A 55889-nucleotide genomic window follows, 5' to 3' on the forward strand; every position below is an offset into this window, starting at 1 on the left:
CGATGACGGTCAGGCTGAGCACGGGTTCTGGTCCTCGATCGGTCGGGGCGCCGCACCGAGAGAACCGGCGGAACGGGGGCCCGTTCCCGAGATCGCTTCGGCACGGCAGCGTCGGAACACTGCGGCCGAAGGTCTCGCTGGCGGTCCGCACACGTGACGCGCGCTTCCCGCCTCCGGGCGCCGGCTCACGACAGCGAACAGCGGCTGACCTGGGCAGTATGTCGACGGTCCGGCGAAGAGCTACTCCCCTTCTGCTGCGAGCAGTCTACGCGACGATCACCGCGGCCCGCCGTGCGCCCGGTCACGTACGGCCTTCGGGCCCGGCCGCCCCGGCTTCCGGCCGGGCTCGCGGGCCGACTCCGTGCGGGTGATGCGGCCGCGGGCGACCAGTTCCAGCACGACGGAGACGGCGACGGCCTGCACCGCCATCAGCGCGATGAGCACGAAGAACTGGACGGCGCCGGCCGTCACCGGGCTCGCGCCGCCGAGCAGCATGCCGACGAAGGCGCCGGGCAGTGTGACGAGACCCACGGTCCTGGTCTGGTCGAGGCCCGGCACCAGCGCGCCCGAGGCGGCCGGGCGGGCGATCTCCAGGCGCGCGTCGCGGTCGGTGAAGCCCAGCGCCATCGCGGCCTCCACCTCGCCCGCGCGCAGCCGCAGCTCCTCCAGGGCGCGCCGCCCGCCCAGCACGGTCGCGGTGAGCGCGCCGCCGATGAGGATGCCCGCCACCGGGATCAGCGCGATCCCGTCCACCGGCACCAGGCCGGTCAGCACCAGCAGGACGACCACCGGCAGCGCGCCCGCGGCGATCGGCACCGCGGCCCACCACCAGGTGCCGTTGCGGGTGACACGGCGCCCGGCGGTACGGGCGGCGACGGCGAACATCAGCGCCACGAAGCCCAGCAGCGCCGCCTCGTGCTTGACCACCCAGCCGATGAGGGCGGCGACCACCGCGAGCTGGACGGCGGCCCGTACGCCCGCCGTGGCGATGCCGCGGGCATACGTGTCGTGCTCGTCGGCCAGGTGCGCCCACGCGGCGACCGCGACGGCGGCCAGCAGCAGCACCGCCAGGACCACGCCCAGCGTGCGGTCCACCGGCAGCAGCGAAGCCGAGGCCAAAGGTTCCTGCGGCCCTGGGTGGGACACTGGTGGGGCGGGCGCGGAAGCCGCGAGTTGGCAAGCCACGTGGGTCACTGTAGGCCGCCCCGGCCGCACGCCCGTGACCTGCGCGGTACCGGCGGCGCCCGGAGTATTCACGACGTGATGTCTACTACGTCACGCGCCCTCGCCGGTCCCGTCGGCCGCCCTTGGCGTACGCTGTACGGCTGACGGTGGATGAAGATCTTCGATCACCGCGCGGCACCTCTTCGGAACCCTGCTTGACGAGGCAAAACGTCGGTAAAGGACCGGGGGCGGAGCCAACGGGCAGGACACGCACGGCATCACCAAGGCACGACACGGGTACGTACTGGCGGACGACGAGGGAGGCGCGGTGCTGCAAGGCCTGGGCTCTCTTTTCGACTGGCCCTGGATCTACGTGCTCGTCGCGCTGTCGGTCGTCCTGGACGTCTTCCTGCCGGTGCTGCCGAGCGGCGTGCTGGTGATCAGCGCGGCCACCGCCGGGTCCACCGGAGCGCGCGACGACATCCTGGACGTCCTCACGCTGCTGGTGTGCGCCGCCGCCGCGTCCTGCCTGGGCGACCTGCTGGCGTACCGGCTGGCCTTCCGCGGCGGTGACTGGTTCGACCGCAGGATGGCCTCCTCGCGCCGCCTGGCGGGCGCCCACGAGCGGCTCGGGCAGGTGCTGCACCAGGGCGGCGGCGCGCTGGTGGTCCTCGCCCGCTTCGCGCCCGCGGGCCGCAGCGTGGTGAGCCTGGGCGCCGGAGCGGCCCGCCGCAAGCCCCGCGAATTCCTGCCCTGGTCGGCGCTGGCCGGGGTCGCCTGGGCGACCTACAGCGTCGGACTCGGCTGGATCGGCGGGCAGTGGCTCGGTGCGAGCTGGCTCGGCACCCTGATGTCCTTCGTCGCGCTGCTGGGCGCGGGGGCCTTCGCCGCATACGTCTTCCGCCGCGAGCGCCGCAGCGCGATCGCGGCCGCGCTCGCCGCCGTACCGCTGACGATCCCGCCGCAGGGCACCCCGCCGGACCGCGGTTCGGTCGTCGAGGCGCTCTAAAGCCTGTCGCACGCGCCGCGCCCGGCCGGTCGCGGGCCCCCGCACCGGTCAGCGGCGGCGCCGGCGTCTGGCGGGCACCGCCCAGCCCGATCCGACGCCCGCCAGGTGCAGGGCGACGAAGACGAGTCCGGCGAGCAGCAGGCTGATCGGCGTGAAGCCGGCGTCCGTGCTCGTGCTCGTGGCGTTGATGATGTAGGCGATGGCGAAGATGACGGCTCCGACTCCGGCGAGCATGTGAACCTCCTGGGGCGGGGCCGCCGACGGCGTCGGCGGCGGTCTCGGTGCGGTGACGCCCGCTGGCGTCTCCATCCACCGGTTGCCCCCGAACTCCCCGGTGACGCACCCGGGTTCGAGCCGGGCCGCGCGCCGCCGGGCACACCCCGCATGAGGCGGCGGCACATGCCCGCCGACTGCCCCGGATCCGGATATTCGTAAAGTATTCTCACTCGTTTCGGCAATAGTCAGCACTCTGCGTCACCGAAAGAATGGGGCCGTATCACCCGCTTACGGGAAGGACAGCACATGTCGGTTGATGCGGGCCAGGACACCGCACTCGGCACTCCCTCCGAAGGCCGGGCGCGGACCAGTCTGGACACGGCCGCCGCCCGGAATCTGGCGACGACCACCAAGTCCGCGCCCCAGATGCAGGGCATTTCCTCCCGGTGGCTGCTGCGCGTACTGCCCTGGGTGCAGGTCAACGCGGGCACCTACCGGGTGAACCGCCGGCTGAGCTACTCGGTCGGGGACGGGCGGGTCACCTTCGTCAAGACGGGGTCCGAGGTCCGGGTGATCCCGCAGGAGCTGGGCGAACTGGCCGCGCTGCGGTCGTTCGACGACGTCGGCGCGCTGACCGCGCTGGCGGATCGTTTCGTCCAGCGCGAGTACCAGCCGGGCGAGGTCATCGCGGAGGCCGGCTCCCCCGCCGACACCGTCTACCTGCTGGCGCACGGCAAGGTCGAGAAGCTCGGCGAGGGCTCGTACGGCGAGCCGACCCGGCTCGGCGTCCTCGCCGACGGCGACCACTTCGGCGAGCAGGCACTGCTCACCGGCGACGGGACCTGGGACTGGACGGCCCGCGCGGCCACCGTCACCACGGTGCTCGCGCTCCCCCGGCAGGCACTCGAACCGCTGCTGGGCCAGGCGGAGTCGCTGCGTACGCACCTGGCGGCGTACCGCGCGATCCCGCAGCAGCGGGTCAACAAGCGCGGTGAGGCCGCGATCGAGCTGGCGTCGGGCCACAAGGGCGAGGAGGCGCTGCCCGGCACGTACGTCGACTACGAGGTCAAGCCGCGCGAGTACGAGCTGAGCGTCGCCCAGACGGTGCTGCGCGTCCACAGCCGGGTCGCGGATCTCTACAACGAGCCGATGAACCAGACCGAGCAACAGCTCAAGCTCACCGTGGAGGCGCTGCGCGAGCGGCAGGAGCACGAGCTGATCAACAGCCCGGAGTTCGGGCTGCTGCACAACGCGGACTACGACCAGCGCATCCAGCCGCACGCGGGCCCGCCGCTCCCCGACGACCTCGACGAGCTGCTCAGCCGGCGCCGCGGCACCAAATTCCTGCTCGCCCACCCGCGCGCGATCGCCGCCTTCGGCCGCGAGTGCAGCCGTGCGGGCCTGTACCCGGACCCGGTGGAGGTGCACGGCTCCACGGTCCCGGCGTGGCGCGGTGTGCCGATCCTCAGCTGCAACAAGATCCCGATCAGCGCGGCCCGTACCAGCGCGATCATCGCCGTCCGTACCGGCGAGGACAATCAAGGCGTCATCGGCCTCAACCAGACCGGGCTGCCCGACGAGTACGAGCCCGGTCTCAATGTGCGTTTCATGGGTATCGACGACAAGGCCATCATCAGCTACCTCGTCAGCACGTACTTCTCGGCGGCCGTCCTGGTGCCGGACGCGCTCGGCGTCCTGGAGAACGTGAACGTGTCCAACTGGCGGTGACGTCAAGGTCCTTGTGACCGGCGGCCGCGCACATGAGAGTGGCTCCCCTGCCAGGCCCGGCAGGGGAGCCACTTCGTCGTGTCCGGGAGCGCCGGTCGTGTCAGCGGCGCAGCACCAGATCCTTGATCGCGTCGGCGGAGACCGAAAGACCGCCGCCGAAGGGCGCGTCCATGTCCCAGATCAGGAACAGCAGGAAGGCGATCAGCGCGCTGAACAGCCCGGCGAGCAGCAACTCCTTGGGCGAGCGCCGGATCTGCAGCGTGAAGATCAGCCCGACCGTCACCAACGCGCCGGTGATCAGGCCGAACCACACCATCCCCGGCATCGTCGCGCCCGCGCTCTGACCGCGCGAGGCGCGCGCCTGGTCGACGGCCGCGACCTCGTCGACCAGCGGCTGGTACGCCTGCGCGCCGAGATCGGACTTGGGGTCGTACTGCGCGACGTCCTTGCGGATCGTGTCCAGCAACGCCGTTCCCTTCGGCGAGAGTTCGCCGTGCTTCTTCATGTACGGCCATTCCTTGTCGGACACGAACTCCGCGTACGCGGTGACGTCGGCGCGGATCCTGTCACGCACGTCGGCGGGGTACACCTGCACGCGCGCGCTCACTTCGTGCAGCGCCTGCGCCTCGGCGAGCACGTCCGCCTGCGCGCCGCTGCGCCCCTCCCAGACACCGGCGATGGCCAGTCCGAGCACGATCGCGTAGACCACGCCGATCATCATCACCATGTACTCGATGACGTCGGGCGTCTCCGACGGGTCGTCGTCCTCGGTGATCCTGCGGGTGCGCAGCACGACCACGCTCAGCACCACCGCGCAGACCGCGATCATCGCGATCACCAGCGCCAACCACTGCGACATGCCGAAATCCCCCTCGTTCCACGGTCAGTTGTTCCTGCGGTAGGTGCCGGAGCCGGGCCGCAGCACGGCGACGGCCAGCACGCCGGGCACGGTGGTGAGCATCATCGTGATCATCAGCGAGCGACGGTGCGGCTTCGGGGCCGCGACGGGCTCGGGCGCCTTCTCCGGCCAGTGCACGACGGCCGGCGCGGCGGGCGGCGCGGGCCTCGGCACGGGCTTCGGTGTGGGTACGGGCGCGAGTACGGGTGGCGGAGTCGGTACGGGCACGGGCGCCGGTACGGGCGCCGGTACGGGCGCCGGCTTCGGCGCGGGCTTGGGTACGGGGGGCTTGGGACGTGGTTTCACCACCGCTTCATGGGTCGGGGTGGGTGTGGGCTTCGGTGTCGGGGTGGGTGTCGGCGTCGGGGTCGGTGTGGGGGTGGGAGTCGGTGTGGGGGTCGGGCACGGCTTGGGACGGTGGTGGCGGTGGCACAGCCAGGTCCAGGGCCAGTGCGCCGGCCGGACGGCGCACCAGGGCAGGTGGCCGCCGGGATGATGCCAACCGGGCGGCCGGTGGCCGGGGTTGTGGCGTCCGGGGTCGTGCCGACCGGGGTCGTGGTGGACGGGCTTACGGTGGTCCGGCTCGTGATGACCCGGCCCGGGGTCGGCGGGCTCGTGCCCGTGGTCCGGCCGGTGCGTGGGTTCGGGACGGGATACGGGGACGGGTGCGGGCGTGCGCGACGGCGCGGACGTCTTCCTCGGCGTCGGCGTCGACGCGGGCTTGGGTTTCGGTTTCGGCTGCGGTTTCGACGTGGGCGTGTTCGTGGGTGTGGGTCGGCTGGTGGGTGTGGGATCGGGCGCGGGCCCGGGGTCCGGTCGCGACGACCGGTGCGGGGCCGGTGCGGATGACGGATGACGCGTCGCGTGCTGCGGCGGCTGCTGCGTCCGGCGGGGCTCACGGCCCTCGTGCGGCTGGTGCCGGGACGGCTCGACGGCGTGGCAGGACGCGGCCCGGCCATGGCCCGTTCCGGCCGGGCACCGCGCGCGCGGCTCGGCCGCCGCCACCCCGCCGATCCCCCATGCCCCCGCTGCCAACGACACGACTACCAGCGCCGTCCAGCCCCGGACGCGCCTCCCCCTAGAAGTGGTCACCCCTCATGGTCGGCAGTGCGCCCGGCACGTGCCGATGATGTGTGCCGCCGTTCCCCCGAAGGGGTCACGGCGGCGTCAAACCCTCGATCACCAGCGCGAATCCGCGTCGGGCGGACCGGCCGTGCCGAAGGTGACCAGGCCCGACTCGTAGCCGGTGATGACCAGTTGGGCGCGGTCGCGGGCGCCGAGCTTGCGCATGATGCGGCTGATGTGGGTCTTGACGGTGAGGGGGCTGAGGTCGAGCGCGGTGGCGATCTCGGCGTTGTTCAGGCCGCGGGCGACGAGCGTGACGACACCGCGCTCACGGCCGGACAGCGTCCCGGTGCCGGGGGTCACGGCGGGTTCCTCGGGGGCGCTCAGCGCCCGCGCGACGGCCGCCCGGTCGAACTCCTCCGGCGCCGCCGTGTACCCGCACCTCTGCGGAGGAGGGTGCCCCTCCAGGGGCGCGGGGAACTGCGCGCTCAGCGCACGCGCGCCTTCAGACAAAAAACCGCCCCCAGCGGGGCAGACGCTGTTGTTTTGCGACCACCGGGCCGGTGGTGGGTTGCTCGCGCAGTTCCCCGCGCCCCTAAAAGACCTCAGGCACCGCCTGCCGAAAGGGCACCGCACTCCGCAGGAGGGGGATCACGCGCCGCCGCGCGCAGAGGCGCCGAGAGGGCCCGGCCACCAGATGTGGCGACGGAGGAGCAGCGAAGCCGAGGTGACGAGGAAGGTCCGGACGAGGAAGGTGTCGAGGAGGACACCGACGGCGATGACGAAGCCGAGCTCGGCGAGCTGGACGAGGGGCATGTTGAGCAGGACGGAGAAGGTCGCGGCGAGGACGACCCCGGCGGAGGTGATGACGCCGCCGGTGGAGCGCAGGGCGCCGAGCGTGGCGGACGAGGGCGGGGAACCGCCCAGGGACTCCTCCCGCATGCGGTGCATGAGGAAGATCCCGTAGTCCACGCCGAGGGCGACGAGGAAGACGAAGGAGAGCAGCGGCAGCCCCGGATCGGTGCCGCCGAAGCCGAAGAGCGGGCCGAAGACCAGCCCGCCGATGCCGAGCGCGGCACCCCAGACGGCGATCACGGCGGCGACGAGCACGAGCGGTGCGACCAGGGCGCGCAGCAGCAGGACCAGGACGAGCAGTACGGCCGCGAGGGTCAGCGGGACGACGACGGCACGGTCGCGCCGGTCCGCCGACCGCAGGTCGATCTGCTGGGCGCTGGTGCCGCCGACGTAGGAGCCGTGCAGCGTGCCGCGCAGGTCCTTGATGACGGCGGTCTCGGCGGCGCTCTGCGGCGGCGCGGCGGTCGTGACGAAGAATTCGCTCCAGCCGTCGGCGGTGCGCCCGGGGCGTACTCCGGTGACGCCGTGCGTGGCGCGGGCGGCGTCCTGTGCGGCGGCGGCCCGCGCGGCGGGTGCGACGACGGCGATGGGCTGCGCGCCGCGGTCGGGGTATGCCGTCCCGACGATCTCCATGGCGGCGATCGAGTCGGGCCTGCTGCTGAACATGTCCTGCTGCTTGAGGCCGCCCGGCAGGTGCAGGGTGCCGACGGCGAGCGCGCCGAGCAGGACGAGGCCGCCGGCCAGGACCGCGACGGGCCTGCGGGACACGGCCCGGCCGATCGCGGTGAAGGCGCCGCGCCGTTCCTTGGGTGTGCTGCCGTGGGCGGGGATGAGCGGCCAGAACACCCGGCGGCCGAGGACGACGAGGAGCGCGGGCAGCAGGGTGGTCATGGCCAGCAGCGCGCCGAGTACGCCCACGGCGGCGGTCGGGCCCATGCCGCGGCTGCTGTTGAGATCGGCGGCGAGCAGGCACAGCATGCCGGCGGCGACGGTGCCGGCCGAGGCGAGGACCGCGGGCGCGGCCTTGCGCAGGGCGGCGCGCATGGCGTCGTACGGCCGCGCGGTGCGCCGCAGTTCCTCGCGGTAGCGGGCCACGAGCAGCAGCGCGTAGTCGGTGCCGACGCCGAAGACGAGGATGGTCATCACCCCGCTGCTCTGGCCGCTGACGGTGACGCCGAAGGCCCGGTTGAGGCCGTAGGTGACGGCCATCGACAGCACGTCGGCGGCGCCCGCGGAGATCAGCGGGACCAGCCACAGCATCGGGCTGCGGTAGATGAGGATCAGCAGGACGGCGACGACGAGGACGGTGGTGTAGAGCAGCGGGCCGCCGAGCGCGTCGTAGACCTCGCCGCTGTCGGTGTCGAGGGCGCCGGGTCCGCCGACCTTCACTGTCAGCCCGTGTCCGCCGGTGGCGATGGAGCGTATGCCGTCCACGTAGTCGGACCTGGCCGTGGTGTCCTGGCCGGGCTCGGTGCTGGAGACCGGGTACATCAGCGTGCTGCCGTCGGCGGACGGCACGGCGGTGGGGGCGGCGCCGGTGAGCCGGTGGGTGCGGGCGATCTCGGCGGTCTGAGCCGTGGCGGTGGCGCGGTCGGCGGCGGTGAGGCCGCCGTCGCGGTGGTAGACGAGGACGAGGTCGGTGGACTGGCCGCCGGGCAGTTCGGCCTGGACCCGGGCGACCTGGGTGGAGTCCGCGCTGTTCGGCAGGTAGTCCACGACACCGTCGCGCTGGACGTCGCCGAGCCTGCCGGACAGCGGTACGGCGACGGCGAGCACGCCCACCCACAGCGCGAGCACCAGCCACGGCACCCCCGTGGTGGGCGGGCCGCCTGGCCTTACCTCCACGGGAGTAACGGGAGCGGCGGCGGGCCGGGCGCCCGCGGACCGCGTACGGGCCCGGACACGCGGAAGGCCCCTCGCGCCGGGCGGTGCGAGGGGCCTTGACCTGGGGTGGGCGTGGACGGTTTCGAACCGCCGACATCCGCCTTGTAAGGGCGGCGCTCTACCACTGAGCTACACGCCCCGGTGAGTGCGACGTCACAGATTACCCTGCCCGGGGGCGTGATCAGCAACCGTGCGGGGGTTCGGACCGGGCGGTGTGTTCGGGGCGGCCGGGTGGGAGGATGGTTCCGACGGTGGTCGGCGGCGATCTGCGGGGAGAGAGTGTCACGGTGACGACGGCACGTTCGTGGTGGCGACGCGGCGACAATCACCGTGCGGAGGCGCAGGCGGCGAAGGACGCGGCGTCGCAGGCGTTCTACGAGCTGGACACGGCCCAGCGCGACCTGGAGATCTCGATAGAGACGATCACCGCGGTGGACGACTCCCCCGAGGCGCGCCGGGCACTGGCCGGTTTCCGGTCGCTGGGCGAGCAGATCGACCAGGTGAGCGCCGCCTACATCGCCACCGTCGACGCGCACGACCTGGACCGGGACGAGCTGGAGTCGTCGGCGGCGGCCCGGGCCAGGACCGAGCTGACCAAGGCCAAGGACGAGCTGGACAAGGCGCGCGCGGAGCTGGAGCGCTTCTCGGCGGGTCTGGCGCCGCTGCTGGGCAAGGCCGAGACGCAGCTCGCCCGGCTGGCGCCCGCGGTGGAGCGGGCCCGGCAGTCGCTGCTCGCGGCGACCACCGCGCTGGACGGGGTACGCGCGGCCGGACTGAAGGCGGACGCCCTCGCCGCCCGGCTGGCGGCGCTGGCCCCCGAGCTGACCAAGCTGAACGAGGGCGCGGGCCGGCACGGCGTGCAGGAGACCGTGCGGCGGGCCGACGAGGTACGGCGCAAGTCCGAGGCGGTGCGCACCGAGGCGGAGCGGCTGCCGGAGCAGGCCAGGGAGCTGGACAAGCGGCTGGTGTCGCTGCGCACCCGGGTGCAGGCGCTGGGCAATCGCGCCGAGGGGGTGGAGCCGGTGCTGAGCGAGCTGCGGCGGCGCTATTCCGTGGAGTGCTGGCAGGACCTCCAGCAGGTGCCGGAGCGGGCCGCGCAGGCCGTACGGCAGGCGGACACCGTGCTCGCGGAGGCGCGCAGGGCGCGGGACGAGCAGCGCTGGCCGGACGCGACGGCCAAGCTGGCGACGGTCCGGGCGCTGATGGACGACGTGGACGGCGCGGTGTCGGCGGCCGGTGACCGGTTGCGGCGGCTCAACGAGGTCAGCAAGGATCCGAAGGCTGAGGTCGAGAAGACCCGTTTCGCGATCCGGGACGCGCAGCGGCTGGCCATGCAGGGCCGCTCGACGCCCGAGCCGCGGCACGCCAGACCGCTGGACGACGCGGTGGCCCGGCTGGACCGGGCGCTGGCCGCGCTGGAGGGCCGGCACCCGGACTACTGGGCGTTCCTCACCGAGACGGCCGCGGTCCGCGAGACGGCGAACCGCGTCGTGGCCAACATCCGTGAGGACCGCGCGGCCGGGCGCTGAGCCGCGCCCCGGCCCCGTACAGCCGGGTCCCGTACGGCCGCGTTCAGCTGCAGCAGCCGCCTCCGCAGCAGCCACCGCCACCACCGGCCGGGGCGGGGCCGGAGGACGCGGACGGGGCCGAGGACGAGGACGAGGACGTGGCGACCGCCACCGTCGACAACAGCTTCACGGTGTCGTCGTGGCCCTTGGGGCAGACGGTCGGGGCGTTCGCCTGGGACATCGGGCGGCGCAGCTCGAAGGTGGAGCCACAGGACTTGCAGCGGTATTCGTAGCGAGGCATGGCCTCAGCGTAGCGGTGCCGCGACCGCGCCAGGGGCGTTCATCCACAGGCCATCCGCCGGTCGCCGTACGGCGCTGGGACGACCTGGCGAAGGATCCGGCGGCTGTGGTCGCGGGCTTCGCGCACTATCGGACGCTGCTGGCGGACCTGATGGCGGAGCACGCGGCGCGGGCGGCGGCCGCCGGCAGGTGAGGTACGGGGTGAGGCCAGGAGTTTGGCGGCGGAGGGCCGGATTCCGGGGACCGGCCTATCCTGGAGACACAGCTACGGCCTCGATTCCCCTTCAGCGAAGGAGGCCGGTCTCATGCGCCTCGACGATCATCTGCCCGTGGACCACAAGCTGAGCCGGATGTACCGCTTCGGCGCCGGTCTGATGGGCCTGATCCTGGTCGTCTTCGGGATCCTCGGGCTGCTCGACGGTGTGTCGTTCCTGTCCCACGCGGGCGAGCGGATCGCCGGTCTGAACACCAACGGCGCGCTCAGCACGATCTCCATCGTGATCGGCGCGCTGCTCTTCTTCGGGATGGTGCGGGGAGGCAACTTCGCCTCGACGCTCAACATCGTGATCGGCGCGGCCTTCCTGCTCAGCGGCTTCGTCAATCTCGCCCTGCTGGACACCAGCCACAACGCGCTGGCGTTCAAGATGTCGAACGTGCTGTTCAGCTTCGCGGTCGGCGTGATGCTGCTGTTCTTCGGGATGTACGGCCGGGTCAGCGGCGGTCTGCCGCACGACAACCCGTACTGGCGCAGCCGCCATCCGCAGCAGGCGGCCCGCGAGGAGGCGGCGCGGGCGGCGGTGGCCGCCCGGCGCCCGCCGGCCCGCGGGCTGCCGCAGCACTGAGCCTGCGGCTGCTTCCTGCGTGCTTCTGCTTACGGGCTACTTCTTACGGGCGAGGGTCAGGCCGTCCGCGACGGTGAGCAGGACGTCGTCCACCCGGTCGTCGGCGCGGACGTGGTCGTTGAACTCCTGGATGGCGCGGGCGGAACCGGTCGCGTCCTTGTCGACGACCTCGCCGTGGAAGAGGGTGTTGTCCACGACGAGCAGGCCGCCGGGGCTCATCCGGGGCACCAGCTCCTCCCAGTACGCGGTGTAGGAGTCCTTGTCGGCGTCCAGGAAGACCAGGTCGATCCACTGGCCGCCGGGCAGCGCCTTGAGGGTGTCGATAGCCGGGGCGATCCGCAGGTCGATCCGGTCGGCGACGCCCGCCTTCGCCCAGTGCTCGCGGCCGACGGCCGTCCACTCCTCGGAGACGTCGCAGGCGATGACACGGCCGTCGGCGGGCAGCGCCTGGGCCATCGACAGCGTCGAGAAGCCGGTGAAGGTGCCGACCTCGACGATCTGCCGGGCGCCGGTCAGCCGGACCAGGAAGGCCAGCAGCGGGCCCTGCTCCTCGGCGGTCTGGAGTCCGGCGACGTCGGCGAGGCGGGCGTGGGTGGTGTCGACCAGTTCCCGCTGGACGGCGTTCAGCGGCGGGTTGTGCGCGAGGACGTAGTCGTACAGCTCGGGTGTGAGCTGCGGGTTCTTCGTTTCTGACAAGGGTCTTCTCCCTGGTGCGGCGCTCGGGGCCCGTGGGCCCTAGGGTGACGGGATGCTCGTGGATGACGCGGTCGCCTTGGTGCCCAGCATTCCAGGCCGGAGGGCCCTGCTGGGGCTCGCGGGCCCGCCCGCCGCCGGTAAGTCGACGCTGGCGCGGCGGCTGGTGTCCGGCGTGAACCACCGGCTCGGCGCCGGGACCGCCGCGTATGTGCCGATGGACGGTTTCCATCTGGCCAACGCCCAACTCGACCGCCTCGGGCTGCGGGGGCGCAAGGGGGCGCCCGAGACCTTCGACGTCGACGGGTACGTCGCTCTCCTGCGGCGCCTTCGCGGCGAACGGGGGCGGGCCGTCTACGCCCCCGATTTCGACCGGCGGCTCGACGAACCGGTCGCCGCCGGGCTCGTCGTCCTGCCCGAGGCCCGCCTCGTCGTCACCGAGGGCAACTATCTGGCCGACGACGGGCCCGGCTGGACCTCCGTCCGGGATCTCCTCGACGATCTCTGGTACGTCGAGGTCCCCCGTGAGCTTCGCGAGCGGCGGCTCTTGCGGCGCCATGTCCGTGGCGGGCGCTCCGAGCGGGACGCCCGCGCCTTCATCGCCACCAGCGAGCGGCCCAATGCCCGCCGCATAGAGCGTTCCCGAGCCTTTTGCTCACGCGTCGTCTCCCCGGGCGAGTGAGGCCCCTCCTGCGGAGTGCGTTCAGTTGGGGGCGCGGGGAACTGCGCGACCAGCCCACGCGGGCCCGCAGCTTACAAACCGCCCCCAGCGGGGCAGACGCTGTTGTTTTGCGACCACCGGGCCGGTGGGGGCGGGCCGCGCAGTTCCCCGCGCCCCTGTAGGGCACCCCTTTCCGCACGGTGCGGGCATCAGGGCGGCGCCCTGAAAGGCATGAGTCGCCGCCCGACTAGAGGGCGCCCAGCATGCGGCGGAGGATTTCCTCGCCGGCGGCCACGCCGGAGGCGGCGAGGCCGGTGATGTGGGGGGAGGCCCAGCCGGTGTCGGCGAGTTCGCCGTGACCGGGACGCCAGCCCTGGTGGGACGCGAGAAGAAGATCGGCGTCGAGCAGCGAATCACCGGCCGCGAGGACCCGCGAGGCGCCGGTGCGCCGTACGACCTCGGCGAGGGCCGCCGATTTGCTCAGCGGCCGCGGCACCGCGTAGATCTTGCGGCCCTGGAGCGAGACGGTCCAGCCGCGCGGCTCGGCCCAGTCGGCGAGTTCCTTGACCCAGCCCTCGGGCAGCAGCCCGCGGTCGACGACGAGGTACGCGAAGAGGTCCTCGGCGATCCGCTCCTTGCGCAGCCACGCCGGGTCCGCGGTGGCGGCGAGGTGCGCGCGGACCTCCGCGAGCGGCGCGGAGCCGTCGGCGAGCCGGCGCCGCATCTCGGCGTTCCAGTCGTGGTCGGTGCGGCCGTCGACGAGCAGGTGCCCGCCGTTGGCGCAGATCGCGTACCGCGGCTGCGGTCCCGGCAGGCTGATCCGCCGGTACTGCTTGCGGGTGCGGGTGGTGGAGGGCACGAAGTGCCCTGCCTCGGCGGCCAGTCGGACGAGCAGCCCGGCGGCGGTCTCGGTCATGTACGACAGCGGCTTCGCCTCGTGCACCTCGACGCACAGCAGCCGCGGCGCGTGCTCGTCGGGCATGGTGAGGGCGAGGGCGGCCGAGGAGTAGATCAGCGTACGGTCGAGGTCGCTGGCGACCAGCGTCCCTTCCTGACGGGACGTCACTTCGCGTCCACCGCCTTGCCGTCGGTGCCGGTGGCACCCCGGGTGAAGCGGGGGTGGATCAGCCCGACGCAGGAGTAGGGCAGCCCGTCCACCTCCTCGACCGGCACCCCGCGCTGCTGCGCGAGCAGGCGGACGTGGTCCAGGTCGGCGCCGACCCCGCGCTGCGCGAGGATCTTCCACGGCACCCGGCGCAGCAGCACCCGGGTGGTCTCGCCGACGCCGGGCTTGACGAGATTGACGTCGCCGATGCCGTACTCCTCGCTGATCCGCTCGACCGCCGCCCAGCCCGCCCAGGTCGGCGAACGGTCCTGCGAGCGCAGCGACTTGACGTCCTCGGCGACGCCGTCGCCGACCCGGTCGAAGGCGGCGCCGACCGTGTCGAGGAAGAGTCCGGAGACGTCGGAGCCGGCCAGTTCGCGGTAGAACTTCGCGCCGTGGTACTCGTCGGGCCCGGTGAGGTCGGCGCGCAGCACGGTGCGCGAGACGAGCCCGGAGACGGTGGAGTTGAGGCAGGCGGACGGGATCAGGAAGTCGTCGCGGGTGCCGTAGGTGGACACGCAGCCGCCGGGGTCGGCGAGCACCGCGATGTCCGGGTCGAAGACGCCTTCGCCGTCGAAGTCCTTGACGGCGTCGGCCAGTTCGCGGGTGATGGCGCCCTTGCCCGTCCAGCCGTCCACGAACACCGCGTTGGCGGCGCCGTGTTCGGCGGCCAGCCAGCCGAGCGCGTTGCGGTCGATGCCCCGGCCGCGGACGATGGAGACCGCGTAGTGCGGCAGGTCCAGGCCGTGGGTGTGCTTGGCCCAGCGGCGCATCAGCACGCCGACCGGGGTGCCGGCCCGGGCCAGCGAGACGAGTACGGCGTCGGGGCCGCGCTCGGCGAGCACGAGTTCGGTGACCGCGCCGACCGCCCGCGCGATCCGCTCGGCGGAGCCGTCGAGCGCCGACCGGAACAGTTCCTGGTACTCCGGGCTCGGCTGGTACTCCACCGGCAGCGACTCGGCGTAGTGCGCGCCGCCGCTCTGGATGGCCTCCTCGCGCTCCTCGGTCGGCGCCTCCAGCTCCACCTCCGACAGATCCTTGAGCAGCCAGCCGACCTCGTCCGCCGCGTACGACGAGAAGGCGGGGCCGCGCAGGGGCGCGGGCAGCGGGCGGGAGGTGGCGCTCATCGGGGCGGTGTGTCCGTTCTGTCGGGGACGGGACCCGGTGCCGGTGGTGAGCCGGGACCGCAGCCGGTCGCGCAGCCTGGGCCGCGGCCGGTAGGAGGGGACGACGGCGAGCAGCAGGGTGCCGGTGTGCGCGGCGAGCTGGGCGAGCAGGCCGCCGGGTTCGTAGAGCGGCCCGGTCTCGCCGACGGAGTCGATCACGCAGATCACGGCGTCGAAGCCGGCGCCGGCCACGTTGTACGCGTACCGGTCGCCGGGGCCGTCGGAGGGTTCGTCGTGGGCCGGGAAGACGATCCGGCTGCGGATGGCGTAGCCGGGGTCGTCGACGGCCAGCACGGGTGAGCGGGTGGTGGTGGAGAAGCGGACGTCGACGCCGTCGGTGTGCCGCTGGAGCGCGCCGGCCAGCCGCAGCGGCGCGTACATCAGCTCCTCGTTGCCGAGGACCAGGACGCGGCGGGCGCCGGGCGGGAGGGCCGCGGCCAGCCGGGCGCCCATCGCGGGCAGCGCGGCCTCCAGGGCGGCGGCGTGCTCGGGCAGGAAGCCGTGCCTGCCGCCGTCCGGGACTCCGGCGGGCCACTCCAGGTCGACGTGGGTGACGTCGTAGTGCGCGGCGGGCGCGGGCGGCGGTGTCTCGTGCTCGGCGACCAGGGCCTGCCCGCGCTCCAGCACCCCGTCGGGGAGGGTGACCGCGCCCGCGACGAGCGCGACGACGTCGACCCGGGCGCCGAGGGCGGCGGCGAAGTCGGCGAGCCTGGCCCGGTCGGCGGCCGAGCGCATGTCGGTCAGCGCGACCACCACGTATCGCTCGCGCGGGTGGCGTCCGTGCAGGTCACGGATGGTGTTGAGGATGGTCTGCCCGGTGGAGAACTCGTCGTCGACCAGGACGAGCGGTCCGCTGCCGGACAGCAGCGCCGGGTCCTCGGGCAGCAGCAGGTGGCCGGTGGCGTGGCTGTGCTCCTCCTGGAAGCCGCCGCCGGCCGTGACGCCCGCGACCTCGCGCCGGGTGGAGTGCAGGTACGGCACCCCGCCGATGCCGTCGGCGACGCTGTGGCCGAGGCCGGTTGCGGTCTCGGCGTAGCCGAGGACCACCGCGTCTCGCGTCCCGTCGGGTCCGAGGAGTTCGCGGACCCGCTCGCCGAGCGCGTAGGCCGCGCCGTGGACGGCGCGCGGGTCCTGCGGCACGTGCTTGCCGAGCAGGTTGGAGACCAGCAGGTGGGCGCGTTTGGGGTTGCGGCGCAGCGCGAGGCCGAGCACTCCGTGCAGGCCGTCGCCGGTCAGGGCGATGCCCAGCCGGTCCGCGACCCAGTGGCCCGGCCAGGGCGTGTGCGTTGCCATGCGGTGCTTCTCTTCCGTTCGGTGCGGGGCGGGTGGTCCGGCGCCCGTGGTCCGGGGGTTCCGGTCCGCTGGTCCGGGTGGTCCCGGTCCGCCGGTCCGGGCTCGGGCTCAGGACTGCGGCAGGCTGGCCCCGAGCAGTTCCACGAAGCCGACGTCCTCCTGGGCGACGCCGAAGACCTCGGCGCGGCGTATGGTGCGCTCGGCCCAGGCGCGGTGCGGTTTCACCTCGTTCATCTTGTTGGTGTACGCGGACCGCATGACGCCGCCGCCGGACCGGTCCTCGTCGAGGATGTCGGCCGCGTCGCAGTACTCCTCGTGCGTGACGACGCTCAGCGCGTGCACGACGGGGACGTGCGTGGGGTGGATGCAGGTCTTGCCCTGGAGCCCGTTGGCGCGGTCGAGTTCGATCTCGCGCAGCAGTCCGTCCATGTCGCGCTCGATGAGGGTGTCGCGCAGGTCCTCGGCCTCGGGCGTGAAAGGGCTGCGGCGCAGCTGCGGCTTGAACATCCGCTCGTGGTGCCGGAAGTACTCCCAGACCGGGCCGGTGACGGTGAAGCCGCTGCCGTCGGCGCGGCCGAGGACGTTGACCACGTCGGCGATGACGGAGGCGACGATCTGGACGTCGTAGGCGGTCATCGCGGGGGCGCGGCGCAGGCCGTAGGAGGAGCAGAAGTCGGTGACGCCCAGGCGCAGCGCGAGGACCCGGTCGCGGTACTTGTCGACGGTCCTGGATATGCCGTAGAGCGTCTCGACCCGGCTCTCCAGGTGCAGCAGTTGCGGGGATTCCAGGACGGGCATGGCGAAGAGCCGCCGCCCCGAGGCGGCTTCCGCGTGGGCCAGCGCCTCCAGGAAGGGGACGCCGGTCTCCTCGGTGAACTTGGGCAGTACGAATCCGGACAGCAGCCGTACGGTGTCGCCGAGGCGGGCCACGAGATCGGTGATCTGGGCGGGGGTGCGGACCCGGATGAACAGCAGCGGGAGCGCCGCTTCCGGCCGGGCCGCGAGGTCGGCGAACTGACGGACGAGATTGGCCTCGCCTGCGACGACATCGCGGTCGTCGATGGAGTCCTCCAGGCACAGGACCATCGACACCACACCCCGTGCGGCCTGCTTGACCACGTCGTCCGCGAGGTGCGGGCGGGTGGCGGGGCTGTAGAGGGTGGCGCCGAGGGCGACCGCGAGCGTGCGTGCGGGCGAGTCCGCGGTGAACTCCTGCGGCTCGCGGTGAAACAGTTCACTCCTGGCGTCAGGAGCGAGGTGCCCGAAGTGTCGCATACGCCCCATTTCGAGGTAGTAGTTCTGATGATATCTGGCCGATTATCGTACGTGCGAGCCTGGGGTAGAGGTTCCCTTCGCGTGTGAAAAACAGGTAACCGCAACAGGTCCACCGCGTGACCGTCACGCACGACGTTGTGGCGCCTACCCCCGGGAGGGCAGGATGACCGCATGACGCAGGTGATGGTGAAGGGCTCGAACACCCCGCTGGACGCCCACGGCATCCGGGCGGTGCTGCGCTGGACCCCCGCACCCGGCTCCCCCGATGTGGACGCCTCGGTACTGCTGCTCGGTTCCGACGGCAAGGTCAGGTCCGACGCCGACTTCGTCTTCTACAACGAGCCCCGCCATCCCTCGGGCCTGGCCCGGCATCTGCCCAAGAGCCGGGTGGCCGAGGGCCTCACCGACACCGTCGAGGTGGACCTGGCCGCGCTGGAGTCGGGCCCGGGCGGCGTGGACCGGGTGGTGATCGCCGCCTCGTGCGACGGCGGCCCCTTCCGGCAGGTCCAGGACCTGTGCGTGCTGCTGTACGACACCGGCGGCTCCGCGCAGGTCCCGGTCATCACCTTCGAGGTGCGCCCCGACACCGGCTACGAGACCGCGCTGAACTGCGGCGAGCTGTACCGCAAGGACGGCGGCTGGAAATTCCGCGCGCTGGGCCAGGGGTACGAGACCGGCCTGGTCGGGCTCGCCACCGAGTTCGGCATCGCCGTGGACGACGTGGAGGGCGGCGACTCCGACCGCACCGCCGTACCGGCCGCGACCGCGCCGCCCACCGTCTCCCCCGCCGCCCTGTCGCCGGCCCCGCGGACCTCCCAGGACTCCCAGGCCACCGCGCCGCACGTACCCGAGCCCGAGCCCACCAGCGCGTACGGCTACCCGCTCCAGGCGCCCTCGCCCGGCCACGTACCGGCGCAGCCCGCCTACGGCTACCCGCAGCCGGTGGCCGCCGCCGCGCCGCCCCCGCCGGTCCACCAGCAGCCGCAGCAGAGCTACCCGGCCTACGGCTATCCGCAGCCGGTCGCGGCCTCGGCGGCGGCGGGCGACGGCAGCGGCTTCACGCTGCCGCCGCAGGGCCCGCAGTTCCAGCCCGGCCGCTGACGGCAGAAGGAACTAGACCTTGGTCTTGTAGCCGCGGCCCCATTGCAGGCCCCAGCCGTAGAGCCGGTCGATCTCGGCCTGGAAGCCGTAGACGTAGCGCACCTCGCGGCGCACCACCAGCTCGCCCTTGCGGTTCTCGATCAGCACCACGGCGCACGAACGGGCCTGCGGCTCCCGCTCGTTGAGCGGGATCTCGATCCGCGGGCCCGACGTCGGGAAGATCTCCACCTTGGCGTGCGTGCGGTCGAAGGCCGGCGTGCCGTCGTAGATGTAGACGAAGACCAGCAGCCGCTTGAACTCGTCGCGCTTGTCGAAGTTGATGTAGAGCGTCTCGCCCGAGGTGCCGCCGAAACGGTCGTCGCCGCTCATCTGGATGTACGGCGGCGCGTCCAGGTCGCCCAGCAGATTGCCCAGCGGCTGCACCACGCCCTTGCTGCCGTCGGCCAGTTCGTACATGCAGGCCAGGTCGAGGTCGACATTGACCATGGCCGGTCCCGCCGCCTGCACCACGCGCGGCTTGAAGACGTCGATCTGCCGGCGGAAGAAGTTGCCGTTGGACGTCGCCCAGCCGCCGGTGTCCGATGTGCGCATCGACCAGGAGAGATTGACCCGCAGATTGCCGACGGCCGCTCCCTGCTTGCTCAGCGACACCATCGGGTGCCGCTTGGTGAGTTCCACGGTGTGCGCGTTCGCGACGTCGAACTGCTGAGCGCCGCTCGGCCGCAGAAAACTCCACCAGGCCATCTGCCCTCGTCCCTCCCGGATACGGAACTGCCCCCGCCGGTCGACGGCAGGGGCAGCTGTGGCCTTGCGCGAGCCCGAACCCTCAGACCCCGCTGGCGACTTCCGCCTTGTCCTCGTCCGACTGCGGGGATTCTTCCCCGAGTCGGCGGTTGCGTACCACCGAGGACCAGTACGAAGCGCCGATCAGCACCACACCGACCAGGCCGGTGATCACCTCGCTGACGTCGTACTTGATGGTGACCAGCAGGATGACCGCCAGCGCGCCGATCGCGTAGTGCGCGCCGTGCTCCAGGTAGACGTAGTCGTCCAGGGTGCCCTTGCGGACCAGGAAGACCGTCAGCGACCGGATGTACATCGCGCCGATGCCGAGACCGAGCGCGATCTCGAAGATGTCGTTGCTGACCGCGAAGGCGCCGACGACACCGTCGAAGGAGAAGGACGCGTCGATGACTTCCAGGTAGAGGAACATGAAGAACGCGGCCTTGCCCGCCAGGCCCACGACCTGCCCGGTGCTGACCCCGTTGCCGTTCTTCGGCTCCACGGCGCCCTCGGCGGCGATCCCCTCGGAGGCCGACACGTCAGCGTCCTCGGCATCCTCCTCCTCGTCCTCCAGCCGGTCCTCGAAGAAGCCGGAGACCCCGCCGACCACCAGATACGTCAGCAGACCGCCGACGCCCGCCAGCAGCACCGTCTCGCCCTTGTCGATGGTGCCGTGGCCGCCGTGCACCGGGACGCCGGTGGCGACGGTGGTGGCGGCGATCAGCAGCGCGACCAGCGCGATGACCACGGAGAGCATGTCCAGCTTGCCGAGCTTGGCCAGCGGCTTCTCCAGCCAGCCCAGCCAGGTGATCTCCCGCTCCTCGAAGATGAAGTCGAGGAAGATCATCAGCAGGAACATGCCACCGAAGGCGGCGATCGCCGGGTGCGCGTTGGTGACCAGCGCCTCGTAGCGGTCGTGGTCGTCGATCGCGACCCTGACCGCCTCCCACGGGCTGAGCTTGGCGGTGATCGCGACGATGATGATCGGGAAGACGAGCCTCATGCCGAAGACGGCGATGAGCACGCCGACGGTGAGGAACATCTTCTGCCAGAAGGCGTTCATCTTGCGGAGGATGCCGGCGTTGATGACCGCGTTGTCGAACGAGAGCGAGATCTCGAGGACGGACAGGATCGCGACGATGGCCAGGCCCTTCCAGCCCCAGAGGACGCCGGCCAGGGCGAGGCCGGCGGCAGTGATGCCGAACGACCAGCCGAATGTTCTGAGGAGCACGAGCTACCTACCCATTTCCCTTGTGATCACGGGGACCCCCGCGCGGTACGCGGCTTTACGAAACGTTGACCCCGAAGTCTAGGGCGATCCCGCGCAGTCCTGACGCGTACCCCTGACCAACGGCACGGAACTTCCACTCGCCGCCGTAGCGGTACAGCTCGCCGAAGATCATCGCGGTCTCGGTGGAGGCGTCCTCGGTGAGGTCGTAGCGGGCCAGTTCGGCGCCGTCCGCCTGGTTGAGCACCCGGATGTAGGCGTTGCTGACCTGCCCGAACGTCTGCGAGCGGGCGTCGGCGTCGTAGATCGAGACCGGGAAGACGATCTTGTCGACCCGTTCGGGGACGAGGCTCAGGTCCACCAGGATCGTCTCGTCGTCACCGCCGGTGCCGCCGACCAGTTCGTCACCGGTGTGCTCGACGGAGCCCTCCGGGCTCTTGAGGTTGTTGTAGAAGACGAAGAACTCGTCCCCCAGGACCCGGCCGTTGCCGCACAGCAGCGCGCTGGCGTCCAGGTCGAAGTCGGCTCCGGTGGTCGAGCGGGAGCTCCAGCCGAGGCCGATCTGCACCTTGGTGAGATTCGGCGCGGCCTTGGAGAGGGAGACATTGCCTCCCTTGGCGAGCGTGACGCCCATTGTGGTTCGTTCCTCCCCGTTGTCACGGTCTGCTGCTCGGTCCTGCGGCGGGCGCGGCACCCGGGAGCGGGCGCCGCGCCCGGCGGGTCATACGTTGACGCCGAAGTCCTGTGCGATGCCGCGCAGTCCGGAGGCGTAGCCCTGGCCGATCGCGCGGAACTTCCACTCCGCGCCGTGCCGGTACAGCTCGCCGAAGACCATCGCGGTCTCCGTCGAGGCGTCCTCGGTCAGGTCGTAGCGGGCCAGCTCGCGCTGGTCCGCCGCGTTGAGCACCCGGATGTAGGCGTTGCGCACCTGGCCGAAGCTCTGCTGGCGGCTCTCGGCCTCGTAGATCGAGACCGGGAAGACGATCTTCGCGACATCGGCCGGGACACCGGCCAGATTCACGTTGATGACCTCGTCGTCGCCCTCGCCCTCACCGGTGAGGTTGTCACCGGTGTGCACCACGGAGCCGTCCGGGCTGGTGAGGTTGTTGAAGAAGACGAAGTGCTGGTCGGAAAGGACCTTGCCCTGGTCGCTGGTGAGCAGCGCGCTCGCGTCGAGGTCGAAGTCGTTGCCGGTGGTGGTACGGGCGTCCCAGCCCAGACCGACGACGACCGCCGTGAGATTCGGCGCCTCCTTGGTCAGCGAGACGTTGCCACCCTTGCTGAGGCTGACTCCCACGAGTCCTCCCATCGGTTCGTGCGTGCCCTGTGCGTGCACAGTCCATGCTGCGGTGCTGGATGTGGTGCCGTGCTGTCGTGACGTGCTGTCGTACCTGATGCCGTGCGTGATGCCGTACGTGATGTTGTGCCGGATCAACGTGCCGAGCTTAGTGACCGGTTCCCCCTGACTACAGCGATTCGAGCGCCTTTGCGTAGTCGTGAAGATCCCGGGCGTCCGGCAGACCGTTGACGACAGTCCAGCGCACCGTGCCCTCCTTGTCGATGACGAAAGTGCCGCGCAGCGCGCAGCCCTTGTCCTCGGCGAAGACGCCGTAGGCACGGGAAGCCGTTCCGTGCGGCCAGAAATCCGACAGCAACGGGTAGTCCAGGCCCTCCTGGTCGGCGAAGACCCGCAGCGAGTGCATGGAGTCGCAGGAGACCGCGAGCAGCTGCACATCGGCGTTCTGGAAGGTCGGCAGCTCGTCGCGGAGCGCGCACAGCTCGCCGGTGCACACACCGGTGAAGGCGAACGGGTAGAAGAGCAGCACGACGTGCTTGCGGCCGCGGAAGTCCGACAGGCGGACCTGCTGGCCGTGCTGATTGCTGAGACTGAAGTCGGGCGCGACATCGCCGACGGCGGGAGTGGTCATGCCCCCAGTTCTCTCACAAGCGCGCCCCTTGCCGCACCGGACGGAAGGTCCGGCGCGGCAAGGGGCGGGCGGGAAAGCTATCGCTTCGCGGCGCGGGCTGCCTTCGGGGTGACCAGGCGGCTGCCGGTCCAGTCCTTGGCGGCGTTGACGCTGCTGGTCTGCGCGAGGCCGGCCGTCTGCGCGGCCTCACCGATCTCGCTGGGCTCGACGTGGCCGTCACGCCCGGTCTTCGGGGTCATGAGCCAGATCGGGGCGCCGGGGTCGACCGTCGACGTGGCGTCGACGAGTGCGTCCGTGAGGTCGCCGTCTTCCTCGCGGAACCACAGCAGGACGGCGTCGGGCACGTCGTCGTACTCCTCATCGGCGAGCTCCTCGCCCGTGAGCTCCTCGATACCTTCGCGAAGCTCCTGGTCGCAATCCTCGTCGTACCCGAGCTCCTGGACCACCTGTCCGGGCTCGAAACCAAGCCGGCTCGCCGGGTTGGTCCGCTCCTCCGCGTGGTCCGCGGTCGCGCTCACGCTTTGCCTCCTGTCATGGGGAAAATCTACCCGCGCCTGTGCGGGTTATGGGCGGTAGTCCACACGGGCGCGGCGGATCGCGCAAGTACCCGGCGTACGAGACCGTCGAAACGGTGACGATTCGACCGTGTCACCGCAACCCGCACTCTCAATGGTGACGCACATCACGGCGGTTTGCCGGTGTTGTGCATGAATGGAGCCGCGCGTCGGGCGTACGGGCGGCTGGGCGTAGAGTTCAGGTTTGGCCTCCATGGCGCCGGTATTACCGCTCGGTAGAGATGACGTTTCGAACGCCGCGGTACACGATGGAGGCGGCGCGACCAAAGGCGGCAACCGAGGCAGCGACCGAGCGCGACCAAGGCAGAGCTCCACCTAGCAGCGAAGGAACAGCGTGGCTTCCGGATCCGATCGCAACCCGATCATCATTGGCGGCCTTCCCAGCCAGGTCCCGGATTTCGATCCCGAGGAGACGGCGGAATGGCTCGACTCGCTCGATGCGGCCATCGACGAGCGCGGCCGTGAGCGGGCCCGCTACCTGATGCTCCGCCTCATCGAGCGCGCGCGGGAGAAGCGCGTCGCGGTGCCCGAGATGCGCAGCACCGACTACGTGAACACCATCGCGACCAAGGACGAACCGTTCTTCCCCGGCAATGAGGAGATCGAGCGCAAGATCCTCAACGCCACCCGGTGGAACGCGGCGGTCATGGTCTCCCGCGCCCAGCGGCCCGGGATCGGCGTCGGCGGCCACATCGCGACCTTCGCCTCCTCCGCCTCGCTGTACGACGTGGGCTTCAACCACTTCTTCCGCGGCAAGGACGACGGCCGCGGCGGCGACCAGATCTTCTTCCAGGGCCACGCCTCCCCCGGCATCTACGCCCGCGCCTTCCTGCTCGACCGGCTGAGCGAGGCGCAGCTCGACGCCTTCCGCCAGGAGAAGTCGAAGGCGCCCGACGGGCTGTCCAGCTACCCGCACCCGCGGCTGATGCCGGACTTCTGGGAATTCCCGACCGTGTCCATGGGCCTGGGCCCGCTGGGCGCGATCTACCAGGCCCGGATGAACCGCTACATGCAGGCGCGCGGCATCGCCGACACCTCGGACTCGCACGTGTGGGCCTTCCTCGGCGACGGCGAGATGGACGAGCCGGAGTCGCTGGGCCAGCTGTCCATCGCCGCCCGTGAGGGCCTGGACAATCTGACCTTCGTGGTCAACTGCAACCTGCAGCGGCTGGACGGCCCGGTCCGCGGCAACGGCAAGATCATCCAGGAGTTGGAGTCGCAGTTCCGCGGCGCCGGCTGGAACGTGATCAAGCTGGTCTGGGACCGCTCCTGGGACCCGCTGCTGGCCCAGGACCGCGACGGCCTGCTGGTCAACAAGATGAACACCACGCCCGACGGCCAGTTCCAGACGTACGCCACCGAGACCGGCGCGTACATCCGCGAGCACTTCTTCGGCGACGACCAGCGGCTGCGCAAGATGGTCGAGGGCATGACCGACGAGCAGATCCTGCACCTGGGGCGCGGCGGCCACGACCACCGCAAGGTGTTCGCGGCGTACACCGCGGCCAAGGAGCACAAGGGCCAGCCGACGGTGATCCTCGCCCAGACCATCAAGGGCTGGACGCTCGGGCCGAACTTCGAGGGCCGCAACGCGACCCACCAGATGAAGAAGCTGACGGTCGACGACCTCAAGCGCTTCCGCGACCGGCTGCACCTGCCGATCACCGACAAGCAGCTCGACGAGGGCTACCCGCCGTACTACCACCCCGGCCGGGACTCCGAAGAGATCCAGTACATGCACGACCACCGCAAGGCGTGCGGCGGCTACGTGCCGACCCGGATCGTGCGGGCCAAGCCGCTGCCGCTGCCGGACGACAAGGCGTACGCGAGCGTCAGGAAGGGGTCGGGACAGCAGTCGATCGCCACCACGATGGCGTTCGTCCGGCTGCTGAAGGACCTCATGCGGGACAAGGAGATCGGCAAGCGCTTCGTGCTGATCGCGCCCGACGAGTACCGCACCTTCGGTATGGACTCGTTCTTCCCGAGCGCGAAGATCTACAACCCGCTGGGCCAGCAGTACGAGTCGGTCGACCGCGAACTGCTGCTGGCGTACAAGGAGTCGCCGACCGGCCAGATGCTGCACGACGGCATCTCCGAGGCGGGCTGTACGGCGTCGCTGATCGCGGCGGGCTCGGCGTACGCCACGCACGGCGAACCGCTGATCCCGGTCTACGTCTTCTACTCGATGTTCGGCTTCCAGCGCACCGGCGACCAGTTCTGGCAGATGGCCGACCAGCTCGCGCGCGGCTTCGTGCTCGGCGCCACCGCCGGCCGCACCACGCTGACCGGTGAGGGCCTGCAGCACGCCGACGGCCACTCGCAGCTGCTGGCGTCCACGAACCCGGGCTGCGTGGCGTACGACCCCGCCTTCGGCTTCGAGATCGCGCACATCGTCAAGGACGGTCTGCGCCGGATGTACGGCGAGACCGCGGACGGCAAGCCGGGCGAGGACGTCTTCTACTACCTCACCGTCTACAACGAGCCGATCCAGCACCCGGCGGAGCCCGCCGACGTGGACGTCGAGGGCATCGTCAAGGGCATCCACCGCTTCAAGGCGGGCGAGGCCGGCACGATTCCCGCGCAGATCATGGCGTCGGGCGTCGCGGTGCCGTGGGCCGTCGAGGCGCAGCGGCTGCTCGCCCAGGACTGGAATGTACGGGCCGACGTCTGGTCCGCCACGTCCTGGAACGAGCTGCGGCGCGAGGCCGTCGAGGTCGACCGGCACAATCTGCTGCACCCGGAGGAGGAGCAGCGCGTGCCGTACGTGACGCGCAAGCTGTCCGGTGCGCAGGGGCCGTTCGTGGCCGTCTCCGACTGGATGCGGTCGGTGCCGGACCAGATCGCGCGGTGGGTGCCGGGGACGTACTCCTCGCTCGGCGCGGACGGGTTCGGCTTCGCCGACACCCGTGGCGCGGCGCGCCGCTTCTTCCACATCGACGCCGAGTCGATCGTGCTCGCGGTCCTCACCGAGCTGGCCCGTGACGGCAAGGTCGACCGTTCCGTCCTGAAGCAGGCCGTCGACCGCTACCAGCTCCTCGACGTCGCCGCCGCCGACCCCGGCGCCGCGGGCGGCGACGCCTAGCCGGCTCCGCCTGGGAGAAAGGGCGCCCGATCCCCAAGGGGAAAGGGCGCCCTTTCGCGTGCCGGCAGCGTCGTTATTGGGCCAGGTACAGCAGCGCGATCAGGGTGTCGATCGCGCCCAGGATCAGGGCGACCACCGCGAGGACGGGCTTGCGGCCCGACCAGCGGCGGCCCATGCCGAGCCAGCCGCAGACCATCGCGACCGGGCCGAGCAGGATGCCCAGGACGAAGAAGCCGGCGAGCGCGCAGACGACGCCGACGACGTTGAGAGTGCCGATGTCGGTGCGCCGCGGTCCGTAGTCGACGCGGCCCCCGCCGCGGCGGGCGAGCACTGAACTCCGTCGAGCCATGATTCCCTCCTCGGGTCCTGCCGGTCCGGTTGCCCCGTATCCGGGCCGCTACGCCAGGTGGCGGCAGCCGCGTAACCTCCCGTCAGAACATTCCGTTGCCAAACGTGATCTGACTCACCCTTGACCCGGCCGGACGTCCGGGTCTTCTACGCTGGACGCCGGAGCCGCGTCCGACACGTCGCTGTCCGACCGCTGTCCCCTCCCATCCCCGCCGCCCGGTTGAAACCGGGACGAACCCGCGAGGCATCCGCGAGTGACCCTTCTCGACGCGCGACTGACCCCCATGTCGATCCGTACGCTGCTGGCCCTGGCCGTGGTCTTCGTCATGCTGGCCACCACCGGCTGGACCGCCATGCGCCCGGGCCCCGGCGATCCGCGGGCCGCCGCGCTCGCTTCCTGGATGCGCGGCACCGTCGGCCACCGCAAGCTGCCGGACCCCGACAGCGGGGCCCGCGCCATCGCGCGTTTCTTCACCTCGCTCAGCACGGCCCAGCGGCTGCGGCTCGCCGACCGCTACCCGCTGATCGTCGGCAATCTCAACGGCGCCCCGCCGGCCCTGCGCTACCGGGCGAACCGCACCGCCCTGCTCCAGGCCCGCGCCGTGGACGCCGGCCGCGCGCACAGCGACCAGCTCACCGTCGCCGGCCGGATCGACGCCGGCCGGCGCGCGGCCCGCTACACCTCGCTGCTCGGCGGCCACCGCCAGATCCTCGCCTTCGACCCGTCGGGCGCGGGCAGGGTCGCCGAGGTCTTCGGCGACCTGGACACCGCCACCCGCGTCTCGGTCGTGGTTCCCGGCGTGGACACCAATCTGCTCACCTTCGAACGGATCAAGAAGGCGTACGCGGCCCCGGTCGGCATGGCGGCCGCGCTGTACGAGGGCGAGCGGGCCGCCGCCCCGCGCACGCGCACCGCGGTGATCGCCTGGGCCGACTACACGACGCCCTCGGGCCTGGGTCTGGACGCCTCCACCGGCTCCATGGCCGAGCACGGCGCGACCCGGCTGAACGCGCTGCTGGACGCGCTGCCGCGGCACGCCGAGGTGTCGCTGTTCTGCCACTCCTACGGCTCGGTGCTGTGCGGGATCGCCGCGCCGGACCTGCCGCGCGGCGAGGTCGCCGACATCACCGTCTTCGGCAGCCCGGGGATGCGGGTGGACAACGCCGCGCAGCTGCACACCTCCGCCCATGTGTGGGCGGCGCGCGACAGCTCGGACTGGATCAGCGATGTGCCGCACCTGGAGATCGCCGGGCTCGGGCACGGCGCCGACCCGGTCAACGACTCCTTCGGCGCCCGGGTGATCAGCGCCGCGGGCGCCGACGGGCACCCCGGCTACTTCGCGCCGGACACCACCAGCCTGGCCAACTTCACCCAGATCGCGCTCGGCAACTACACGGCGGTGGCCTGCCGCGACGCCGACGGCGCCTGCACGGCCGGCCTGGCCTGACCCGAGCACCCAACGCTTTACGGGCGCCGCTCCGTACAAGCCGGCTGTCGGACCCCGCCCCTAGGCTGGCGCCATGGTCACCTTCGAGGACTTCGCCGCGCGGGCGCTGGCCCTGCCCCAGGCGCACCGGCGGATCACCTGGGGCACCGAGCACACCTTCCGGGTCGGCGAGAAGATCTTCGCCATGGGCATACCCGACGGCGACCGCGTCTCGCTGAAGGCGTCCAAGGAGGACCAGGCCGAGCTGACGGCCGCCGCGCCCGAGGTCTTCGCGCCCGCGCCGTACACCGGGCGGTTCGGCTGGATCAGTGTCGCGCTGGCCGGCGTCGACCCGGACGAGCTGTCGGAGCTGCTGGCCGAGGCGTGGCGCAGGGCCGCCCCGCGCCGCCTGGTGAAGGCGTTCGACGCGGCCGATGGACGCGCGTAGCTGCTTGACGGGGTACCGCCGAGCGGCCGTCCGCTTACGATGACCCGTATGGGTGATGTGCTGGCCGGAAACAACGCTGAATGGGAGTTCGAACCAGAAGCGGTGGTGATCCGGTACAGCAGAGGCGTACGGGGCGTGAGGTTTCTGCAGGCCCTCGGGGAACGCCGGATTCCGCACGACGCGCTGGACGGCGCGGAGCTGCTGGACGGCCGGCGCGGCACCGCGGTGCTGCGGCTGCTGCCCAGGCCCGGGGCCGATCCGGTGGTCGAGGCGGCCGGCGGCCAGCTGAAGGAGAACGCGGACCCGTACCGGCTGGTGCTGCCCGAGCAGTCGCGCACCCTGGCCGAGTACTACCGGGACGAGCTGCGCCCGCTGATCGGCCCGCAGGCGCGCGACGCGGCCGGCGACGGACCGGCGGAACGTTTCCTCGTGGCCCCACCTGCGGCGCCGCGCGCCTTCAAGGCGTACGACGCCAAGGCGCTCTTCGACGGCCGCACCGTCACCTTCCGCTGGTTCTGGACCGGCGCGTCCTCGGCGAAGTGGAAGGCCGGCGACCAGAGCTTTCCGGTGGAGGAGCTGAGCGGTCTCGACTGGCGCTCGCCCGAACTGCTCCACGGCCATCTGCGGCTGCTGCGCCGTGACGCCGACGAGCAGCCGGGCGAGGCCGACCAGGATCCGGCCGCCGTCGTCTTCGGCCTCGGCTACGGGCCCGTGCACGAGTCGCTGCCCTTCGCGGCGGCGGTGCTCGCCGCGATCAGGTCGGCCCGCGTACGCCCGTAGCCGTAGCTGTAGCCGTAGCCGAAGCCGGGTTCAGGGGCGTTGTTCGCGGGCCGCCGACGTACTGCTCATGTCCGGGTAGCGGTCCCCGGCGACCGCCGCGGCGATCGGTTCCAGCCGTTCCAGCTCGGCCGGGGTCAGGGTGATCCGGGTGGCCGCGGTGTTCTCCAGCACCCGGGCGGACTTGCGGGTGCCCGGGATCGGCACCACCGACAGCCCGTGCACGGCGGCCCGCTGCTGCACCCAGGCCAGCGCGATCTGACCGGGCGTCGCGTCGTGCGCGGCGGCGATCTCGCGCACCGGCTCCAGCAGCGCCGCGTTGCGCCGGGCGTTGTCGCCGGTGAAGCGCGGCTGGAACTGCCGGAAGTCACCGCTGGACAGCTCCGCCGCCGCGTCGGTGAAGGCACCGGTCAGGAAGCCGCGGCCGAGCGGCGAGTACGGCACGAAGGTGACGCCCAGCTCGGCCGCCGCGCCGACCGCGGACTGCTCCACGTCCCGGCTGAACAGCGACCACTCCGACTGGATGGCGCTGATCGGGTGCACCGCGTGCGCCTCGCGCAGCTCCGCCCCGGTCACCTCGGACAGCCCCAGGAACCGGACCTTGCCCTCGGTCACCAGCTCGCCCATCGCGCCGACCGACTCGCTCAGCGGGACCGCCGGGTCGCGCCGGTGCATGTAGTACAGGTCGATGACGTCGGTGCCCAGCCGCCGCAGGCTCCCCTCGACGGCCTGCCGGATGTACGGCGGGTCGTTGCGGATCGCCCGGTACGAGGGGTCGTCGCGCTTGCGCTCGTTGGCGAACTTCGTCGCCAGCAGGATCTCGTCGCGGTGCGCCTTGACGAAGGGCGCGAGGAATTCCTCGTTGTCGCCGATCCCGTACATGTCGGCGGTGTCGAAGAGCGTGACGCCGACGCCGAGCGCGGTCTCCAGCGTCTCGCGGGCGGCGGCCTCGTCGGTGTCGCCGTAGAACTCGCTCATGCCCATGCAGCCCAGGCCCTGCACGCCCACCTCGGGGCCGCCGGTGCCGAGCGTGGTCGTGCCGATCCGTGTGGTGCCGTCCGTCATCAGGCGCCGGTCCTCTCCTGCCGCGGCGGGCACGCGCCCGCGTATGTGCTGATCTTGAAGTCCAGGACCGTCAGTGTGTCCTGCAACTCGGCGATCCGCTGGAGCACGTCCAGCCGGGTGGCCTCCAGCAGTGCCTGCCGGTCGGGGTACGTGTGGTCGCCGCTGCGCACCAGCTCGGCGTAGCGGACCATGTCCGCGACCGGCATCCCGGTCAGCCGCAGCTTGCCGACGAACGCCAGCCAGTCCAGGTCGCGGTTGCTGAAGCGGCGCTGGCCGGTGTGCGAGCGGTCCACGTGCGGCATCAGCCCGATCCGCTCGTACCAGCGCAGCGTGTGGGCGCTGAGCCCGGTCCACGCGGCGACCTCGCTGATCGTGTACTGGTCCTGCCCCGTGGGCCGCGGGTGCCCGCTGTCGTCCTCGCAGCTCGTCGTATTACTCGGTTTGCTCTTCGCCACCTGCACGACCGTCATGCCCTCCACGCTAAGACCTTGGAGTGCACTCCAGGCAAGCGGACCTCGCCTCCGTACGCCCCGGGCCACCGCTTAAGCTCGCGGCATGGAGAGCTTGCGCCTGATCGAGCAGTGGCCGGTGCCGACCGCGGCGGCGGCCGTGGTGCGGCAGGACGGCACGGTGGCCGGTACGCACGGGCCGACGGGGCGGGCCTTCCGGCTCGCGTCGGTCACCAAGCCGCTGACCGCGTACGCGGCGCTGGTCGCCTACGAGGAGGGCGTCTTCGAGCTGGACGACCCGGCGGGGCCCGACGGCTCCACCGTGCGCCACCTGCTCGCGCACGCGTCCGGGCTCGCCTTCGACGAGCACCGGGTGATGGCGGCGCCCGGCACCCGGCGGCTGTACTCCAACGCGGGCTTCGAGGTGCTCGGCGAGCACCTCGCCAAGGCCGCGGGCATCCCCTTCGCCGAATACCTGCGGCAGGCCGTCCTGGAACCGCTCGGCATGACCGGCACCGCGCTGGTCGGCGCCGGCTCCCCCGCCGCCGACGGTGTCTCCACCGTCGACGACCTCGTACGCTTCGCCGCCGAACTCCAGGCGCCGCGGCTGCTGCACCCGTCCACCCTGGCCACCGCGACCTCCGTGGTCTTCCCCGGCCTCAAGGGCGTCCTGCCGGGCTACGGCCACCAGAATCCCAACGACTGGGGGCTCGGCTACGAGATCCGCGCCGCCAAGTCCCCGCACTGGACCGGGAGCCTGTCCTCCCCCGCCACCTACGGCCACTTCGGCCAGTCCGGCACCTTCCTGTGGGTCGACCCGGCCGCCCGCGCCGCCTGCGTGGCGCTCACCGACCGCGACTTCGGGGAGTGGGCGGTGCCGCTGTGGCCGCGCTTCACCGACGCCGTCCTCACCGAGTTGGGCTGAGCCCTTTTCCGTGCCGCTCAGCCGTACGACGGCTCGGCGCGCATCTCCCACACCAGGAACTCGGCCGCGCCCCCGCTCCGGGCGGCCAGCTCCTCACCGCCGGTGATCCGGGCGGCGTCCCCCGCGGTCAGCTCCTCGCCCTCCAGCCGCACCCTGCCGCGCACCACGTGCACGTACCGGTACGGCGCCGCCGGCAGCGGTACGCTCTCCGCCCGCGTCGTGCGGCCGACGTGGAGGGCGGCGGCGCGCTGCCGCAGACCCCGCTCGCCCGACGTCAGCACGCGCAGGCCCGCACTGGGTGTTTCGGGAGCGCTGACGTACTCCGGGGGGCCGCCGAACGTGTCCGGGTGCAGCCACATCTGAAGGAACCTCAGCGGGCCGGCGCCCGCGTTCCGCTCGACGTGGCGGACGCCGCTGCCCGCGCTCAGGCGCTGGAAGCCGCCGGGGCCCAGCCGTGACACCGTGCCGGTGGCGTCGCGGTGTTCCAGCTCGCCCTCCACCACCCAGGTGAGGATTTCCGTGTCGTGGTGGGGGTGTTCGCCGAAGCCGGCACCCGGTTCGAGCCGCTCCTCGTTGCACGCGAGCAGCAGGGCGAACCTCGTGTTCTCGGGGTCGTAGTGGCCCCCGAACGAGAACGCGTGCCGCGTCGTGACGCCTTCCTCCGGCTCGCCCCGATACCGGTCATCGCCCCGCCTCACCTCGATCATCTCCTCACCGTAGGCGATACGGCGCCCCTTCAGGGGCGCGGGGAACTGCGCGCTCAGGCCGCGCGGGGCTGCGGGTGAAAGACCGCCCCCAGCGGGGCAGACGCTGTTGTTTTCGCGACCACCGGCCCGGTGGTGGGTTGCTCGCGCAGTTCCCCGCGCCCCTAAAAACATGACTCCCGCACTCCGCAAGGAGAATCACGCACCGCCCTCCGCAGGAGTGCCGCACTCCGCGGGAGGAAAACCTGGGGCGCCGCTCCCCGCAGGGGAGCCCCTCCAGCGCGCCCCGCAGGGGATAAGGCAGGCTTAGGGCCGTGCCCGATCCTTCGCAAACCCCGCAAGCCCCCGCAGAAACCGGCCGCGGCGGCCACGCCGCCACGCTGCGGCGGCTGGAGAAGTCCGCCGGACGTCTCGCGGCGAACGCCATCGCCCGGATGGACGCCCAGCTGCCGTGGTACCGGGCGATGCCGCCGGAGAACCGGAGCTGGATCGGCCTGGTCGCCCAGGCCGGTATCGCCGCGTTCACCGAGTGGTTCCGGCACCCGGAGGCGCCGCAGGCGATCAGCACCGACGTGTTCGGTACGGCGCCGCGCGAGCTGACCCGGGCGATCTCGCTGCGCCAGACCGTGGAGATGGTGCGCACCACCATCGAGGTGATGGAAGCGGCGATCGACGAGGTCGCCGCGCCCGGCGACGAGAGCGTGCTGCGCGAGGCGCTGCTGGTGTACGCCCGTGAGATCGCGTTCGCCACCGCGCAGGTGTACGCGCAGGCCGCGGAGGCCCGCGGCGCGTGGGACGCGCGGCTGGAGTCGCTGGTGGTCAACGCGGTGCTGTCCGGCGAGGCGGACGAGGGCGTGCTGTCCAGGGCCGCCGCGCTCGGCTGGAATTCGCCGGACAAGATCGTGGTGGTGCTGGGCACCGCGCCCAACGGCGACAGCGAGCTGACGGTGGAGGCGATCCGCCGGGCGTCCCGGCACGCCAAGCTCCAGGTGCTGACCGGTGTCCTCGGCGAGCGCCTGGTGGTGATCGCCGGCGGTGACGACGACCCGATCCGGGTCGCCAAGGCGCTGATCGGGCCGTTCGCGGCGGGCCCCGTGGTGGCGGGTCCGGTCGTCGGCGACCTGCTGTCGGCGACGCGTTCCGCGCAGGCCGCGGCGGCCGGGCTGAAGGCGTGCGCGGCCTGGCCGGACGCGCCGCGCCCCGTACTGTCGGACGATCTGCTGCCGGAGCGGGCGATGGCGGGCGACCGTTACGCGCGTGAGCAGTTGGTGGAGGAGATCTACAGGCCGCTGGAGGAAGCGGGCTCGGCGCTGCTGGAGACGCTGAGTGTCTATCTGGAACAGGCGTCGTCCCTCGAAGGCGCGGCGCGCATGCTGTTCGTGCACCCCAATACCGTTCGCTACCGGCTCCGACGTGTGACCGATGTCACCGGCTGGTCACCCTCCGACGTCCGCTCCGCGTTCACCCTGCGCATCGCGCTCATCCTGGGCCGACTCTCCGATACCGACCGGCCGCACTGAGCTTTTGTTGGACACATACAAATCGCCTGACAGTTCTTGGTCCCTGTCCCCACGGGCGGTCATCCCCGCCCGCGAGAGAGAGTGTGAAGGTGCTCGTACTCGTCGCTCCCGGCCAGGGCGCGCAGACGCCCGGCTTCCTGGCTCCCTGGCTCGAACTTCCCGGTGCCGCCGACCGCCTGTCCGGCTGGTCCGCCGCGGCGAAGCTCGACCTCGCCCACTACGGCACGAAGGCCGACGCGGACGAGATCCGCGACACCAAGGTGGCGCAGCCGCTGCTGGTGGCCGCGGGTCTGCTGTCCGCGGCCGAACTGACCGGCGGACCGGCTCCGCTGGTACCCGGCGCGGTCGCCGGCCACAGCGTCGGTGAGATCACCGCGGCCGTCCTGGCGGGCGTGCTGTCCGCCGACGACGCGATGACCTTCGTCGCGGCCCGCGGCCGGGCCATGGCGGACGCCGCGGCCGTCACCGAGACCGGCATGTCCGCGGTGCTCGGCGGCGACCCGGACACGGTCGTCGCGCACCTGGCGGGGCTGGGTCTGACCCCGGCGAACATCAACGGCGCCGGCCAGATCGTGGCGGCGGGCACGGCGGCGCAGCTCGCCGCGCTCACCGAGAACAAGCCGGAGAAGGCCCGTGTCATCGCGCTGAAGGTGGCGGGGGCCTTCCACACCGAGCACATGGCTCCGGCCGTCGCGACGCTGGAGGCGCTGGCGCCTTCGCTGACCGTCGCGGACCCGGTGCTGCCCTATGTGTCCAACGCTGACGGCCAGGTCGTCACGGCCGGTACGGAGATCGTGCGGCGGCTCGTCGCCCAGGTGTCCAATCCGGTCCGGTGGGATCTGTGCATGGAGACCTTCAAGGAACGCGGCGTCACTGCGATGATCGAGGTATCGCCCGGTGGCACGCTCGTCGGCCTCGCCAAGCGGGCGCTGCCCGGGGTGCGAACCCTCGCGCTGAAGACGCCGGACGACCTGGAGGCGGCCCGCGCCCTCGTCGCCGAATACGGCACCCCCGCCGAAGCCGTAGACGCAGCCGAATAGGAGCCGTGCAGAGATGACATCCAAGATCAGGCCGAGCAAGGGCGCCCCGTACGCCCGGATCCTCGGTGTCGGCGGCTACCGTCCGACCCGAGTGGTGCCCAACGAGGAGATCCTCAAGCACATCGACTCGACCGACGAGTGGATCAGGTCCCGCTCCGGGATCGCCACCCGGCACTGGGCGGGTCCTGACGAGACCGTCGCGGAGATGTCGCTGGCCGCCGGTGGCAAGGCCATCGCGGACGCCGGGATCAGCGCCTCGGACATCGACGGTGTCATCGTCGCCACCGTCTCGCACTTCAAGCAGACCCCGGCCATCGCGACCGAGATCGCGCACCGCATCGGCGCGGGCATGCCGCCCGCCTTCGACATCTCGGCCGGCTGCGCGGGCTTCACGTACGGCCTGACGCTGGCCAAGGGCATGGTCACCGACGGCACCGCCCGGCATGTGCTGGTGATCGGTGTGGAGCGGCTCAGCGACCTCACGGACAAGGAGGACCGCGCGACGGCCTTCCTGTTCGGCGACGGCGCGGGCGCGGTCATCGTCGGCCCCTCGGACGAGCCCGCGATGGGCCCCACGGTGTGGGGTTCCGACGGCGAGAAGTCCGAGACGATCAAGCAGACCGTCTCCTGGGAGGTCTACCGCGACACGCCCGCCGGGGACGTACGTTTCCCGGCGATCACGCAGGAGGGCCAGTCGGTCTTCCGCTGGGCGGTGTTCGAGATGGCCAAGGTCGCCCAGGAGGCGCTGGACGCCGCCGGGATCACCGCGGACCAGCTCGACGTGTTCATCCCGCACCAGGCGAACATGCGCATCATCGACTCGATGATCAAGGCACTGAAGCTGCCGGACCACGTCGCGGTCGCCCGTGACGTGGAGACCACCGGCAACACCTCGGCCGCCTCGATCCCCCTCGCGATGGAACGGCTCCTCGCCACCGGACAGGCCAAGAGCGGCGACACGGCGCTGGTCATCGGCTTCGGGGCGGGTCTGGTCTACGCGGCAACTGTGGTTACTCTCCCTTAGTCACACACACCCTCGCGGCGCCGCAGTCCCGCTCGCCGCTCGCCCAGCAACACATCAAGGAGCGCCGTCAACATGGCAGCCACCAAGGAAGAGATCGTCAGCGGCCTCGCCGACATCGTCAACGAGATCGCCGGTATCCCGCAGGAGGACGTCAAGCTGGACAAGTCCTTCACCGACGACCTGGACGTCGACTCGCTGTCCATGGTCGAGGTCGTCGTGGCGGCCGAGGAGCAGTTCGGTGTGAAGATCCCGGACGACGACGTCAAGAACCTGAAGACCGTCGGCAACGCCGTCGACTACATCCTGGCCGCCCAGGCCTGATCCGGCCCGCCGGACAGTTCCACCGGGACGACGCGACTGTCGCCCGCCCTTCTAGACGTGGAGAGACAATTCCTGTGAGTCCGACCAATCGCACCGTGGTCGTCACCGGTATCGGAGCAACCACACCGCTGGGTGGCGACAGCGCGTCGACCTGGGAAGCACTGCTGGCCGGCCGGTCCGGCGTCAGCAGACTGGAGCAGGACTGGGCGACGGACCTGCCGGTGCAGATCGCCGCGCAGATCGCCGTGGAGCCGGGCGAGGTCCTGCCCCGCCCGCTGGCCCGCAAGCTCGACCGCAGCGCGCAGTTCGCGCTGATCGCCGCGCGTGAGGCGTGGGCGGACGCCGGCTTCACCGCCAAGGCGGGCGAGGACCCGGCGGTCGACCCCGACCGGCTCGGCACCGTCGTCGCCTCCGGCATCGGCGGCGTGACCACGCTGCTCGGGCAGTACGACATCCTCAAGGAGCAGGGCGTCCGCAAGGTCTCCCCGCACACCGTGCCGATGCTGATGCCGAACAGCCCGTCGGCGAACGTCGGTATCGAGGTCAACGCGCGGGCCGGTGTGCACACCCCGGTCAGCGCCTGCGCCTCGGGCGCGGAGGCCATCGGTTACGCCATCGAGATGATCCGCACCGGCCGCGCCGATGTGGTCGTCGCGGGCGGCACCGAGGCGGCCATCCACCCGCTGCCCATCGTCGCCTTCGGCAACATGATGGCGATGTCCAAGAACAACGAGGACCCGCAGGGTGCGTCGCGTCCGTACGACTCCGGCCGGGACGGCTTCGTCCTGGGCGAGGGCGCGGGTGTGATCATCCTGGAGTCCGAGGAGCACGCCGCCGCGCGCGGCGCCCGGATCTACTGCGAGGCGGTCGGCCAGGGCATCTCGGCCGACGCCCACCACATCACGCAGCCGGAGCCGTCGGGCCGCGGTATCGCCGCCGCGCTGACCAATCTGCTGCAGAACAGCGACCTCAAGCCGGCCGAGATCGTGCACGTCAACGCGCACGCCACCTCCACGCCGCAGGGTGACGTCGCGGAGATCAAGGCGCTGCGCCAGGTCTTCGGCGACGACGTCGACCACATGGCCATCTCGGCCACCAAGTCCATGACCGGTCACCTCCTCGGCGGCGCGGGCGGCATCGAGACGGTCGCGACCGTCCTGGCGCTCTACCACCGGATCGCCCCGCCGACGATCAACCTGGACGACCAGGACCCGGAGGCCGACGCCGACATCGTCCGCGCCGAGGCCCGCCCGCTGCCCGAGGGCACCATCGCGGCCCTCAACGACTCCTTCGGCTTCGGCGGCCACAACGTGGTCCTCGCACTGCGCTCCTGGAGCCGCTGAGGCGCACGTACGTGCATAAGTGTGCCCTCGCCGGGGTGACCGGCGGGGGCACCGTACGTGGGGGGCGTCTTTCGTCAGGACGCCGTAATCCCCCTCTTTTTGCCGCCCTTCCACCTCCGGCGGCTTAAATCCGGTATCGACGGTCCTCTTCGACGGTCGCTCGTTCCTCACTCCCTGCTCATCGTCTCTTTCGATACCGGCGCCGCCTTCGGCTCCAGGGCTACACGGCGCACCCCGGCGCGCAGCGGTGCCGTGACGGTGAACCGTTATTCGTCGAAGCTCGCGAAGTACGAGGCGGCCATGTCGTCGTCGCCGTGGCCCTGGGCGGAGGCGCGGTCGAAGCGGGTGGCGCCGGCGGCGGTGAGGTCGAGGCGGACGCCGTGGGCCTCGGCGGCGGCGAGGATGAGGCGGGCGTCCTTGGCGGCGGCGTCGACGGTGAAGTTGGCGGCGAAGTCGCCTTCGCGGATGGCGGCGGACTTGGCGCGCAGATAGGGCAGGTCGAGCGGCCCCCCGGCGACGGCGCCGAGGACCTGGTCGGGGTCGACGCCGAGGCCCTTGGCGAGCGCCATGACCTCGGCGGCGCCGTGGGTGACGGCGAGCACCCAGGTGTTGAGGACGAGCTTGAGGCTGCTGGCGGCCCCGGAGGCGCCGTCGTCGCCGAGCCAGAGCGTGGTGCGGCCGACGGCGTCGAAGACCCGGTCGGCGACGGGGCGGGCGGCCTCGGGGCCCGCGGCCAGGACTGTCAACTGCCCGGCCTCGGCGACGGGTTTGGTGCCCAGGACGGGTGCGTCGAGGAAGTGCGCGCCGATCTCGTCGGCGAGGGCGGCCAGTTCAGGGAGCGCGGCGGGCCCCACGGTGCTGCTCTGCGCCCAGACGGTGCTGCGCGCGACCGCGGGGGCCACGGTCCGCATGACGTCGAGGACGGCGGGCCCGTCGAAGAGCATGGTGATCACGGCGTCGGCGCCGCGTACGGCGTCGGCCGGGTCCTCGGTGACGGTGACCCCGTCGGCGGCCAGCGGCCGGGCGCGGGCGGGGGTGCGGTTCCAGGCACGGACCTCGTGCCCGGCGGCGGACAGATTGCGGGCCATCGGGGCGCCCATGATTCCGGTGCCGAGCACCGCGACGGTGAGAGGGTCGGACATGCCGTCAGGCTATGCCCAGGCCGGTCACGGGCGCGGACGTACACCGCCGCGCGCGGTCACACCACTTGGTGCAGCCAGCGCACCGGGGCGCCTTCCCCGGCGTAGCGGAACGGCTCCAGCTCGTCGTCCCACGGCTTGCCCAGCAGCCGCGACAGCTCGCTCTCCAGGTCGGCTTCGCCCTTGCGGGCCCGCAGCATCGCGGCGCGCAGCCGGTCCTCGGGGATCAGGATGTCGCCGTGCATGCCGATGACGGCGTGGAAGATGCCCAGTTCGGGGGTGGCGCTGTAGCGCTCCCCCTCGGCGGTCGCGCACGGCTCGGCGGTGACCTCGAAGCGCAGCTGGTGCCAGCCGCGCAGCGCGGACGCCAGTTTGGACGCGGTGCCGGGCTCTCCCTGCCAGGAGAATTCGGCGCGCCAGGTGCCCGGCGAGGCGGGCTGCCGGATCCAGTCCAGGGTCACGCGCACGCCAAGGACGCCCGCGACGGCCCATTCGACGTGTGGGCAGAGCGCGCGCGGCGCGGCGTGCACGTACAGAACTCCACGTGTCGTCACCGGTACCTCCAGTGTGGGACGAGGTTCGCCTTCCCCAGCGGCCTCACACCCGAACTGGCTGCTCCCGGGGCAACATTAGACATTCTGCACTATTCACCACAATCGGGACAACAGCGTGCATTCGACGCCCGGCTACTGCCGACCTCCCGTCTTTTGGCCCGGGTGTCAGGGAAAAAGCTACCGTGCGGCGTCCTTGAGGGAGTCACGTACCGTCGTGCTGGTACGAGATGTCACCCACTCGTCGGAGGGGAGCACCGGATGCGACCGCTGCTGCGCCGGGGCCTGGCATTGGCCGTAGGTGCCGTTCTGCTGGGCGGATGCACCGTCAGCGGCCCGTCGTCGGACGGCGGCAGAGGCACACCGTCCGCACACACCTCGCATTCCGCTTCCGGGGGCGGCGGCAGCCCGCAGGCCGCGCCCAAGCCCTCCCCCACCCGGCCCTGGAACGTCCGGCCGCCGTCGGTCGCCTCGCTCGGCGACTCCATCACCCGCGGTTTCGACGCCTGTTCACCGCTGTCGGACTGCCCCGAGGTGTCCTGGTCCACCGGCACCCGCGACAAGGTCGACAGTGTCGCGGAACGCCTGACCGCCGCCGTGCCCGCCACCAGGAGCTGGAATCTGGCCAGGTCCGGCGCGCTGGTCGCCGATCTGCCCGCCCAGGCCGAGGCCGCCGCCGCCCACCGCCCGGCCATGGTCACGGTGCTGATCGGCGCCAACGACGCGTGCGCCGCGACCCCCGACGACATGACCCCGGTCGCCGACTTCCGCGCCGACTTCGGCCGCACGATGGCGTATCTGCACCGCACCCTGCCGCACACCCAGGTGCTGGTGTCGAGCATCCCCGACCTCAAGCGGCTGTGGTCGGTCGGCCGCAAGAACGTGCTGGGCAAGCAGGTCTGGAAGCTGGGCCTGTGCCCCTCGATGCTGCGCGACGCCGATGCGCACAGCGCGGCGGCCGAACAGCGGCGCGACACCGTGCGGGACCGGGTGATCGCGTACAACACCGCGCTCGGGCAGGTCTGCCGGCAGTACGAGCGCTGCCGCTACGACGGCGGCGCGGTCTTCGACTACCGCTTCGGGACGGACGATCTGAGCCACTGGGACTGGTTCCACCCCAATGAGCGCGGGCAGGCCCAACTGGCCAGGATCCTGGCGGCGGTCGCCTTCGCGAAGACGGTCCCCTAGCCGCGCGGAACCGGACATTCCACGAGGCCGAACCGGCCTTTTCATGCGGACAGAAGCTGACCGCATCCCCTCATAGCGTTGTCGTCATGGACACCACGAAGGTCACTTCGCAGAACGCCGGCGCGCGCGCCGCCGACGACGCACCGCTGCCCGGCCGCTGGCTCGGCTACACCGCCGTCCTGGCGGCGAGCGTGATGGATCTGCTCGACTCCACCGTCGCCAATGTCGCGGCGCCCTCGATCCGCGCGGGACTCGGCGGCTCGTACGCCGATCTCCAGTGGATCGCGGCCGGTTACACCCTCGCGATGGCCGTCGCGCTGCTCACCGGCGGGCGGCTCGGCGACGTCTTCGGCCGCAAGCGGGTGCTGCTGGCCGGGGTCGCGGGCTTCACGCTCAGCTCGGTGCTGTGCGCCGCCGCCCAGAGCCCGACGACGCTGATCGTGGCGCGGATCGTGCAGGGCGTGTGCGGGGCGGTGATGCTGCCGCAGGGCTTCGGGCTGACCCGGGACCTGTTCGGGCCCGCCGAGATGAAGAAGGCATGGGGTGTCTTCGGGCCCATGATGGGCCTGTCGGCGGTGCTCGGCCCGGTGATCGCCGGAGTCCTCATCCACGCCGATCTGTTCGGCACCGGCTGGCGGACGATCTTCGCGATCAACGCGCCGATCGGTGTGCTCGCGCTGGTGATGGGCTGGAAGTACCTGCCGGACGTGGCCCCGACCGCGCGCGGCACCCGGCTCGACGCGGCGGGCGTGGGCCTGGCCGGCGCGGGCGCCTTCCTGCTGGTCTTCCCGCTCGTCCAGGGCCGTGAACTGGGCTGGCCCGCCTGGACCCTGGTGATGCTCGGCGCCGCGCTGCCCGTCCTCGGCCTCTTCGCCCTGCACCAGGTACGGCGCCGGCGCGCGGGCCGCACCACGCTGGTCGAGCCGAGCGTCTTCACCAAGCGCGCCTACGTCTCGGGCGTCGGCTTCGCGATCGCCTTCACCGCGTCCATGGGCGGCATGATCCTCACCCTCGGCGTCTTCCTCCAGCTCGGCCTCGGCTACGGCGCCCTGCACGCCAGCCTCACCACCGCGCCGTGGGCGCTGGGCGCCCTGTTCGGCTCGGCCTTCGGCGGCATCACGATGCACCGCCTCGGGCGCCGCATCCTGCACCTGGGCCTGATCCTGATGGGCGGCGGTGTCCTCGGGCTCTACGTGGTCTTCCAGTGGGCGGGCGCGGGCATCACGCACTGGGACTTCGTCGCCCCGCTGCTGGTCGGCGGCGCGGGGATGGGCATGATCTTCGTGCCGCTGTTCGACATCATCCTGGGCGGCGTCGAGGCCCACGAGATGGGTTCCGCCTCGGGCACGCTCCAGGCGCTCCAGCAGCTCGGCATGACACTGGGGATCGCCGTGCTCGGCACGGTCTTCTTCAACATCCTCGGCCCGAGCGTGCCCGGCTCGCCCGCGCATGTCGCCGCCGCCCTGGACGCGGCCTCCACCACGGCGCTGTGCACGGTCGGGCTGACCGTCCTCGCCTTCCTGCTGGCCTTCTTCCTGCCGAAGGCCGCGCGCCCGGCGGAGGACGGTGCCGCCGAAGAGCCGGAGCCGGTACGGGAGTTGGCGGCGGTCTGACGCCGCTTCCGGTCAGTTGCCGGGCGGGCCCGCGAAACCGGGCGCGCCCGGCGCCGCCGTGTCCTCGTCGTCCCCGTCGTCGTCCGGTCCAGAACCCGGGGCGGCCGGGTCCGGCGGCAGCACCTCCCTGGCCAGCAGCGTCGCGCCCGCGACGGCGCCGGGCATCAGGAAGACGGCCACGAAGGGCACCAGGAAGGCCAGCACGAGCGGCACCCCGAAGCCGAGGACGAGCGGCAGCCGGGAGCGCAGGATCCGGATACGGTCGCGCAGCGGCACATCGCGGCGCTGCATGGCGACGGCGGTCAGCTCCAGGGTCAGGAAGAAGCCGGAGACGCAGAAGCCGATCGCGGGCACGACCGTCTGCCCGGCAACCGGCACGAAGCCGAGCGCGAACAGCACGACCGCGAAGGCCGCGACGCGCAGCAGCACCCGCACACTGTCCCGGGCGCCGATCCACAGCTCCCGCCACAGGCCCAGCTCGGGCCCCTCGGCGCCGCCCTCGGCGCGGTCCACGCGCGCCGCGATCGTCTCGTAGAAGGGCTGCCCGACCAGCAGCGTAACCGCCGTGAAGGAGATCACCGCGAGCAGCAGCCCGCCGCCGACCACCACGGCGTCCAGCAGCCCCCGGAACACCCCCGCCCACGGCGACGCCCAGTGGTCGGCGAAGGGCGTCGCCCACGCCACCAGATCGTCGGTCCACACCACCAGCGCGACGAGCGCGGCCACGTACCCGACGAAGGTGATCAGCGCGGGCACCATCCCGAGCCGCCACTCCCGCCCGTGCCTCGCGGCCCACCCCAGCCCCCGGCCCAGCAGCCGCACCCCACGCCACATCTCCCGCATGCGCGGGAGCATAAGGCACCGGCGCCCCGCAGCCGCCGCCGACGGGGTCGCCCCACAAGAAGACTCGCAGACGACATCGAACCTGCACGGGTGGCGCGGGTGGGAAAAACTGACGTCACGTCAGGAGGAGGGCACCGGCAAGGCGGCGGTGAGCCGGGAATCGGTGAGGGAGCGGCCGGCGACAAGCACGTACGTACCCGGGACCAGCCGCCAGGCTGACGCGGCCTCGTCCCATACCTCGGCCGCCCGCCGGGGCACCTCGACGGTGACCGTCACCGCCTCCCCCGCCCCGGCCGCGACGGCCGCGAACCCGGCCAGCCACCGAGCGGGCCGCTCGACCTCACCCGCGGCTCCGCCCGGAGAACCCTCCTCCGGAGCGAGATAGAGCTGCACGACCTCCCGCCCGGCCCGCGCCCCGGCGTTCCGCACCCGCACCTCCACCGTCGCGAGCGACGACGCGCCCTCCCCGGCGGAGACGACGAGCGCCTCGTACTCCCACTCGGTGTACCCGAGCCCGTGCCCGAAGGGATAGGCGGGCGCCACCGCCTGCCGGTCCCACGCGCGGTACCCGATGAACACCCCTTCCTCGTACGGCAGTACGCCGTCGGTCGGCGTGACCCGGCTGACCGGCGCGTCGGCGAGCCGCACCGGCCAGGTGGTGGGCAGCCGCCCGCCGGGCTCCTCGGCGCCGAGCAGGACGTCGGCGAGCGCCGACCCGGCCTCCTGCCCGGGGAACCAGGCCAGCAGCACGGCGGCCACCTCGTCCCGCCACGGAAGCTCCACCGGTGAACCGGAGTTGACGACCACAACGGTGCGCGGATTGACGGCGGCGACGCGGGCGACGAGTTCGTCCTGGCGTCCCGGCAGCCGCAGATCGCGCCGGTCGAAGCCCTCGGACTCGACGCGTTCCGTGGTCGCGACGACCACGACCGCGGTGTGCGCGGCCCGCGCAGCCTCGACGGCCTCGGCCAGCAACTCCTCCGGGTCGCGCGCGGGTTCGCCGTGCAGCAGGGCGAAGCCGACCGCGACGATGGGCAGTTCGACACCCTTGGGCACCGCGTGCACCAGGCTGACCTCGACCCGCTCCCCCGCCGTCAGCTCGACGGTGCCGCGCTCGGCGGGCGTGCCGAGGAACGCCTCGAACGGGTCCTCGTGCTCGGTGAGTTCGAGCCCGTCGAAGAGCACCTGTCCTGCGACGGTGAGCGTGAAGCCGCCGGTGCCGCGGGTACCGAAGCGGTGCGCGCCGCTGACCCGCGGGGTGAACCAGCCGCGGGTTTCCACGGTGTGCAGGGCGTCGTACGCGACACCCTCGGGCAGTTCGCCGAGCCACTGGAGCTGGCCGTTGGGCAGTTCCTCGGTGCCCAGTTCGCGCCCCTGCTCGTCGCGGGCGACCGCGGTGAGCGCGAATCCGGCGCCGGCGACGGGCAGTTCCTCGGTGGGGTCGGCGCCGACGCTGTGGGTGAGCGCGACGCCCGCGTGCAGCGCGGCCCGCAGCCCGTCCAGCGGCGCGACGACGTGGTCGGGGAAGACCTGCGCGGAGCCGCCGCCGAGGATCCGCGGGTCGCGCGCGGCGGCGCCGATCAGCGCGATGCCGCCGTCCCGCGGGTTCGGCGCGAGCGGCAGGACGGGCGCGCCGCCGCGTACGTCGTTGCGCACGAGGACGAAGCCGCGACGGGCGACCTCGCGGGCCAGCGCGTCCCCGTCGACCGGCGCGGGCCGGTCGGCGGCCGGGACCGCGGGCGGGGCGCCCTCCAGCAGGCCGGCGCGGGCGGCGAGCCGCAGGACGCGGCGCGCGGCGGCGTCCACCGCGGCCTCCTCGACGGCGCCCTCGCGGACGGCGGCGGCGAGCGCGGGCCCGTACACGGTGAACGGCCCGGGCATGGCGATGTCGAGGCCGCCCAGGAGCGCGCCCGCGGTGTCGCGGGCGGCCAGCCAGTCGGAGACCACGACGCCGTCGAAGCCCCATTCGCCGCGCAGTACGCCGTTGACCAGGGGGCCGTGCTCGGTCATCGTCGTGCCGTTGACGGCGTTGTAGGCGGCCATCACACCCCAGGGGCGGGCGCCGGTGACGATCGCCTCGAAGGGCGCCAGATACAGCTCGCGCAGCGGCCGGGGCGCGATCCGGTTGTCGACGGTGAAACGTGCGGTCTCCGCGTCGTTGCCGACGAAGTGCTTGACGGTGACGCCGACTCCGCCGTCCTGGACGCCGCGTACGTAGCCGGTGCCGATGACGCCGGTCAGATACGGGTCCTCGCTGTACGCCTCGAAGTGCCGTCCGCCCAGCGGCGACCGGTGCAGATTGACCGTCGGCGCGAGCAGCACGTGCACGCCCTTGCGGTGCGCCTCCTGGGCGAGCAACCGGCCCGCGCGGCGGGCGAGTTCGGGGTCCCAGGAGGCGGCGAGCGCGGTGGGGCTGGGCAGCGCGGCGGAGGGGTCGCCGGCCGTCCAGCGCTTGCCGCGTACGCCGATCGGGCCGTCGGACATCACCAGCGAGCCGAGGCCGATCTGCGGCAGCGCGGGCAGCGTCCACATGTCCTGCCCGGCCAGCAGCCGGGTCTTGGCGTCGAGGTCGAGCTTGCCGAGCGCGTTCTCGACCGCCCGCTCGCGCTCCGCCGCCGCGCCGTCCTCGCCCGTCACCGTCATGGATCCGTCCCCTTCCGCACGCCTGTTCCGCGTCCCGTCGCGCCGCGTCGCCCCCACGCTACCTGTCGTACGGTAGGCATAGTTGCCAATTCGTAATCTTGTAGGCTCGCGACAGGAACGGGAAGGGGGGCGGCATGACCAGGACCAGGGGTGAGCGGCGCGGGGATCGTCGTGGGGACCGGAAGGCCGAGATCATCCAGGCCGCGACGGAGGTGATCGCCGAGCGCGGTTACCGGGGCGCGACGCTGGTGGCGGTCGCCGAGCGGGTGGGGCTGACCCAGCAGGGCCTGATGCACTACTTCCCCACCAAGGACGCGCTGCTGGTGGCCGTCCTGGAGGCGCGCGACCAGTGGGACATGGCGTCGGCGGCGCTGCACGGGCGGGCGTGGCCGCTCGAAGTGGTCGCGGAACTGGTCGAGTACAACGCCACCAGGCCCGGCATCGTCCAGGCGTTCACGGTGCTGGTCGGCGACAGCGTGACCGAGGGGCATCCGGCGCAGGACTACTTCCGCGAGCGGTACGCCCGGGTGCGCGAGGGCGGTGCGGACGCGCTGCGCGCCGAGTACGGCGACCGGCTGCCGGGCGGGCTCACCCCCGAGCGCGCGGCCACCTTGCTGGCGGCCGTGATGGACGGGCTCCAGGTGCAGTGGCTGCTCGACCCCGGCTCCGTCGACATGCCCGCCGCCTTCCGGGACTTCCTGGCGCTGCTGGCACCGCCGCGGGAGCCGGGCTGACGTCCGGCGGCGGTGCCGGGCGGGTCACTGCGCGGGGAGGGCGACGATCATCTTCCCGGTGTTGTCACCGCGCAGCAGGCCGAGGAACGCCTCCAGGTTGTTCTCGATGCCCTCCACGACCGTCTCGCGGTGGCGCAGCCGCCCGTCGCGCAGCCAGCCGCCGACCTCGCGCACGAACTCCGGCCGCAGATCCTGGTGGTCGTGGACGAGGAAGCCGCGCAGGGTGAGCCGCCTGCCGACCATCAGACCGAGATTGCGCGGCCCGCGCACCGGCTCCGTCGCGTTGTACTGCGCGATCGCCCCGCACAGCGCGGCCCGGCCGTGCACCCGCAGGGCGCCGATCGCGGCCTCCAGGTGCTCACCGCCGACATTGTCGAAGTACACGTCGATGCCGTCGGGCGCGGCGGCCGCCAACTGCTCGGCCACCGGCCCGTCCTTGTAGTTGAACGCGGCGTCGAAGCCGTACTCCTCGACCAGCAGCCGGACCTTCTCCGCCGAGCCCGCGCTGCCGATCACCCGGGAGGCGCCCTTCAGCCGGGCGATCTGCCCGACCTGGCCACCGACCGCACCGGCCGCGCCGGAGACGAAGACGACGTCGCCCTCGGCCATCGCCGCGACCCGCAGCAGACCCGCGTAGGCGGTCATGCCGGTCATGCCGAGCACCCCGAGGTAAGCGGTGAGCGGCGCCCGGGCGGGATCGACGACGACGGCGTCCGCCGCGTCCACCAGCGCGTACTCCCGCCAGCCCAGGCCGTGCAGCACATGGTCGCCGACCGCGACGCCCTCGGCCGCGGAGGCCACCACCCGGCCGACGGCGCCGCCGTGCATGGGCGCGTCGAGCGCGTACGGCGGGGCATACGACTTGACGTCGTTCATCCGCCCGCGCATGTACGGGTCTACGGAGAGGTAGAGATTGCGGACCAGGATCTGCCCCGGGCCCGGCTCGGGGACCTCCGTCTCGACCAGCGCGAAGTCGTCGGGCGCCGGCCAGCCCTGCGGGCGGGCGACGAGATGCCATTCGCGGCTCTTCGGCATGGGGGGATCTCCTTCGGGCACGGCGCGGCCATGGTTCAGTGCGGAAATGATTAAGGTACTGAATTAACCATGAACCTTGATGTTTCAGAATGTCAAGCAACGGAGTAGCCTGATGACCATGACCCGCCGAACCGATCCCCTGACCGTCGAGGTCGTCGACCTGATCGGCACCGTGGTCGCGCGCTACCACCAGGAGTACGAGTCCGCCGCCGCGCGCTACAAGCTGACGGGCGCCCAGGCCAAGGTGCTCGCGCTGCTCAACTCCGGGCCGCTGCCGATGCGGCAGATCGCGCGCTGGCTCAGGTGCGAGCCGTCCAATGTGACCGGCATCGTCGACCGGCTGGAGGCCCGGGGCCTCGCCGAGCGGCGGACCGATCCGGCCGACCGCCGGATCAAGCTCGCCGCGGCCACCGAGGAGGGCCATGCCACCGCGGAACGGCTGCGCGATTCCCTGGACTTCGCCCGGGAGCCGCTGTCGGGCCTGTCGGACCGGGAACGCGCGGTGCTGCGCGACCTGCTGCGCCGGATGCTCGGCGAGGACCCGGCCGGCGGCACGGGCACCACGGGCCCGGACGTCAACCTCGGCCGCGCTTCGGACGCGGGCCGCGAGGTGACCGGCGCGAAGTAGCCGGAGCGCCGGCTTCCTACCCACCTGCCTCCCGCGGGCCTCTCACCGGCCTCCTACTGGCACCACCAGAGCACCTTCGTGCAGGTGGGTGACGGTGTGCCCGGCGCGGTCGTCGGCGGCTTCGTGGTGGTCGGCGGGGCGGCCGTGGTGGTGACCGGCGGCTTGCTCGCGGTGTGCGTGGGCTGTCCCGTGCCGCTCGCGGGCGGCGCAGCGGTGTCCTTGGTGTGCGAGGCCGACGCCGAGGGCGAGCCCGAGGGCGTGCCGGATCCGGACGGCGACGTGCTCGTACCGGCGGAGTGACCGCCGCTGCCGCCGCGCGCGCCGGGGCTGGTGCGGCCGGGGGACGGCAGTCCCGGGTCCGGCGCCGGGGAGACGGCGCCGACGCTCGGCCCCGGGTCGGTGGCCGGGTCGGGCGTGCCGCCGGACAGAGCCGCCACGCCGAACATCGTCAGCGAGCCGACGACCGCGACCGCGCCGATGCCCAGGATCGCGGCGCGCTGGTGCCGGGCCCGGCGGCGGCGCGCGGACCTGCCGGGGTCGGCTTCCGCGTGGTACGCGTCGCCTTCGCCGAAGCCGCCGCCTCCTCCTCCGCCGCCGCCGCCGCCGCCGAGCAGGCTGTCGGCGAGCGCGGTGTCCCGTCGCGGGTCGCCGTCGGCGCCCGCCCCGGCCGCGCCGTAACCGAACTCGTCGTCGTGGTCGGGGCGTTGGCCTTCACCGTGGCCGTCGTCGTACGCGGCAGGCTCGTCGCCCGTGACGGGGGCGGTGGTGGGTGGACCGGTTGCGGGATCGGGCGCGGGGCCCGCTTCCGGGCCGAGGCCGGAGTCCCTGAGCAGGTCGTCCACGAGGGATCCCGTGGCGGGGCCCGGTGGTTCGGCGTCACCGCCTGCGGGGGCCGCGGCCGTACCGTCGTCGGGCCCGCCGGGGACCGGACCGTCGACGACCGGCGGGAGTTCGGCCGTGATCGCCTCGTCGGGCATCGCGGACCGGTCCACGAGCGCCCCGCACCCGGGGCACGAGAAGGCGCCGTTCAGGTGGCGGCGGCACGTGTGGCAGTAGTTCATGGCGGATGGACTGTATGGGACCGCCGAGGCCGAACGGAACCCCGGAGTTCCGCTTGTCCCGGCTTCGCCGGGAAACTCCCCTTCGGACAAGTCGTCGCAGCTCAGGCCAGGTCGGGGCAGGACCGTGCAGGTCCGTGCAGGCTCGTACAGGGCGGGAGACGGCGGTGGAACCGGGTCCCGCCCGGGCCGGGACCGCCGGCGGGTCAGGCGGTCAGGAGGTGAGCGGTCAGGCGGTGAGCGGTCAGGCGGTCAGCAGGGTGCGGCCCAGCCAGTCCTTGCTGTCGCGGACGCCGGGCAGCACATAGAAGTAGCCGCCGCCGACCGGGGAGATGTAGTCGACGAGCGGCTCGTCGATCAGCCGGGTCTGGGTGGCCTCGAACTGCCGCCGCACATCCTGCTGGTAGCAGCAGAAGACCAGACCCATGTCGAGGTTGCCGACCGCGTCGATGCCGCTGTCGTAGTTGTAACCGCGGCGCAGGATACGGGAGTCGTCGGTCTTGGCGGTGCGCGGATTGGCCATCCTGATGTGCGCGTCCAGCGGGATCGCGGTGCCCTGCGGGTCCTTGGCGTAGAGCGGGGTGTCGGTCTCCTTCGCCCCGTCCAGCGGCGCGCCGGTGTCCTTGCGGCGGCCGAACATCAGCTCCTGCTCGGTGAGCGAGACCCGGTCCCAGAATTCGACCAGCATCCGGATGATCCGGATCGCCTGGTAGCTGCCGCCGGTCGCCCAGGCCGGCTCGCCCAGCGCGTCCGTCACCCACACCAGCTCGTCCATCTCGCGCGCCGAGGTCACGTCCGGGTTGGCGATGCCGTCCTTGAAGCCGAGCAGATTGCGCTGCGCGCCGGACGGCCGCGGCGCGTTCTGGAAGCCGTCCATCCGCCACTTGATCTGCAGGGCACCGCGGGTGTGCTTGGCGATGTCGCGCAGCGCGTGCAGCACCGTGTCCGTGCTGCCCGCGCAGATCTGCAGCGACAGGTCGCCGTGGCACTGTCCGGGCCGGAGATTGTCGTTGGGGAAGGTACGCATCGGGGTGAGGCGGCGCGGCTTGGCGGCGGCCAGACCGTAACGGTCGTCGAAGAGCGAGGAGCCGACGCCGACGGTGACGGTCAGCGCGTCCGCCGGGACGGTCGGGCCGAGGATGCCGTTGTCGGACGGAGGGGCGCCGACACCGAGGTCCACCGGGGTGCCGCCCGCGGTCAGGAAGCGGGCCCGTTCGGTCAACGTACGGAAGAGGTCGGCGAGTTCGGCCTTGGTGTCGGCGATGACGTCGAACGAGACGAAGGTCGCCGCGGCCGGCTGCGGGGTGATGACGCCCGCCTGGTGGACGCCGTGGAAGTCCACCGGCGCGGCCTGGCCGCGGGTGTCGGAGTCGGCGGCCTGCGCGCTGCTGCCGCCGGCCGCCGTACTGATCGCGAGGCCGCCGCCGGCCAGCGCCGCCGCGCCCGCGCCCGCGCCGAGCGCGGTCCGCACGAAGGACCGGCGGCCCGCGCCCGTCGGGCACGTGCCCTGCGGGGCCGCTGCCGCCGCCGTGTCGTGGCCTGCGGGTCGGGTGGCGTCGGCGGACATCTGCGGGTTCCCTCCGGGGAGTTGGCGGTCGGGGGTGCTGCTTGCGGTACTTGCGGTGCTCGCGACGTTTACGGCGTCGTCGTTCTCGTCCGGCATCAGGCGGACTTCCGGATCTCGAGCAGGTCCGGGATCGGCGCGAGGTCTTCCAGCAACTGCCCCGCGGCGCCGTCGATCTTGGCGCGGGTGCGCGGGTCGAGGGAGCCGACCGGGGTCCACGCGGCGCCCTTGTGGGCCGCGTCCAGCAGCCCCTGGAAACGGGCGATGTCCGCGTCCACGGTGGGCAGTTCGTGCGGGGCGCGCTCGGTGATCAGCGGGCGCAGCACGCTCAGCAGTTCCCTGGTGCCCGCCAGATTGGCGTCTGCGGTCGCGAGATTGGTGCCGCTGCCCTCGTCGGTGTCGCCGGTCAGCTCGAACTGAAGGGTGTTCTCCAGGATTTCGTGGCTGCGCAGCGGCAGGTCGGACGGGTCGAAGTCCTGGGTGGGGAACGCCTTGCGCAGCCCCGCCACGTCCGCGCCGAGCTTCACCGCGAGCGGCTTCAGCGAGGCGGCGGACCCGCCGTGCCACAGCCCGTACTCGATCCGGTGGAAGCCGGTGAAGGCCGGGTCCTTCTCGCCGCCGGGCAGGCCGTCCTTGCGGCCGTTGATCCGCGCGTCGTAGTCGGCGAAAGTGCCGTAGGCGGCGCCGAGCGAGGAGTACGTGTCGTGCGCGGTGAGCCAGTCGGCGCGCGCCTTGCCGAGGTCGCCCGCGGTGAGGTCGGCCGTCAGCCGGTCGGTCTGGCCGGAGAGGGTGGTCAGGCCCGCGGTGACGTACGCGCGGTAGGCGGTCAGCGGCGGCTGGAGTTCGGCGGCGGCCAGCGGCAGGACGGCCTGCGACGTACCGCCGCCGGAGACCCGTACGGACGCGGAGGTGACCGCCTTGCCGCTGGTCGGCACACAGCGCCAGGCGTAGTCGCCGCTGCCGACGGTGGCGACCAGGTCGCGAGTGGTGCCGGGCGCCAGGCCCTCGATCTCGCCGTACACGGCGTTGGTGGCGGGGTTGATCAGATAGACCTCGGACGCCTTGCCGCCGGTGTTGCGCATCTGGAACGTCTGCCGCCCGGGTTTGGGCGCCGTGAAGCCCTTGCCGCACTCGGTCGGCGACACGGCCACCGTCTGCGCGCCGGCCGGCTTCGCGTCGCCGAAGGCGACGATCAGGCCCGCGACCAGCGCCGGGACGGCGACCACGGCGGCGGGCAGCAGCCATACGGGCCGGCGACGGGCGGCGGGCTCCCGCACGGGTGCCGGTTCGGGTTCCGGTACGGGTGCGGCGGCGGTCTCGCGTGCAGGTGCCGGTACGGGTTCCGGTGCAGGTGCCGGCACGGGTGCGGCGGCGGGTTTGCGGACGCCGCGGACGAACAGCGTCATGACGACGGCGAGGTAGCAGCCGTAACCGAGCACCTGGAGCCAGGTCATGGCGGGCGTGAGGTTGAGGACGCCCTGGAGGAGGGTGGCGTACCAGGAACCGGCGTCGATGTGCGCGCTCAGGTCGAAGGCGTACGCCGTCTTCCCGGCGATCACTCCGCCCTCCTGGAGGTCGCGCAGCCCGTAGCCGAGCACGCCCGCGGCGATGACGATCAGGACGGCGCCGGTGACGGTGAAGAAGCGGCTGAGGTTGATCCTCAGCACCCGCCGGTACAGGCCCCAGCACAGCCCCGCGGCCAGCACCAGGCCGATCGCGGCGCCGGTCAGCGGGCCGCCGGACTCACCGGCGGCGCGCGCGGTGGTCCACAGGAACAGCGCCGTCTCCAGGCCCTCCCGGCCGACGGCCAGGAAGGACGTGAGGATCAGCATGCCGCCGCCCATGGCGAGCGCGGCGGTGACCTTCTCGCGGATCTCGCCGGACAGGTTCCGGGCCGAGCGGCGCATCCAGAAGACCATCGCGGTGACGAAGGCGACCGCGATCACACTGAGGGTGCCGCCGAACGCCTCCTGCGCGGACGTCGACAGATTCGCGGCGGTGAAGGTGAGGATCGCGCCGAAGCTCATCGACATGGCGATCGCGGCCAGCACGCCCGTCCACACATGCGGGAGCCGCGCCTTGGCGTCGCCGCGCACCAAGGTGGCCACCAGGATCGAGACGATGAGCCCCGCTTCGAGCCCTTCCCTGAGCCCGATCAGAAAGCTCGGAAACGCGTCGTCCCACATGTACGGTCTTCTCCCGGTCAGCTTAGGCGTGCCTACGTTAGGCATACCTATCCTGCGAAGCGTGGCCGGGAATGTCTCTCTCCTCCGGTTCCGTATTGGGTAAAGAGCGGGCCGGGTCCGCGACCTGGGGCGCAGGGCGCCAGCGGCGTATGGGGGGATCGGCGGTCCCTGGACAAGTGAGCCCTTCATCCGGCCCCGCCCGCCGCCGACGCTGGATCCATGAGCACGCACACGAATACGCACAAGGACACGGACACGCAGGGCACTTTCAGGCGGATCGCGATCGTCACCGGCGCCAACCGGGGCCTGGGCCGCAGCACCGCGCTGCGCCTCGCCGACGAGGGCATCGACCTGATCCTCACCTACCGCTCGCACGAGGACGAGGCGGCGGCCGTGGTCGCCGAGGCGACGGCCGCCGGCCGCACCGCCCACGCGCTGCGGCTCGACACGGCCGACACCGCCGCCTTCGCGGACTTCGCCGACGAGGTGCGGCGGCTGCTGAAGGAGAGCTGGGGCCGCGAGGACTTCGACTTCCTGGTCAACAACGCGGGTTCGGCCGTCACCGAGCCCTTCCTCCAGGCCACCGAGGAGGGCTTCGACACCATGCTCGGCGTCCACTTCAAGGGCGTCTACTTCCTCACCCAGAAGCTGGTGCCGCTGCTCGCCGACGGCGGCCGGATCGTCAACCTCTCCACCGGCCTGACCCGTTTCACCAGCGACGGCCTGTCGGCGTACGCGTCGATGAAGGGCGCCGTGGAGGTGTTCACGCGGTATCTGGCCAAGGAGTTGGGCCCGCGCGGCATCACCGCCAACACCGTCGCGCCCGGCCCGATCGGCACCGACTTCGCGGGCGGTTTCATGCGGGACGACGAGGGGGTGCGGGCCGCGCTCGCCGCCCAGGCCGCGCTCGGCCGGGTCGGCGAGCCGGACGACATCGGCGGCACGATCGCCGCGCTGCTGTCCGGGCGGACCGGCTGGGTCACCGGACAGCGGATCGAGGCGTCGGGCGGCACGTTCCTCTAGGACCGTCGGGAGGCCGACCGTCGGCCCCGCCCGTACGGCGTTCCGGGACGCTTCGGGACGCCCCGGGAGAGATTTCGGAGGGAGACTGAGGTCATGGACCGAGCACAGCTCGCGGATTTCCTCCGCACCCGGCGCGAGGCGCTGCAACCCGAGGACGTGGGGCTGCCGCGCGGGCCGCGGCGCCGTACGCAGGGGCTGCGCCGCGAGGAAGTCGCGGTGCTGTCCGGCATGTCGACCGACTACTACAGCCGGATCGAGCAGGCCCGCGGCCCGCAGCCGTCCGAGCCGATGCTGGCCTCGATCGCCCGCGGCCTGCACCTGTCACTCGACGAGCGCGACCACCTCTTCCGGCTCGCGGGGCACGGCGTCCCGGTCCGCGGCCCGGGCGGCGACCACGTCAGCCCCGGCATGATGCGGATCGTGGACCGGCTCGGCGACACCCCCGCGCAGGTCATGACGGAGTTCGGCGAGACGCTGCTGCAGACCAGGCCCGCGGTCGCCCTGCTCGGGCAGGAGACCGGCCATACGGGTCTGGCCCGCGCCTTCGTCCACCGCTGGTTCACCGATCCGACGACCCGCCGTATCTATCCCGAGGACGACCATCCCGAGCACAGCCGGGTCTTCACCGCCGGCCTGCGCGCCGCCCTCTCCCGGCACGGCCGCGACTCGCTCGCGGGCGCCCTCGCCGACGCGCTCCTGGCGGCCAGCCCCGAATTCGCCGCCCTGTGGAGCGCCCACGAGATCGGCGTACGCCCCCTCAACAGCCGCAAGCGCCTCCAGCACCCGGCCGTCGGCATCCTCGACCTGCACTGCCAGCTCCTCCACGACCCCGACCAGGCCCAGATCCTGCTGGTCTTCACCGCCACCCCGGGCAGCGACTCCCACGAAAAGCTCCAGCTGCTGTCCGCCCTGGGCGACCGCAGCCCCACGGCCTAGGGCCGTTCCGCCCCGCCCTCCGTCCGGTCCGTCCGGTCCTCCGCCTGGCCCTCCACCGCCGCCTGCCACTCGGCCTGGAGCCGGGCCAGCTGCGTCAGTTCCTCCGCGGACCACGACGTACGGCCGGCGCTCAGCCGCCGTATGCGGGCGTTGAGTTGGGCCGCGACAAGGAGCGCGGGGTCGGGAGCCGGGGGCGTGCTGGGCATGGCGCAAACATATCCGCGAGCCGATAAACGCACGGTATACGCCGAGGCCGCAGCCTGTGCCTTTGATGTGTACGGCGACCCGGCCCGGGGAAGGTGTGGCCGATTCCCGGGGCCGGGGCGCGCGCGGTGGATGCGGCCTGTCGGATCTCAGTGGTCGGCGTCGGGCACGGGCACGCCTTCCGGCGAGCGGAGTTGGAGCCGGACGCTCGCGGCGTCCGCGGCCGGGGTGCGGCCGTAGACGTGGCGGTAGTCGCGGGAGAAATGGGAGGCGCTGCGGTAGCCGACCGCGGTCGCGGCCTGGGCGGCGGCCTCGCCGAGGACGACCATCCGGTGCCGGGCCTCACCGAGCCGGAGCCGTTTGAGGTACTGCATCGGCGTCATCGTCGTCACGTCCTTGAACCGCCGGAAGAGCGTCGGCTGACTGGTGCGGACGGCGGCGGCGAGCGCCTCGACCGTCCACGGCTCGGCCATGCGGCTGGCCATCAGGCCGACCGCGCGCGGCACGACGGCGTCGCTGTCCGCGACCGCCGCGAGGACCCGCGGCGCCTGGTCCGTCTGCAACAGCCGCACCACGACCTCGCGGGTGACCAGCGGGCCGAGGACGGCGATCTGCTCGGGTTCGTCGAGCAGCGCGACCAGCCGGGCGAAGGCGTCGGCGAGCGGCGCCGTCCAGGTGCCGAGCAGTTCTCGCCCCGTGCCGGACCCTTCCCGTCCACCGCCGGACCCTTCCCTCCCGTTGCCGGACCCTTCCGGCCCGCTGCCGGTCCGTACTCCGCCGCCCGGCACGGCCAT

Annotated in this window: 55 protein-coding genes, 1 tRNA gene and 1 pseudogene (2 of these 57 cut by a window edge); 24 read left to right on the forward strand and 33 right to left on the reverse strand. The window is 72.3% G+C overall.

From position 1 onward, the window contains the following. Positions 1-22: the 5' end (the start) of a TMEM165/GDT1 family protein gene (locus tag BM076_RS14410; RefSeq protein WP_093713888.1), read on the reverse strand. It extends 560 nt beyond the left edge of the window; 22 of the gene's 582 nt are visible here — the first part of the coding sequence; it begins with the start codon at positions 20-22; the stop codon falls past the left edge of the window. A gap of 254 nt (positions 23-276) precedes the next feature. Then, positions 277-1104 (reverse strand): ABC transporter permease, encoded by an 828-nt coding sequence (locus tag BM076_RS14415; RefSeq protein WP_245796065.1) that lies wholly within the window; start codon positions 1102-1104, stop codon positions 277-279. 388 nt (positions 1105-1492) lie between these two features. Here BM076_RS14415 and BM076_RS14420 point away from each other — a divergent pair, with 388 nt between their 5' ends. Beyond that, positions 1493-2173: a DedA family protein gene (locus BM076_RS14420; RefSeq protein ID WP_093713890.1), complete on the forward strand. Its 681-nt coding sequence runs from the start codon at positions 1493-1495 to the stop codon at positions 2171-2173. A gap of 48 nt (positions 2174-2221) precedes the next feature. On the opposite strand, the gene BM076_RS14425 is transcribed toward BM076_RS14420, so the two are convergent. After that, positions 2222-2407: a hypothetical protein gene (locus BM076_RS14425; RefSeq protein ID WP_093713891.1), complete on the reverse strand. Its 186-nt coding sequence runs from the start codon at positions 2405-2407 to the stop codon at positions 2222-2224. Positions 2408-2695: 288 nt separating this feature from the next. On the opposite strand from BM076_RS14425, the gene BM076_RS14430 reads away from it, so the two are divergent. Continuing rightward, a complete protein-coding gene (locus BM076_RS14430) occupies positions 2696-4117 on the forward strand; it encodes a family 2B encapsulin nanocompartment shell protein (protein ID WP_093713892.1) in 1422 nt (473 codons plus the stop codon). Positions 4118-4217: 100 nt separating this feature from the next. Here BM076_RS14430 and BM076_RS14435 read toward each other — a convergent pair whose 3' ends face one another. Both BM076_RS14435 and BM076_RS36595 read right to left on the reverse strand, forming a co-directional pair. Then, positions 4218-4976: a bestrophin-like domain gene (locus tag BM076_RS14435; RefSeq protein ID WP_093713893.1), complete on the reverse strand. Its 759-nt coding sequence runs from the start codon at positions 4974-4976 to the stop codon at positions 4218-4220. Between the two features lie 24 nt (positions 4977-5000). Further along, positions 5001-5189, reverse strand: a complete 189-nt coding sequence (locus BM076_RS36595; RefSeq protein ID WP_177246445.1) for a hypothetical protein — start codon at positions 5187-5189, stop codon at positions 5001-5003. Positions 5190-5688: 499 nt separating this feature from the next. On the opposite strand from BM076_RS36595, the gene BM076_RS14445 reads away from it, so the two are divergent. Further along, complete coding sequence (locus BM076_RS14445; RefSeq protein WP_093713894.1) at positions 5689-5871, forward strand: hypothetical protein; 183 nt, start codon at positions 5689-5691, stop codon at positions 5869-5871. A gap of 323 nt (positions 5872-6194) precedes the next feature. On the opposite strand, the pseudogene BM076_RS14450 reads toward BM076_RS14445, so the two are convergent. The 3 genes and pseudogenes from BM076_RS14450 to BM076_RS14460 all read right to left on the reverse strand — a co-directional run. Continuing rightward, a pseudogene (locus BM076_RS14450) lies at positions 6195-6479 on the reverse strand (response regulator transcription factor); the annotation flags it as partial. 252 nt (positions 6480-6731) lie between these two features. Continuing rightward, positions 6732-8780 (reverse strand): MMPL family transporter, encoded by a 2049-nt coding sequence (locus tag BM076_RS14455; RefSeq protein WP_093713895.1) that lies wholly within the window; start codon positions 8778-8780, stop codon positions 6732-6734. A 106-nt stretch (positions 8781-8886) separates the two neighbouring features. After that, positions 8887-8958, reverse strand: a tRNA-Val gene (locus BM076_RS14460). A gap of 148 nt (positions 8959-9106) precedes the next feature. Here BM076_RS14460 and BM076_RS14465 point away from each other — a divergent pair. After that, complete coding sequence (locus BM076_RS14465) at positions 9107-10348, forward strand: hypothetical protein (RefSeq protein ID WP_093714003.1); 1242 nt, start codon at positions 9107-9109, stop codon at positions 10346-10348. Between the two features lie 43 nt (positions 10349-10391). On the opposite strand, the gene BM076_RS14470 is transcribed toward BM076_RS14465, so the two are convergent. Further along, positions 10392-10628, reverse strand: coding sequence for an FmdB family zinc ribbon protein (locus BM076_RS14470; protein WP_093713896.1), 237 nt, complete (start codon positions 10626-10628; stop codon positions 10392-10394). Between the two features lie 15 nt (positions 10629-10643). Between BM076_RS14470 and BM076_RS36600 the strand changes: the two genes are divergently transcribed. Continuing rightward, positions 10644-10820 carry a hypothetical protein gene (locus BM076_RS36600; protein ID WP_177246446.1) on the forward strand — a complete coding sequence of 59 codons (177 nt, stop codon included), beginning with the start codon at positions 10644-10646 and terminating at the stop codon, positions 10818-10820. A gap of 112 nt (positions 10821-10932) precedes the next feature. Continuing rightward, on the forward strand, positions 10933-11469 hold the full coding sequence (locus BM076_RS14475) for a DUF4383 domain-containing protein (protein WP_093713897.1): 537 nt from the start codon (positions 10933-10935) through the stop codon (positions 11467-11469). 36 nt (positions 11470-11505) lie between these two features. Here the strand turns inward: BM076_RS14475 and BM076_RS14480 are convergent, their stop codons facing one another. Next, a complete protein-coding gene (locus tag BM076_RS14480; protein WP_093713898.1) occupies positions 11506-12165 on the reverse strand; it encodes an O-methyltransferase in 660 nt (219 codons plus the stop codon). A gap of 52 nt (positions 12166-12217) precedes the next feature. On the opposite strand from BM076_RS14480, the gene BM076_RS14485 reads away from it, so the two are divergent. Then, positions 12218-12844 carry a nucleoside/nucleotide kinase family protein gene (locus BM076_RS14485; protein ID WP_093713899.1) on the forward strand — a complete coding sequence of 209 codons (627 nt, stop codon included), beginning with the start codon at positions 12218-12220 and terminating at the stop codon, positions 12842-12844. 226 nt (positions 12845-13070) lie between these two features. Here the strand turns inward: BM076_RS14485 and BM076_RS14490 are convergent, their stop codons facing one another. From BM076_RS14490 to BM076_RS14500, 3 genes are all read right to left on the reverse strand, one after another. Next, entirely contained in the window at positions 13071-13889 is an 819-nt protein-coding gene (locus BM076_RS14490) for an HAD family hydrolase (RefSeq protein WP_093713900.1), read from the reverse strand. Beyond that, the gene (locus tag BM076_RS14495; protein ID WP_093713901.1) at positions 13886-16387 is read right to left on the reverse strand and encodes a phosphoribosyltransferase; all 2502 of its coding nucleotides are present in this window, start codon (positions 16385-16387) and stop codon (positions 13886-13888) included. Before BM076_RS14495 ends, BM076_RS14490 begins: the two co-directional genes overlap by 4 nt. Positions 16388-16495: 108 nt before the next feature. Beyond that, a complete protein-coding gene (locus BM076_RS14500; RefSeq protein WP_093713902.1) occupies positions 16496-17662 on the reverse strand; it encodes an HpcH/HpaI aldolase/citrate lyase family protein in 1167 nt (388 codons plus the stop codon). Between the two features lie 171 nt (positions 17663-17833). On the opposite strand from BM076_RS14500, the gene BM076_RS14505 reads away from it, so the two are divergent. After that, a complete protein-coding gene (locus tag BM076_RS14505) occupies positions 17834-18763 on the forward strand; it encodes a TerD family protein (RefSeq protein WP_093713903.1) in 930 nt (309 codons plus the stop codon). Between the two features lie 12 nt (positions 18764-18775). On the opposite strand, the gene BM076_RS14510 is transcribed toward BM076_RS14505, so the two are convergent. From BM076_RS14510 to BM076_RS14535, 6 genes are all read right to left on the reverse strand, one after another. Beyond that, positions 18776-19507: a TerD family protein gene (locus tag BM076_RS14510; RefSeq protein ID WP_093713904.1), complete on the reverse strand. Its 732-nt coding sequence runs from the start codon at positions 19505-19507 to the stop codon at positions 18776-18778. An 82-nt stretch (positions 19508-19589) separates the two neighbouring features. Next, positions 19590-20777, reverse strand: coding sequence for a DUF475 domain-containing protein (locus BM076_RS14515; protein WP_093713905.1), 1188 nt, complete (start codon positions 20775-20777; stop codon positions 19590-19592). Between the two features lie 55 nt (positions 20778-20832). Beyond that, entirely contained in the window at positions 20833-21408 is a 576-nt protein-coding gene (locus BM076_RS14520; RefSeq protein WP_093713906.1) for a TerD family protein, read from the reverse strand. Positions 21409-21495: 87 nt separating this feature from the next. Beyond that, positions 21496-22071, reverse strand: coding sequence for a TerD family protein (locus BM076_RS14525; protein ID WP_093714004.1), 576 nt, complete (start codon positions 22069-22071; stop codon positions 21496-21498). 169 nt (positions 22072-22240) lie between these two features. Further along, positions 22241-22702, reverse strand: a complete 462-nt coding sequence (locus BM076_RS14530; protein WP_093713907.1) for a peroxiredoxin — start codon at positions 22700-22702, stop codon at positions 22241-22243. A gap of 77 nt (positions 22703-22779) precedes the next feature. Then, positions 22780-23220, reverse strand: a complete 441-nt coding sequence (locus BM076_RS14535; protein ID WP_093713908.1) for a DUF3052 domain-containing protein — start codon at positions 23218-23220, stop codon at positions 22780-22782. A gap of 391 nt (positions 23221-23611) precedes the next feature. On the opposite strand from BM076_RS14535, the gene aceE reads away from it, so the two are divergent. Further along, a complete protein-coding gene (gene aceE / locus BM076_RS14540) occupies positions 23612-26359 on the forward strand; it encodes a pyruvate dehydrogenase (acetyl-transferring), homodimeric type (protein WP_093713909.1) in 2748 nt (915 codons plus the stop codon). A gap of 73 nt (positions 26360-26432) precedes the next feature. Here the strand turns inward: aceE and BM076_RS14545 are convergent, their stop codons facing one another. Continuing rightward, positions 26433-26708 (reverse strand): small hydrophobic protein, encoded by a 276-nt coding sequence (locus BM076_RS14545; protein ID WP_245796051.1) that lies wholly within the window; start codon positions 26706-26708, stop codon positions 26433-26435. A 283-nt stretch (positions 26709-26991) separates the two neighbouring features. Here BM076_RS14545 and BM076_RS14550 point away from each other — a divergent pair, with 283 nt between their 5' ends. The 3 genes from BM076_RS14550 (at position 26992) to BM076_RS14560 (ending at position 29362) form a co-directional block, all read left to right on the forward strand. Continuing rightward, entirely contained in the window at positions 26992-28155 is a 1164-nt protein-coding gene (locus BM076_RS14550; RefSeq protein ID WP_093713910.1) for an alpha/beta hydrolase, read from the forward strand. Between the two features lie 73 nt (positions 28156-28228). Then, entirely contained in the window at positions 28229-28582 is a 354-nt protein-coding gene (locus BM076_RS14555) for an MmcQ/YjbR family DNA-binding protein (RefSeq protein WP_093713911.1), read from the forward strand. Positions 28583-28630: 48 nt separating this feature from the next. Next, positions 28631-29362 (forward strand): DUF4429 domain-containing protein, encoded by a 732-nt coding sequence (locus BM076_RS14560; RefSeq protein WP_093713912.1) that lies wholly within the window; start codon positions 28631-28633, stop codon positions 29360-29362. Between the two features lie 30 nt (positions 29363-29392). Here the strand turns inward: BM076_RS14560 and BM076_RS14565 are convergent, their stop codons facing one another. After that, on the reverse strand, positions 29393-30424 hold the full coding sequence (locus BM076_RS14565) for an aldo/keto reductase (protein ID WP_093713913.1): 1032 nt from the start codon (positions 30422-30424) through the stop codon (positions 29393-29395). Next, the gene (locus tag BM076_RS14570; protein ID WP_093714005.1) at positions 30424-30894 is read right to left on the reverse strand and encodes a MerR family transcriptional regulator; all 471 of its coding nucleotides are present in this window, start codon (positions 30892-30894) and stop codon (positions 30424-30426) included. The genes BM076_RS14565 and BM076_RS14570 overlap by 1 nt, the downstream gene beginning before the upstream one ends. A gap of 85 nt (positions 30895-30979) precedes the next feature. Between BM076_RS14570 and BM076_RS14575 the strand changes: the two genes are divergently transcribed. Next, entirely contained in the window at positions 30980-31798 is an 819-nt protein-coding gene (locus tag BM076_RS14575) for a serine hydrolase domain-containing protein (protein ID WP_093713914.1), read from the forward strand. A 17-nt stretch (positions 31799-31815) separates the two neighbouring features. Here BM076_RS14575 and BM076_RS14580 read toward each other — a convergent pair whose 3' ends face one another. Then, a complete protein-coding gene (locus BM076_RS14580) occupies positions 31816-32505 on the reverse strand; it encodes a pirin family protein (protein WP_093713915.1) in 690 nt (229 codons plus the stop codon). A 311-nt stretch (positions 32506-32816) separates the two neighbouring features. On the opposite strand from BM076_RS14580, the gene BM076_RS14585 reads away from it, so the two are divergent. The 5 genes from BM076_RS14585 (at position 32817) to fabF (ending at position 37750) form a co-directional block, all read left to right on the forward strand. Then, on the forward strand, positions 32817-34022 hold the full coding sequence (locus BM076_RS14585; RefSeq protein ID WP_093713916.1) for a PucR family transcriptional regulator: 1206 nt from the start codon (positions 32817-32819) through the stop codon (positions 34020-34022). A gap of 89 nt (positions 34023-34111) precedes the next feature. Next, a complete protein-coding gene (locus BM076_RS14590) occupies positions 34112-35062 on the forward strand; it encodes an ACP S-malonyltransferase (protein ID WP_093714006.1) in 951 nt (316 codons plus the stop codon). A 13-nt stretch (positions 35063-35075) separates the two neighbouring features. Continuing rightward, positions 35076-36086: a ketoacyl-ACP synthase III gene (locus BM076_RS14595; RefSeq protein WP_093713917.1), complete on the forward strand. Its 1011-nt coding sequence runs from the start codon at positions 35076-35078 to the stop codon at positions 36084-36086. 72 nt (positions 36087-36158) lie between these two features. Further along, the gene (locus BM076_RS14600; protein ID WP_093713918.1) at positions 36159-36407 is read left to right on the forward strand and encodes an acyl carrier protein; all 249 of its coding nucleotides are present in this window, start codon (positions 36159-36161) and stop codon (positions 36405-36407) included. A 74-nt stretch (positions 36408-36481) separates the two neighbouring features. Then, a complete protein-coding gene (gene fabF / locus BM076_RS14605) occupies positions 36482-37750 on the forward strand; it encodes a beta-ketoacyl-ACP synthase II (protein ID WP_093713919.1) in 1269 nt (422 codons plus the stop codon). Between the two features lie 266 nt (positions 37751-38016). Here fabF and BM076_RS14610 read toward each other — a convergent pair whose 3' ends face one another. Further along, positions 38017-38892, reverse strand: a complete 876-nt coding sequence (locus BM076_RS14610; RefSeq protein WP_093713920.1) for an NAD(P)-dependent oxidoreductase — start codon at positions 38890-38892, stop codon at positions 38017-38019. A 56-nt stretch (positions 38893-38948) separates the two neighbouring features. Then, entirely contained in the window at positions 38949-39443 is a 495-nt protein-coding gene (locus BM076_RS14615; RefSeq protein WP_093713921.1) for a DUF3145 domain-containing protein, read from the reverse strand. Between the two features lie 258 nt (positions 39444-39701). Here BM076_RS14615 and BM076_RS14620 point away from each other — a divergent pair, with 258 nt between their 5' ends. Both BM076_RS14620 and BM076_RS14625 read left to right on the forward strand, forming a co-directional pair. Next, positions 39702-40628: an SGNH/GDSL hydrolase family protein gene (locus BM076_RS14620; protein ID WP_093713922.1), complete on the forward strand. Its 927-nt coding sequence runs from the start codon at positions 39702-39704 to the stop codon at positions 40626-40628. Positions 40629-40714: 86 nt separating this feature from the next. After that, positions 40715-42241 (forward strand): MFS transporter, encoded by a 1527-nt coding sequence (locus tag BM076_RS14625; RefSeq protein ID WP_093713923.1) that lies wholly within the window; start codon positions 40715-40717, stop codon positions 42239-42241. Positions 42242-42253: 12 nt separating this feature from the next. Here BM076_RS14625 and BM076_RS14630 read toward each other — a convergent pair whose 3' ends face one another. Together BM076_RS14630 and BM076_RS14635 are read right to left on the reverse strand one after the other, a co-directional pair. Then, entirely contained in the window at positions 42254-43084 is an 831-nt protein-coding gene (locus tag BM076_RS14630) for an EI24 domain-containing protein (RefSeq protein WP_093714007.1), read from the reverse strand. A gap of 120 nt (positions 43085-43204) precedes the next feature. Further along, positions 43205-45727 carry a beta-glucosidase family protein gene (locus BM076_RS14635; protein ID WP_093713924.1) on the reverse strand — a complete coding sequence of 841 codons (2523 nt, stop codon included), beginning with the start codon at positions 45725-45727 and terminating at the stop codon, positions 43205-43207. Between the two features lie 134 nt (positions 45728-45861). Here BM076_RS14635 and BM076_RS14640 point away from each other — a divergent pair, with 134 nt between their 5' ends. After that, entirely contained in the window at positions 45862-46461 is a 600-nt protein-coding gene (locus BM076_RS14640) for a TetR/AcrR family transcriptional regulator (protein ID WP_093713925.1), read from the forward strand. A 24-nt stretch (positions 46462-46485) separates the two neighbouring features. On the opposite strand, the gene BM076_RS14645 is transcribed toward BM076_RS14640, so the two are convergent. Further along, on the reverse strand, positions 46486-47496 hold the full coding sequence (locus tag BM076_RS14645) for an NADP-dependent oxidoreductase (protein ID WP_093713926.1): 1011 nt from the start codon (positions 47494-47496) through the stop codon (positions 46486-46488). Between the two features lie 118 nt (positions 47497-47614). Between BM076_RS14645 and BM076_RS14650 the strand changes: the two genes are divergently transcribed. Then, positions 47615-48124 (forward strand): MarR family winged helix-turn-helix transcriptional regulator, encoded by a 510-nt coding sequence (locus BM076_RS14650; protein WP_093714008.1) that lies wholly within the window; start codon positions 47615-47617, stop codon positions 48122-48124. A 53-nt stretch (positions 48125-48177) separates the two neighbouring features. Here the strand turns inward: BM076_RS14650 and BM076_RS14655 are convergent, their stop codons facing one another. The 3 genes from BM076_RS14655 to efeU form a co-directional block, all read right to left on the reverse strand. Further along, positions 48178-49185, reverse strand: coding sequence for an SCO2400 family protein (locus BM076_RS14655; RefSeq protein WP_143120569.1), 1008 nt, complete (start codon positions 49183-49185; stop codon positions 48178-48180). A 241-nt stretch (positions 49186-49426) separates the two neighbouring features. Continuing rightward, positions 49427-50749, reverse strand: a complete 1323-nt coding sequence (efeB, locus tag BM076_RS14660; RefSeq protein ID WP_093714009.1) for an iron uptake transporter deferrochelatase/peroxidase subunit — start codon at positions 50747-50749, stop codon at positions 49427-49429. 95 nt (positions 50750-50844) lie between these two features. Continuing rightward, positions 50845-52932 carry an iron uptake transporter permease EfeU gene (efeU, locus tag BM076_RS14665; protein ID WP_093713928.1) on the reverse strand — a complete coding sequence of 696 codons (2088 nt, stop codon included), beginning with the start codon at positions 52930-52932 and terminating at the stop codon, positions 50845-50847. Positions 52933-53151: 219 nt separating this feature from the next. Here efeU and BM076_RS14670 point away from each other — a divergent pair, with 219 nt between their 5' ends. Further along, the gene (locus tag BM076_RS14670; RefSeq protein WP_093713929.1) at positions 53152-53955 is read left to right on the forward strand and encodes an SDR family NAD(P)-dependent oxidoreductase; all 804 of its coding nucleotides are present in this window, start codon (positions 53152-53154) and stop codon (positions 53953-53955) included. Positions 53956-54048: 93 nt separating this feature from the next. Continuing rightward, positions 54049-54891, forward strand: a complete 843-nt coding sequence (locus BM076_RS14675) for a helix-turn-helix transcriptional regulator (RefSeq protein WP_093713930.1) — start codon at positions 54049-54051, stop codon at positions 54889-54891. Here the strand turns inward: BM076_RS14675 and BM076_RS36105 are convergent. Beyond that, positions 54888-55097 (reverse strand): hypothetical protein, encoded by a 210-nt coding sequence (locus BM076_RS36105; RefSeq protein ID WP_093713931.1) that lies wholly within the window; start codon positions 55095-55097, stop codon positions 54888-54890. The genes BM076_RS14675 and BM076_RS36105 overlap by 4 nt on opposite strands. Before the next feature lie 147 nt (positions 55098-55244). Then, on the reverse strand, positions 55245-55889 hold the 3' portion of the coding sequence (locus BM076_RS14685) for an AraC family transcriptional regulator (RefSeq protein ID WP_245796052.1). Its footprint extends 375 nt past the window's final position; only the last 645 of its 1020 coding nucleotides appear in the window; its start codon lies off the right edge, out of view; the stop codon is at positions 55245-55247.

Origin of the sequence: Actinacidiphila alni (assembly GCF_900112845.1) — a bacterium.
Taxonomy (GTDB): Bacteria; Actinomycetota; Actinomycetes; order Streptomycetales; family Streptomycetaceae; genus Actinacidiphila; species Actinacidiphila alni.

Coding starts and splice junctions, on each gene's coding strand:
- BM076_RS14425 (WP_093713891.1), bottom strand. CDS start 2,407: ATGCTCGCCGGAGTCGGAGCCGTCATCTTCGCCATCGCCTACATCATC.
- BM076_RS14430 (WP_093713892.1), top strand. CDS start 2,696: ATGTCGGTTGATGCGGGCCAGGACACCGCACTCGGCACTCCCTCCGAA.
- BM076_RS14435 (WP_093713893.1), bottom strand. CDS start 4,976: ATGTCGCAGTGGTTGGCGCTGGTGATCGCGATGATCGCGGTCTGCGCG.
- BM076_RS14470 (WP_093713896.1), bottom strand. CDS start 10,628: ATGCCTCGCTACGAATACCGCTGCAAGTCCTGTGGCTCCACCTTCGAG.
- BM076_RS14475 (WP_093713897.1), top strand. CDS start 10,933: ATGCGCCTCGACGATCATCTGCCCGTGGACCACAAGCTGAGCCGGATG.
- BM076_RS14485 (WP_093713899.1), top strand. CDS start 12,218: ATGCTCGTGGATGACGCGGTCGCCTTGGTGCCCAGCATTCCAGGCCGG.
- BM076_RS14495 (WP_093713901.1), bottom strand. CDS start 16,387: ATGGCAACGCACACGCCCTGGCCGGGCCACTGGGTCGCGGACCGGCTG.
- BM076_RS14500 (WP_093713902.1), bottom strand. CDS start 17,662: ATGCGACACTTCGGGCACCTCGCTCCTGACGCCAGGAGTGAACTGTTT.
- BM076_RS14505 (WP_093713903.1), top strand. CDS start 17,834: ATGACGCAGGTGATGGTGAAGGGCTCGAACACCCCGCTGGACGCCCAC.
- BM076_RS14510 (WP_093713904.1), bottom strand. CDS start 19,507: ATGGCCTGGTGGAGTTTTCTGCGGCCGAGCGGCGCTCAGCAGTTCGAC.
- BM076_RS14520 (WP_093713906.1), bottom strand. CDS start 21,408: ATGGGCGTCACGCTCGCCAAGGGAGGCAATGTCTCCCTCTCCAAGGCC.
- BM076_RS14530 (WP_093713907.1), bottom strand. CDS start 22,702: ATGACCACTCCCGCCGTCGGCGATGTCGCGCCCGACTTCAGTCTCAGC.
- BM076_RS14545 (WP_245796051.1), bottom strand. CDS start 26,708: ATGGCTCGACGGAGTTCAGTGCTCGCCCGCCGCGGCGGGGGCCGCGTC.
- BM076_RS14550 (WP_093713910.1), top strand. CDS start 26,992: ATGTCGATCCGTACGCTGCTGGCCCTGGCCGTGGTCTTCGTCATGCTG.
- BM076_RS14555 (WP_093713911.1), top strand. CDS start 28,229: ATGGTCACCTTCGAGGACTTCGCCGCGCGGGCGCTGGCCCTGCCCCAG.
- BM076_RS14560 (WP_093713912.1), top strand. CDS start 28,631: ATGGGTGATGTGCTGGCCGGAAACAACGCTGAATGGGAGTTCGAACCA.
- BM076_RS14565 (WP_093713913.1), bottom strand. CDS start 30,424: ATGACGGACGGCACCACACGGATCGGCACGACCACGCTCGGCACCGGC.
- BM076_RS14570 (WP_093714005.1), bottom strand. CDS start 30,894: ATGACGGTCGTGCAGGTGGCGAAGAGCAAACCGAGTAATACGACGAGC.
- BM076_RS14575 (WP_093713914.1), top strand. CDS start 30,980: ATGGAGAGCTTGCGCCTGATCGAGCAGTGGCCGGTGCCGACCGCGGCG.
- BM076_RS14580 (WP_093713915.1), bottom strand. CDS start 32,505: ATGATCGAGGTGAGGCGGGGCGATGACCGGTATCGGGGCGAGCCGGAG.
- BM076_RS14595 (WP_093713917.1), top strand. CDS start 35,076: ATGACATCCAAGATCAGGCCGAGCAAGGGCGCCCCGTACGCCCGGATC.
- BM076_RS14600 (WP_093713918.1), top strand. CDS start 36,159: ATGGCAGCCACCAAGGAAGAGATCGTCAGCGGCCTCGCCGACATCGTC.
- BM076_RS14610 (WP_093713920.1), bottom strand. CDS start 38,892: ATGTCCGACCCTCTCACCGTCGCGGTGCTCGGCACCGGAATCATGGGC.
- BM076_RS14620 (WP_093713922.1), top strand. CDS start 39,702: ATGCGACCGCTGCTGCGCCGGGGCCTGGCATTGGCCGTAGGTGCCGTT.
- BM076_RS14625 (WP_093713923.1), top strand. CDS start 40,715: ATGGACACCACGAAGGTCACTTCGCAGAACGCCGGCGCGCGCGCCGCC.
- BM076_RS14630 (WP_093714007.1), bottom strand. CDS start 43,084: ATGCGGGAGATGTGGCGTGGGGTGCGGCTGCTGGGCCGGGGGCTGGGG.
- BM076_RS14635 (WP_093713924.1), bottom strand. CDS start 45,727: ATGACGGTGACGGGCGAGGACGGCGCGGCGGCGGAGCGCGAGCGGGCG.
- BM076_RS14640 (WP_093713925.1), top strand. CDS start 45,862: ATGACCAGGACCAGGGGTGAGCGGCGCGGGGATCGTCGTGGGGACCGG.
- BM076_RS14645 (WP_093713926.1), bottom strand. CDS start 47,496: ATGCCGAAGAGCCGCGAATGGCATCTCGTCGCCCGCCCGCAGGGCTGG.
- BM076_RS14650 (WP_093714008.1), top strand. CDS start 47,615: ATGACCCGCCGAACCGATCCCCTGACCGTCGAGGTCGTCGACCTGATC.
- BM076_RS14655 (WP_143120569.1), bottom strand. CDS start 49,185: ATGAACTACTGCCACACGTGCCGCCGCCACCTGAACGGCGCCTTCTCG.
- efeB (WP_093714009.1), bottom strand. CDS start 50,749: ATGTCCGCCGACGCCACCCGACCCGCAGGCCACGACACGGCGGCGGCA.
- efeU (WP_093713928.1), bottom strand. CDS start 52,932: ATGTGGGACGACGCGTTTCCGAGCTTTCTGATCGGGCTCAGGGAAGGG.
- BM076_RS14670 (WP_093713929.1), top strand. CDS start 53,152: ATGAGCACGCACACGAATACGCACAAGGACACGGACACGCAGGGCACT.
- BM076_RS14675 (WP_093713930.1), top strand. CDS start 54,049: ATGGACCGAGCACAGCTCGCGGATTTCCTCCGCACCCGGCGCGAGGCG.
- BM076_RS36105 (WP_093713931.1), bottom strand. CDS start 55,097: ATGCCCAGCACGCCCCCGGCTCCCGACCCCGCGCTCCTTGTCGCGGCC.